The sequence below is a fragment of the Mycobacterium sp. genome (genome assembly GCF_965277065.1).
Taxonomy (GTDB): domain Bacteria; phylum Actinomycetota; class Actinomycetes; order Mycobacteriales; family Mycobacteriaceae; genus Mycobacterium.
This window is the reverse complement of sequence record NZ_CBDIBT010000016.1, coordinates 1-55,120: the sequence shown is the minus strand read 5'-3', so window position 1 is coordinate 55,120 and position 55,120 is coordinate 1. Positions and strand designations below refer to the sequence as shown.

Below are 55,120 nucleotides of genomic sequence, written 5' to 3'. Positions count from 1 at the left end.
GAGTTCAGGTGGCGAGCACCATCACCGATGAACAGTTTGCGGCGCGGGAGTTGGTCCGCGACTGGGCGGCCGGCTCCGGAGCGACGGAAGCGGTCCGGGATATCGAGCAGGGTGAGCCGAACGCCTGGGAGCCGGTATTCGACGGTCTGGCCGGCTTGGGCCTGTTCGGGGTCGCGGTCCCCGAGGACTGCGGCGGCGCCGGCGGAAGCATCGAAGATCTCGCCGCCATGGTCGAGGAGGCCGCCCGGGCGTTGGTGCCCGGTCCGGTGGCGACCACCGCGTTAGCCACGCTTGTAGTGTCCGATCCGGCGCTACGTGAGGCCCTCGTGTCCGGGGAGCGCACCGCCGGGGTTGCGTTCGACGGCGATGTCGACTTCGACGAGGCGGCGTTGCAGGTGTCCGGGACCGTGCCGTGGCTGCTCGGCGGCGTCGCCGACGGACTGCTGCTGGTGCCGGCCGGTCAGACGTGGCTGCTCGTCGACGCCACTGCCGAAGGAGTGGCCGTCGAGCCGCTGCAGCCTGCCGACTTCTCCCGGCCACTGGCGCGGGCGGTGCTCACCTCCGCTCCTGCCCGCGTGATCGACGCTCCCGCCGGGTGGGTCACAGACCTGACCGTGATGGTGCTGGTCGCCGAAGCTGCGGGGATCACCCGCTGGACACTGGACACCGCCGTCGCGTATGCGAAGGTGCGAGAGCAGTTCGGCAAACCGATCGGCAGCTTCCAGGCGATCAAGCACCTGTGCGCCGAAATGCTCTGTCGCACTGAGCAGGTGGCGGTTGCCGCCGCCGATGCCGCCCGCGCCGCCCACGACGGTGATCCTCGTCAGCTGTCCATCGCTGCGGCCACTGCCGCGGGCATCGCAATCGAGGCCGCCAAGGCCAACGCGAAGGACTGCATCCAGGTGCTCGGCGGCATCGGGATCACCTGGGAGCACGACGCACATCTGTATCTGCGCCGGGCGTATGGAATCGGGCAGTTCCTCGGCGGGCCCGCCCGTTGGCTGCGCCGGACCACCGAGCTGACCCAGGACGGCGTCCGCCGCGATCTCAGCTTCGACCTCAGCGACGTCGCCGACCTGCGGCCCGAGATCGCCGAGGCGGCAGCGGGTGTCGCCGCGCTCTCGGAGGGCGAGCGGCAGGCCAAGCTGGCCGAGACGGGGCTGTTGGCGCCGCACTGGCCCGCGCCGCACGGCCGCGGGGCCGGACCCGCCGAGCAGTTGCTGATCGATCAAGAACTCGCGTCGGCCGGCGTGGCCCGGCCCGACCTGGTGATCGGCTGGTGGGCGGCGCCGACCATTCTCGAACACGGCACACCCGAGCAGGTCGAGCGTTTCGTCCCGGGCACCCTGAGCGGCGAAATCTTCTGGTGCCAGCTGTTTTCCGAGCCCGAAGCCGGATCGGACCTGGCGTCACTGCGCACCAAGGCGGTGAAGGTCGACGGCGGCTGGGAGTTGACCGGGCAGAAGGTGTGGACCTCGTCGGCGCACAAAGCGCAGTGGGGTGTCTGCCTGGCTAGAACGGACCCTCACGCTCCAAAACATAAAGGCATCTCGTACTTCCTGATTGACATGAGCTCGCCCGGCATCCTGATCCGGCCGCTGCGCGAGATCACCGGCGACGCGTTGTTCAACGAAGTCTTCCTGGACAATGTGTTCGTTTCCGACGAGATGGTGGTCGGCACTGTCAACGACGGGTGGCGACTGGCTCGCACCACGCTGGCCAACGAACGCATCGCGATGGCCGGCGGTACGGCGCTGGGCAACCCGATGGAGGAGCTACTCGCCGAGGCTGCCAAAGCGAATCTTGATGTTGCACAACAGGATCAGCTCGCACACCTGATCATCACCGCGCAGGTCGGCTCGCTACTCGATCAGCGCATCGCGCAGCTGGCGGTGGGCGGTAGGGACCCCGGCCCCCAGTCAAGTGTGCGCAAGCTTATCGGCGTGCGGTACCGGCAGGCACTGGCCGAATACCGGATGGATCTGGCGGACGGCCATGGCATCGCCTTCGACAAGCGCGTCAAGGATTTCCTCAACACCCGCTGCCTGACGATCGCCGGCGGCACCGAGCAGATCCTGTTGACCGTGGCTGCGGAACGGCTGCTCGGCCTGCCGCGCTGAGCTTCGTCGGCACTCGCGCGGTCAGCGCGGAGGACCGAGAACGATCTGCCCGAACTTGTCCGCGCCCTCGGCCATCCGCTCGGGCGAGATTTCGAATCCTTCGGGTCGCGGCGTAGCTCTGTCGCGACCGGCATAGCGGAACATGCCCTCGATTCCGGCGGGCGTGTTGATCATCAGCAGGTCGGCTTTCTTGGACGTGATGCGGTATGCGTGCGGAATGTTTTGGGGCAAGAACACGATTCCGCCCTCCGACATCTCCATCTCCTCATCGTCGAGCCAGATTGCCAGTGTGCCGCCGCCTAGCCATTCCAGTTGCTGCTGCTGCTCCGGTTGCGCCAGGTAAGCCATGCTCATAAGTCATCCCTCGTCGGTCAGTTGGGCGACTTCGATGTCGAAGATTGAGGTTATCCGTGCGTCACGAGATTTCGGTGGCTTTCGGTTTCAGCAACTAGTGGCGAGGAATCGCGTCGTCGTAAACTCTCTTCTACTGATGGGCACCGTGTTGATTCCGATTCCCGACCGCGACTTCGACCCGACCGAGGTCGCGGTCAGCTGGCAGGTGCTGCGCGCCAACGGTCACTCGGTCCTCTTTGCCACCGAAAGCGGCGCACCCGGAATCGCCGACGACATCATGGTCACCGGCCGCGGCCTTGACCTCTGGTCGAAGCTGCCGGTGCTGGGCGCCATCTCGGTCGTGGGGCGTGCGCTGCGAGCCAACAAAGACGCGCGCGGGGCCTACCGTGAAATGCTGAATTCACCCGAGTACCAGAATCCGTCCAGCTGGACAGCCGCCACCCTGGACGGCGTCGACGCGCTGCTGCTGCCCGGCGGCCATCGCGCCCGCGGCATGCGCTCCTACATCGACAGCGAGATCCTGCACCGCCTCGTCGTTGACGCCTTCGCCCGGGGGCTGAAGGTCGCCGCGATCTGCCACGGCGTGCTGCTCGCCGCGCGCAGCATCGATCCCGCGACCGGTCATTCGGTCCTTTACGGTCACCGGACCACCGCGTTGACGTGGGCATTGGAGCGAACCGCGTGGCGCCTGTCGCGGGTCACCCGATTTTGGGACCGCGACTACTACCGCACCTACCGCGAGGAGCCCGGCCAATCCGCGGGCTACATGTCCGTGCAGTCGGAAGTCACTCGGGCACTGCAGAATCCGGCGGACTTCCTCGATGTCGAGAAGGGCGCATCGCACTATCGTGCGAAGACGTCGGGGATGGCCCGCGACACCGCGACCGATGCACGGCCGGCGTTCGTCGTCGATGACGGCGATTACGTGTCAGCGCGCTGGCCGGGCGACACCCACACGTTCGCAAACGTGTTGTCGGACAAGCTCTGACGTCTCACCGCGAAACAGAAACCTGGGCTGCGGAATCGCGAAAACAACAGCTCTGTAAGCAGTCTCGCGGTAGAGCTTAAGAAAAGTTGGCCTGCGCGCAGGTGCGGGCCGACGCCTGCCAGCGCCGTGACCAGCCGCGTCATCTCACCAGCGTCCTCTCGCTAAGCCTGAGCAGAACTTACGCTGCGGCTATTCGTCGTAGGTGACTTCGACCGAATCGGTCTGTGGGTGCGCCTGGCAGGCCAGAATCAACCCGTCGTCGAGATCCTGCTGTTCCAGCACATCGTTGACTTCCATGCTCACCTTGCCGTCGCGCAGCGTAGTGGCGCAGGCGCCGCAGTGGCCTTCACGGCAGGAGAACGGCGCGTCCAGGCCGGCATCGAGCAGCACGTCGAGCAGCTTCGCCTTGCGCGGCCACGACACGGTGTGGGTTTGGCCGTCCAGTTCCACGACCGCGCTGGCATGGGGCAAATCGCCGCTGTCAACGCTGTCCTCGATCGTCACCGCGGCGAACGGGTCGCTGTCCAGTGATTTGAACACCTCGAGATGCACTTGCGCCGCAGGCACTTTCAAGCTTTCGAGCGCTTCGCGCGAGGCCTCCATGAACGGCCCTGGGCCGCAGATGAACGCCTGCCGGTCGGTGAATGGCCCGGCCAGCTGCGCCAGAGCGGTCGCCGACGGCAATCCCTGCAGCGACTCCAGCCAGTGCACGACGGTCAACCGGTCCGGGTACTTGGCGGCGAGCTCGCGCAGCGCGTCGCCGAAGATCACCGACCGCTCGTCGCGGTTGGCGTACAGCAGCACGACTTGGCCGCCGCCTTCGGACAACGCGGACTTGCAGATCGACATGATCGGTGTGATGCCGCTGCCGGCGGACAACAGCAGGAAGTCGCTGTCGAGGGTCTTGGGCACGAAGGTGCCCGAGGGGGCCAGCACGTGAACGCGCATGCCGGCGTGGGCGTTGTCGCAGAGCCAGTTCGACGCGTAGCCGTCCCGGTCCCGCTTGACCGTGACGGTCAGCGCCTCGTCGGAGAACGGCGAGCTGCACAGCGAATAGCAGCGGGCCACCGAGCCGGTGCGGTCACTGGGAATGCGCAGCGTCAGGAACTGGCCGGGGGCGTAGCGCAGTCGCTCGGCCGGTACCTGGGAATCGTCGGGAACGCTGAAGACCAGCGACCGCGCGTCATCGGTCTCGGTGACGACGTCGGCGATCTCCAGCTCCAAAACGTGGCTGCCGAGCGGCTCGTCGGGAATTGCGCCCGTCACTACCCCGCCCTTCCTTCGGTCATAACTAGAACAGGTTACAGAAATTTGGCTGAGTATAGCTACCAGCCGCAGCAACACGCTGCTCGACACAAATCGGAACGTGTTCTAGTCTTTGTCTGTGCTGGCCTATGCAAGCCACCCTTATTGGAGGAAGCCGTGACGTCCATTCAACAACGTGACGCCCAGTCGGTCCTAGACGGTATCGACGAACTACTACCCAAGCTGCGGCAGCGGGCCCAGGAAACTGAGGACCTGCGGCGTCTGCCCGATGCCACGGTGAGTGAGCTCCAGGAAATCGGCTTCTTCAAGTTGCTACAGCCCGAGCAATGGGGCGGCCTGGAAACCGACCCCGCAGTATTCTACGAGGCGGTCCGCCGGATCGCCAGCGCATGCGGGTCCACCGGGTGGGTCAGTTCGATCATCGGTGTACACAACTGGCACCTGGCGTTGTTCGACCAGCAGGCCCAAGACGAGGTCTGGGGCGAGGACGCAGGAGTGCGCGTCTCGTCGTCCTACGCACCGATGGGCGCCGGCACAGTGGTCGACGGCGGCTATCTGGTCAGCGGATCGTGGAACTGGTCATCGGGCTGCGACCACGCAACCTGGGCCTTCCTCGGCGGTCCGGTGATCAAGGACGGCCGGCCGGTCGACTTCGGCAGCTTCCTGATCCCGCGCACCGAGTACCGCATCGATGACGTCTGGCATGTGGTGGGACTCAAGGGAACTGGTAGCAACACCGTCATCGTCAAGGACGTCTTCGTGCCGCGGCACCGGTTCCTGTCCTACAAGCAGATGAACGACGGCACCGCCGGCGGTTACTTGAACAACACCGCCGCCGTGTACAAGATGCCTTGGGGCACAATGCATCCCACGACGATCTCGGCGCCGATCGTCGGGATGGCCTACGGCGCCTACGACGCGCACGTGGAGCACCAGGGCAAACGGGTGCGCGCAGCATTCGCCGGTGAGAAAGCCAAGGACGACCCGTTCGCTAAGGTCCGCATCGCCGAAGCCGCCAGCGACATCGATGCAGCGTGGCGTCAGCTGATCGGCAACGTCAGCGACGAGTACGCGCTGCTGTCTGCCGGCAAGGAGATCCCGTTCGAACTGCGGGCTCGCGCCCGTCGCGACCAGGTCCGTGCCACCGGGCGTTCCATCGCCTCCGTCGACCGGTTGTTCGAGGCTTCTGGCGCCACCGCGCTGGCCAGCGATGCACCGGTGCAACGGTTTTGGCGCGATGCGCACGCGGGCCGGGTCCACGCGGCCAACGACCCCGAGCGGGCCTACCAGATCTTCGGTAACCACGAGTTCGGGCTGCCGCCCGGCGACACCATGGTCTAGGGAATGCGCGCCGACGACGATGCAGAGCAAGGGAGCGATGTGGGGGCACCTCCCGCTTGCGGGGGAGAGGAGCGGCGCTGAATGACGACGACCACAGAGCTGACGTTCGAGTCCACCTCTCGCTACGCCGACGTCGACGTCGACGGACCGCTGAAGCTGCATTACCACGAAGCCGGAGTCGGTAACGAGCAGACGATCGTACTGCTGCACGGCGGCGGGCCGGGTGCGGCGAGCTGGACGAACTTCTCCCGCAACATCCCGGTGCTGGCTGAGCAATTTCACGTGCTGGCCGTCGACCAGCCCGGATACGGCCACTCCGACAAGCGCGCCGAGCACGGGCAGTTCAACCACTACGCCGCCCGGGCGCTGAAGGGTCTCTTCGATCACCTGGGTCTGGGGCGTGTTCCGCTGGTAGGCAATTCGCTAGGCGGTGGCACCGCGGTCCGGTTCGCCCTCGACTACCCAGACAACGCCGGCAAATTGGTGCTGATGGGTCCGGGTGGGCTCAGCATCAATTTGTTCGCGCCCGACCCCACCGAAGGCGTCAAGCGGCTCGGCAAGTTCTCGGTCGAGCCGACCCGCGAAAACCTCGAGGGGTTCCTGCGGGTGATGGTCTACAACCAGAAACTGATCACCCCGGAACTGATCGACCAGCGCTTCGAACTGGCCAGCACCCCGGAATCGCTGATGGCGACCCGGGCAATGGGAATGTCGTTCGCCGGAGCTGACTTCGAGCTGGGCATGATGTGGCGCGAGGTTCACAAACTGCGCCAGCCGGTGCTGCTGATCTGGGGCCGTGAAGACCGGGTCAACCCGTTGGACGGCGCGCTGGTGGCGCTCAAGACAATTCCGCGCGCGCAGCTTCACGTGTTCGGCCAGTGTGGGCATTGGGCGCAGGTGGAGAAGTTCGACGAATTCAACAAGCTGACCATCGACTTCCTGGGAGGCGCGTGATGAGCATCCGATCACTGGGCTACCTGCGCATCGAAGCCACCGACATGCAGGCGTGGCGCGATTACGCTCTGAAAGTCCTCGGCATGATCGAGGGCAAAGGCAGTACCGAGGGCGCGCTCTATCTGAGGATGGATGACTTTCCCGCGCGCCTGGTGATCGTGCCGAGCGAGGATGACCGGCTCTCCGAAGCCGGCTGGGAATGCGCGAATGCCGAAGGTCTGCAAGAGATCCGCAACCGTCTCGATGTCGAGGGCACGCCCTACAAGGAGGCCACCGCCGCCGAGCTGGCCGATCGCCGGGTCGACGAGATGATCACGTTCTCCGACCCCTCCGGCAACGGTCTGGAGGTCTTCCACGGTGCTGCGCTGGAGCATCGCCGGGTCGTCAGCCCGTATGGCCACAAGTTCGTCACCGGTGAGCAGGGCTTGGGCCACGTCGTGCTGACCACCCGGGACGACGCCGAGACCCTGCATTTCTACCGCGACGTGCTCGGGTTCACGCTTCGTGACTCGATGAGGCTGCCTCCGCAGGTGGTGGGCAGGCCCGCCGACGGGCCGCCGGCCTGGCTACGCTTCCTGGGCTGCAACTCCCGTCACCACAGTCTGGCCTTCATGCCCGGTCAAACCCCCAGCGGCATCGTCCACCTGATGATCGAGGTCGGGGAGGCCGACGACGTCGGGCTGTGCCTGGACCGGGCGCTTCGGCGCAAGGTGCCGATGTCGGCCACGTTGGGCCGCCACGTCAACGACCTGATGCTGTCGTTCTACATGAAGACCCCTGGCGGATTCGACGTCGAATTCGGTTGCGAGGGAAGGCAAGTCGAAGACACCGACTGGATTGCCCGGGAGAGCACCGCGATCAGCCTCTGGGGGCACGACTTCAGCGTCGGCTTCAAGTAATGTCCGAGCAGATCGATGCCCGCGCCTTTCGCAGCGTGCTGGGTCAGTTCTGCACCGGCATCACGATCATCACCACCGTGCACGACGATGCGCCGGTCGGTTTCGCCTGCCAGTCCTTTGCGGCGCTGTCGTTGGACCCGCCGCTGGTGCTGTTCTGCCCGACCAAGGTGTCCCGGTCGTGGAAAGCCATCGAGGCGAGCGGGACGTTTTGCGTCAATGTGCTGACCGAGAGCCAACAGCACGTCTCGGCCCGCTTCGGCTCGAGAGAGACGGACAAATTCGCCGGAATCGACTGGCAACCTTCGCAACTCGGCTCGCCGGTCATCGAGGGATCGCTGGCCTACATCGACTGTCGCGTGGCATCGGTGTACGACGGCGGCGATCACTTCGTGGTGTTCGGCGCGGTGGAGTCGCTGTCTGAGGTGCCGAAGATCAAGCCGCGGCCGCTGCTCTTCTATCGCGGCGACTACACCGGTATCGAACCGGACAAGACCAGGCCGGCGCAATGGCGTGACGATCTGGAGGCATTCCTGACCACGACCACCCAGGACACCTGGTTGTAGTCGTCGGCGTGCCCTAGCCGTGAGCACTTTTCTGAAGATCTGTTACAAAGCGGCTGCGGCCCAAGGGCCTCGGCACGTGCCGAGCGATCTGAAAACGACTGTCGGCGTGGCGATGTCGGGTATCGCAGTTGCGGAGTGCGGCGAAACGGGTCGAAAGCGGCGCGGTATTCCTTTCGTCAGCGTTTGACAAGTCGCCATCCGGCGCGTTTCCTGGAAAGTGCTGAAAGTGCAGCCGGCCTGGGGTCGGTGCCGCCGCCTCGTGGCCCACGGCACGGATTCGTTTCTCAACACCGCCCAGTTTCTGATCTAGCTCGGCTCGACACCGTCGTCGAGCACTCCGATTCCAAACGGCGCAGCTCGGCGACGCACATTTGGAACGACTTTCACACGACCTTGATCCCCGCGGCGCAACGCCGTCCGGGTAACGAAGGCCGCGCTTCCACCAGGAAATGAGCAACCCATGGCTGCCGCGTACAGCCCCGCAGACCGCGATGATGTCGCCATCGACCGCGGCTGCGGTCCTGCCCACGTGCGGGCTCATTACAGCCCCTTGGAAACGGTTTTGACGATCAGCGGCGATATCGACGCCAGCAATATCGAACAAATCAAAGCCCTGGTCGGCCAGGAGTTGGTGGTGGAGAACTCCTTGAGGCTTGATCTCAGCGGGGTGAACTTCATGGCGGCCGGGGGTCCGTTGATATTGATCGCCGTCGAGGAAGCCCTCCGCGGTATTCCATTGCCATGGACCATGGTCACCAGCCCTTCAGTCAACCGGGCGTTACGGCTCGGCGGATGGTGAGCTTCAACGCGATGCCGGCCATTTCCGTGGCGCGGCCGGAGAGCAGCACCGCACACGAGATCGTGGCCCGCGCCGGGCTTTTTCACAAAGCTGAACCCAGCGAAATCGCGGACGTGTCCAGACAGCTTCATCGTGTGCGCTATCGGCGGCAGCAGGCTATCTACGCTGAGGGCGGATCCGGCGACCGCCTCTACGTCATCGCCTCCGGCAAGATCAAGCTCAGTCGCCGCGGCGCCGACGGTCGACTACATCTCCTAGCGCTGATGGGGGCGCCGGAAATGTTCGGAGCGCTTTCCGTATTCGATCCCGGCCCGCAGACATCTACTGCCACCGCGCTCACTGACGTGACTGCGGTGGCGATCGATGGCGAGGTGCTGCGGGGATGGGTGAGCGAGCATGCTGAGATTGGTGAGCGACTGCTACGGGTACTGGCTCGCCGGCTGCGCCGAGCCGATCAAGCCATGTCGGACTTGGTGTTCGCGGACGTGGCCGGCCGAGCCGCCAGTCAATTACTGCGGTTGGGAAAGCAATTCGGCGTCCGGCAAAACGAGGGCATACGGGTGGATCATGGCCTCACGCAAGAAGAGATCGGTCAGTTGATCGGCGCAGCACGTGAGACGGTCAACGTCATCCTCAACGACTTCACCCAACGCGGGTGGATCCGTATGAGCCACAAAAGCATCCTCATTACCGATTCCGAACGCCTGGTCCGCCGGGCACGCTTGACTGTCGTCGCTGGATCCAACGGCTGAGTCCGATCTGGCTTCACGCCCCCGAGTTGTCAGCGTGTGGTGGGGCCGCGGCTGACGTCGAGACATTCCCCTCAGCGATACCGGTCACTTCTCCGGTGAACAAGATCGCGCGGGTCAGCTGAGCGGCGAAGGCGTCGAAGAGTGATGGAAAAATCCGGTAGGCCACCACCATTGGTCGGTTGAGCCATCCGACGTGGCGTTCGGTCGAGCGTCCGCGGGTCGTAGCTCGGACGATCGCCGAGGCGACGGTGATCGGGCCGACGGCGGTCGGCGGAACGCGCGCTGCGCGGCCAAAGTAGTTGCCCGCATTGCCGGACATCGCGGTATCCACCGGACCGGGATACACCCCGTGGACCTTCACACCCGGTAAGTGACTGTTTTCCTGCCGCAGGGCACGGACCAAGCCGTGCACACCGAACTTGCTGACCACATATGCCGATTGGTAGGGCATCGAGGCCTGGCCGAGTAACGAACCGAGGAGCACCAGGTGGCCACCCCCGCGCTCGCGAAAGTGGGCCAGCGAGGACCGTGCGACATTCACTGCGCCAATGAGATTCGTTCGAACTACGGTGTCGAAAACCTCGACCGGCAGATCTTCGAAGCGCCCGAAGGCGGTCAACGCCGCGCACTGGGCGACGACGTCGATCCGGCCGAATTGCGCGAGCGTGCTGTCGAACAGCTTGTGAACTTGGTCGGCCTCGGCGATGTCGACGGACAGCACGATGACGTCCGCCGCGCCCGCCGCTCTGCATTCCTCGGCCACCAACTCGAGGGCAGCTTCGGATCGGGAGGCGAGGGATAGCCGAGCATGGCGGGCGGCGAACAACAAAGCCGTCTCTTTGCCTATTCCGGTGGAGGCTCCGGTCACCACGACCACTTGGCTGGTGGGTTTGGTATCAATCATCAGTCGCTTTCTGCGTGCACGTGGCCGTCGAGTGAAGCTTCTTGCTCAGTAGGCGTATTGGCCCTTCGCCGTTCGGATTCGGCGAAGAGGTTGAGGACGGTGACCGAGGCGACCGATAGCCATCCGCCGCGAATTGTCGCCAATATGGCGGTGACCACCGCGATCGGCGCAAAGAGGGCGACCGGATCACGTCGCCGTGTCAGCAGTCGCTCCAGTGCCGCCGGGGTGCCGGCAAGCAGGTTGGTCGTGACGAACGCGGCATCTGTCAGTCCGGCCCGGCCGACTCCGACGGCCCGAAGCGCCGTCGCCGCGGTCCATAGCAGCAAGCTGCTGTCATGTATCCGGTCTGCGGATCGACGAAAGCCAGTCCGGTCGTCGTTCGTCGCTCCCATCGCGGCGCTGGAGCCCGCCGCGCCGCTGGCCAGGCCGTCGATCAACTCTTCGGCGCTTTCTGTCGACGATCGAGTCGGTGACCATCCCAATTCCTCACGCGCGCAGGAAGTGTCCATGGTCGGCGAATTCATCGCCACGTCGTACCAGCCTGGTGTAACGGCGACGGCGCGGACGGCATGCAGAGCCGTGACGATGCCGCGGACGAGTCGCGGATTCACTGCAAGCGGACGCCCACCAATCAGCCCAGCCAGCGCGCGGGAGTCCAGAATGTCGGCGGCCAAGTTGTAAGTTCCGGTGGCCCGGGTCTGCACCATTCGCGTTACCGCGTCGCCGACGTCGTTGGCGTGGACGAATTGCAAGGCGATACCCGCCGGCAACGGAACGACGGGCAGCACCCGGCGGCGCAAGAGTTTCAAGGCGGCGCGCGGCACGAACGGGCCCAGGTACAGCGTCTTGACCTCCCAGGCCGACTCGCGTTGCACGACCAGCGTGGGTCGGAATCGCGCCACCGCGACGTCCGGATGGGCCAGAGCAAACTCGTCGACCAGTTTCTCAGCGTCAACTTTGTCCCGGCTGTACGCCGAAGTGCGTTGACCGGTGTGCGGCCAGCTTTCGGCAACGGGATGCGTTGCGCCCGGGGCATATACGCCGAGACTTGAGGCGTAGATCAGTTGAGGGACGCCCGCGGCGGCCATTGCTTTCAAGACCGCGTGGGTACCGGCCACGTTCACCTGAGACAAATAGCCTTCGTTGCTCGCCGGCCTGAGAGCCAACGCCAGATGAATGACGACGTCGGCGCCGTGCATCGCGGGCTCGAGGTCGTGAACTGCGCTGCACGAGGACAGGTCGACGCGGTGCCAAGTGACCGACTCATTACCCGGACTGGCCGCGGGTGGGCGACGGCAGATCCCGACGATTTCGTTGCCAGGTAACGATCTTGCGAGTGCCCGGAGAACACCCGTGCCGACGTTCCCCGACGCCCCGGTGATGACTATCTTCTTGCGCGCGGTCGTCATCAAACTGGTCGCAGAATCATGCACTTGAATGCCCGTCCAGTGATTTCCCTAAACCCAACTCCGGGCAGGTGTTCGTTCTGGCGTCAGATCTGTTGCTGCTGAAAAACTTTGGCCCCGTCGCGATGAGTTCGGGCCTTTGGGCAGGTCTGTCTTCTGTGTAAAGCGAAAGGAGAAACGATGTCTATTCAGCATGTATTAGCGGTTGTGCCGGTGACCGACGTGGGGCGGAGCGCACGCTGGTATGAAACCCTGTTCGGGCGCGCGGCCGACAACAACCCAATGCCCACGCTGGTGGAGTGGCAGGTCGTCCCGGGCGGATGGGTCCAGGTTTTCGTCGACGACGAACACGCCGGGTCCGGGTTCGTCAATTTCGCGGTGCAGGACCTGGATGAGCACATCGAAGAGCTGAGGCAACACGGCTTGGAGCCCGGTGAGATCGTAGACGCCGACAAGGGCGTGCGACTGTCTGCACTGACCGATCCGGACGGCAACACCGTGACGTTGATCGGTGGCTTTCGTATCCGGTACTGACGTCCCGGGTTTCTTGCCAGCGCCAAGCTCGCCCACGAACACTGTTTCGCGGGAGGCGGGCTGCGTTGATCCGATTTTTCGCCGTCGCAGCGCTCACGCCCGACTTCGTCATCGTCGACGGGCCCCAGGGTGGCGCCGCGTCAGTGCCAGCGGGCTTGATGGTCGGCGTGCGTGCCCAGATACGCGCCGGGGCCGAATAATTCGTCATAGAAGTCCGTGTCGATGTGCTGGGCCTGCAGGTACATCAGGACATGCACCGTCGGGACCGTGCCGGGTAGTTTGCCGAACGTGTCGTAAATGTAGGACGCCTCTGTGGTCACCATTTCCTGAATACCGTCGGCCCGCAGCGCCGAACCGCGGACCTTCGCGCTGTCCGACCACGGGCCGGGCGTATCGGGGTGGAAAGGTCCGCCCGGACCGAATTTTCGGGCGACCAGTTTCTCCACTGCGACCGCGATCGACGGCACGTGCGGGGGGCTGAGCGTCTCGAAATATTCCGGTAGTCCGGTGACGTTGGGCAACGGCCAGCGGTCGTCGTGGTCGGCGACGAACCCCAGGCCGGGTGCTCGTGGATCTCCGGAACCGCCCAGCACGGACAACCGGTCCAGTCCGTCGTAGGTCCAGCCGCCGAGGCCCATTGCCTGCAATGCCAGGACCCCGTTGTTGGCCGCGATTGCGAGTTCCGCGCTGGCCTCGGTGATGGTGTACTGCTCGACGAACGACAACGGAAGTGGGTCGTCGGCGTGCCGAAGCGATGAAAACCGTTCCAGGCCACGGATATTGCGGCCGTTGATGTCATCGACGATCGGATAACCATTGGCCGCGAAGAACCACAGGTTCTCCATCAGGTGTTCGGCGAGATCGGCGACCGGGAAGGCGAGCAGGCTGCCCGGGTGATTGCCGATCCAGGTGTTGTGGCCCTCCATGTACGGCTCTTCGCGCGGGAGTTCGAGGCGGGTATCGGCGATCCGCACGATTGACTCGGCGGTGTGGGTTATCCACGCTTCGGTGCTTTCGAAATCGCGCGGGCGCTCGTCACGACTCGGCAGCAGGTAGGTCCCGGAGTCGTCGGTGAAAAACAGCTGGCTGGTGTGGAAACCCGCCGCGGACGGGAACGTGCGCCCCGTCGCGCTTCCCGAGTAGTTGGGAAGGGATGGTGCATAGCCGGGATGGTGAGTGATCCCGAAGTTCCAGCCCGTCACGCCGCCGGTCACCGAAATGAGCAGGGCCCGTTCCACTTCCGAAAGTGGCTGGACGGGCCGCCGGCTGGTGTAGGCCAGCGCGCCGTCGGGAATCTGCCCGCCGACCGGAAACCGACGTGACCTGCGGCCGGTCATCGCGGCAAGCAGCGGAAACCGGGCAAGGTCGGCCAGCGCGGCCCGCTCGTGCTCGGAGATCTCCAGGGCCATGAGCGGATGCTAGCCCGGTGAACTTTTCGCCGGGCTAGTGCGTATCAAGCAGTAGTTGGCGGCGGAAAGGTTGAGCCATGAGGCGGCTTCGGGTCCTCGTCGTCGGTGCGGGTGTGAGCGGCATTGCCACGGCCCGCGGACTACTGCGCGACGGGCACGATGTCACCGTTTTCGACCAGCGGCCGAACATCGCGGCCGGCGGCGGTGCCGTGACAATATGGTCGAACGGCGCGACGGTCCTTGACCAGCTCGGCGTCGACATGACCGGTGCCGGCCAGCCGTTGTCCGCTGTGCGGGTGATGACATCGTCGGGCCGCCCGCTGACCACCATCGACTTGGACACCATGGTGAACCGGCTGGGTGCATCCGTGCGGATGGTCCCTCGTCGAGTCCTGCTGGAGCGGCTGCTCACCGGCTTTCCCGCTGATCGCATCCAATGCCGGGCTCGTGCGGTCTCGGTGATCCAGACCGCGGACGGAGTGCGCGTCGCTCTGCAGGATGGCAGCTCGGTCACCGGTGATCTGTTGATCGGTGCGGACGGCTTGCATTCCGTTGTCCGCGACGTCGTCGGTGCGCCACCCGCGACCCCGACCGGATGGTGTAGCTGGCAAGGACTTGTCGCTCTGCCTGACCTCGCCGAGCCGACGGTGGCGAGAATGATGATCGGCGAGCACGGAAACCTCGGCCTGTGGCCGGCGGGTGGGACAGAGCTGCAGTGGTGGTTCGACCTACCGTGGTCACCGGGCTTTCTCCGGCCGCATCGGCCGATCGAGATGATCCGCCGCCACTTCGCCGGATGGTCGGATCTGGTCGACGAAGTGCTCGCCACGTTGACCAACGACGATCTGGTCCCGTCGCCCTTCCCGCATTATCGGCACCCCGTTCCCGACGCGGGCGTGGGCGCGGTGACGTTGCTCGGGGATGCGGCGCACACCATGCCGCCGACCCTGGCGCAGGGCACCAACCAGGCGCTGCTGGACACGATGGTGCTGCGCAAGGCGCTGTCGGATTCGAGCGATATCTGCGGCGCTCTGCGCTGGTACGAGAACACCCGCCGTCGCAGGGTCAAAGCGGTGTCGTGGGTGACGACGCAGCAGGTGTCGCGCAGCGAGGCGATACTGCGGCCGGCGGCGCTCATGTCGGACCGGGTCATGACGTGGGTGCTGACCCGGTTTCTCAGTTGGGTCAGTCACCGCGACATTTCTGCCGAGATCGACGCCGCGAGCCTCGCGGAGGTGCGGTGATGGCGATGACCGCTAAAGTGCCGCCAGTGGCGGCGGCCCGGGTCGTCGAGCGGGTTCGCCATCACCTTTATCGGCTCAACCAGCGGTTGATGCCGGCGCCGGCGGCGATGATGGAGATGATCGTCGGGACCTGGCTGTCGCAGGCGATCACGGTTGCCGCAGAGCTCGGCGTCGCCGACGCACTGGCGGCCGGACCGATGACCATCGACAAGTTGGCAGCAGACGTCGGCGCGGATTCCGACGCCTTGGGCCGGCTGCTGAGGGCTTTGGTCGGACGAGGAGTTTTCCGTCACCGTCGCGACGGCCGCTATGAGTTGAATTCCATTGCCCGCACGCTGTGTTCGGACGCCGAGGCGTCCATGTCGGCAGCGGCGCAGTTCTACGGATCCCGCGAGCAACGGGACCGTTGGACGCTGCTGGCCGACTCGATCCGTACCGGACGATCGGTGGTGCCGATGTTGCACGGCAAGGAGGGCTTCGACTATTTCGTCGAGGATCCCCAGCATGCCGACCTGTTCAACCGGACCATGGCCAGTATTTCCCGGTTGACCGACGCGTCCGTGACAGCCGCCTACGACTTCGGCGGCTATCCCACGATTGTCGATGTCGGCGGGGGGCATGGCCTGCTGCTGGCCACCATCCTGGCCGCGACGCCGGACGTTCGAGGCGTCGTGTACGACCTGCCGGACGTTGTATCCACCGTGTCAAACATTGTGTGCTACACCAGGTTAGCTGGCCGGGTCCGGATCGAGGCCGGCTCGTTCTTCGACAAGGTGCCTGCCGGTGGCGACGCGTATGTGTTGAAGAACATCTTGCACGACTGGCCCGACGACAAGGCGGTGCAGATTCTGCGCAATGTCCACGCGGCTGCAGGCCGGCGCGCCACCGTCCTGCTGGTGGAGTTGGTGATCCCCGACCACGACCGCGACTTCCCCGGCAAATGGGCCGACCTGGAGATGCTGCTGAATCTGGGGGCCCGTGAACGGACCGCCGCCGAGTATCGAAAACTGCTCGGCCAGGCCGGGTTTGAGATGACCCGGTTGGTTGCGACCGCCTCGCCGTTGAGCCTGCTGGAGGCCCGCGCGGTGTGACCCGGTAGTTGTTGGTTGACAATGGCCCACATGGCGCTGGATCTGACACGTTACTTCGCCCGGATCGGCTACGAGGGCGCGGCGGATCCGACTCTCGACGTTTTGCAGGATGTGGTGAGTGCGCACACCCAGGCGATTCCGTTCGAGAACCTCGACCCCCTGCTGGGTGTGCCGGTCGACGACCTGAGCCCAGAGGCATTGTTCGACAAGCTGGTTCATCGGCGCCGTGGCGGCTACTGCTACGAGCACCACGGCTTGATGGGTTATGTGCTGCAGGAGCTGGGTTTCGGGGTGCGCCGCTTTGCCGCCCGGGTGGTGTGGACGGCGCCGCCGAGCTCGCCGGTGCCGGCGCAGACGCACACGCTGCTGGGGGTGGCGCCGCCCGGCGCGCCGCAGCTGTTCCTCATCGACGTGGGTTTCGGCGGCCAGACGCCGACCTCGCCGCTGCGGCTGGAAACGGGCAGCGCCCAGCAGACGACGCACGGGCCGTACCGGCTGGAGAGCCGCGGCGATATCCTGGTGCTGCAGGCCGAAATCCGCGGCGGATGGCAGTCGCTGTACGAATTCGCCACCAAAACCGCACCGCCGATCGATCTGCAGGTGGGCAGCTGGTATGTCTCCACCCACCCGTCGTCGCATTTCGTCACGAACCTGATGGCCTCGCTGGTCAACGCCGACGGCCGGTGCAACCTGTCGGGTCGGCACCTTTCCATTCATGGCGGCTGCGGGACGCAAAAGATGGAGTTGCCTGATGCCGCGGCAGTTGTCGACGCGTTGGCCGACCGCTTCGGCATCAACGTGGCCGACACCGGCGATGGCGCGACGCTCGAAGCCCGAATCGCCGAGGTTTTGACCTAACTAACCGAGGTGCGGCAGCCAGGAACCGATCCGGAGCAGTGCTTCCTCGATATCGTTCCCAGGGCCGGCGAACGAGAGCCGGACATACGAACCGCCACGGTGCGGATCGAAGTCGATACCGGGCGCGATCGCCACCCCGCTGTCGGCCAACAACTTTGAACAGAACACCATCGAGTCATTGGTGAAATCGGAGACGTCGGCGTAGACGTAGAACGCACCGTCGGTGGGTGCCAGCCGGTCGATACCGATATGCCGCAGGCCATCGAGCAACGTCGCGCGGTTGGCGGCGTACTGGTGCAGATGCCCCTCGGCTTCCTGAACTGACGCCGGCGTGAATGCCTCGACTGCGGCGTGCTGCGACAGCACGGGCGGGCAAATGGTGAAGTTGCCGGTGAGTCGATCCACCGCGCGACGGAGTTCGGCAGGCACCAGCAGCCACCCCAGCCGCCATCCCGTCATCGCGAAATACTTGGAAAAGCTGTTGACTACAAACGCATTCCGCGATGTGCTCCACGCGCAGCTGGTCTGCGGGGCGCCCTCGTACACCAACCCGTGGTACACCTCGTCGCTGATCAGCCGCACGTTTGATTCGTCGCACCAGGACGCGATCGCGGCGAGCTCCTCTGGCGGGATGACGGTGCCGGTGGGGTTGGCCGGGCTGGCCACCACGACGCCCTTCACCGGCGGGTCGAGTTCGGCCAGCATCTGCGCCGTCGGTTGGAAACGGGTGTCGGGGCCGCACTCGACCACCACGACCTCGCAGCCCAGCGCCGACAAGATGTTGCGGTAACAGGGATAGCCGGGACTGCTGACCGCGACCCGGTCGCCGACGTCGAAGCAGGACAGAAAGGCCAGCAGAAAACCGCCCGACGATCCCGTTGTCACCACCACGTCGTCGACGTCGGCCTGCACGCCGTACCGGTCGAGGTACGACGCCGCGATACTCGCGCGCAATTCAGGAATGCCCAGCGCCACGGTATAGCCGAGTTGGTTGCGGTTCAGCGCGGCGATGGCGGCGGCGCGCACCGGCTCCGGGGCGCCGGCGCTCGGTTGGCCCGCCGACAGGTTCACCAGATCTCCGTGACTGCGCTGACGTTCGGCGGCAGACAGCCACACGTCCATCACGTAGAACGGCGGAACCCCGGCGCGTAGCGCGATCCCATCGGTCATGCGGTCAAGGCTAGAACACTTCGGATTCAAGCCGGCGCAGGTGATCGCGCGGTGGACCCAGCAATTGCGAACTGCCATGTGCGCGTTTGAAGTACAGCTGCATGTCGTGTTCCCACGTGATCGCGATACCGCCGTGCAGCTGAATGCCCTCGGCTGCCACCGTGCTGAACGCCTCGCTGGCCGCGACGCGGGCCAGGGCCGCGGAGGTCGTCGACGGCGCATCGGCGGCCTCGTTCACCACGGCGGCAGCGGCCTGCACCGCGACGTAGAGGTCGGCCATCCGGTGCTTGAGCGCCTGGAAGCTGCCGATTGCCCGGCCGAACTGCTGCCGCTCTTTGGTGTAGTCGACGGTCCGCTCCAGACAGCGGGTGGCGGCCCCGACCTGTTCGGCGGCGAGCAAGATCGCGGCCGCATCGGCCAGGCCCGGATCAGCGCCGAGCGGTGCGGCGTTCTGCGGTGTGAGGCTGGCCAGTCGGCGAGTCGGATCCATCGGCGTGACGGACTCGGCGCTGAAGACCGTCCAACGGTTCAGCTTCCCGTCGTCGGCCGCGATCACGACCTCGGCGATATCGCCGTTGATCACGTAGTCGCGGTCGAACACCACCGCGCCGATCGCCGTGCCCTCGGCCAGCGAACCCAATGCCTCGGTGTCGGGCTCGTCGGCGGCCAGCAGTGCGAGTTCGGCCAGCGTGCTGCCGAGCAACGGGCTGGGCACCAGGCCCTTGCCGAGCTCTTCGAGGACGACGGCCGCATCGCCGAGAGTGCCTCCGGCACCGCCGAATTCCTCGGGTACCACGAGCGCGGCCGCACCGACCTGCTCGCACAGCAGCCGCCACAGCGACTCGTCGTAGCCGCGCTCGGATTCCATCGCCCCGCGGACGGCGGCGGGAGAGGCGTGCTTGGCCACCAGCGCCGCGACGCTCTCGCGCAGCAGTTCCCGTTCGTCACTCACAGCGCCTCCAGAATCCGTCGCCGGTGCGTGGCGGGGTCACCCCAGGCCGGTCGCAGCGCCTGCACTCGCAGCAGCCACAACGACAGGTCGTGCTCGGCGGTGAACCCGATCGCACCGTGTGTCTGCAGCGCAGACCGTGCGGCCAGCAACGCGGCATCCGAGGCGGAAGCCTTGGCGGCACTGACATCTCGCGCGGTGTCAGGCGATGAATCGGCCAGCGACAGAGCGGCGCCGTACACCAGCGGTCGGGCCAACTCCAGCGCGATGTGTACATCGGCCAGCTTGTGTTTGATCGACTGATACGAGCCGATGGCGCGGCCGAACTGCGTGCGCTGCTTCGCGTACTCGACCGCAGCGTCCAACAGGGCCTGCCCGGCCCCGACCAGTTGGGCGGCGGTGGCCAGCGCCCCGAATTCGTAGGCGCGCTTGACATCAGCCTGCCACGTCGCATCGGTCGGGACGACGTCGAACAGTTTGCGACTGGGGTCCACCGACTCGTGCTGCTGGCCGGGACGCGCTTCGCTGACCGTGCCGTCCACATCGGCCAGCAACGTCAGACCCGCGGTGTCGGCGTCGGTGGCCCGCGGAACCTGTGGCGGAAGGGCGACGGTGGCGATCAGCTCTCCGGATGCCAGCCCGGCGCACCGCTCATCGTCGGCGAGCAGAACCGGCGCGACCGCGATGGATTCGGACACCGGGCCAGGAACGCCCCAGCGGCCCAGCCGTTCCAGTGCGACCACCAGATCGACCGGATGCGCGTCGATGCCGTCGAATCGTTCAGGCACGGCCAAAGCGGTGATTCCCAGGTCGGCCAGCCGCGCCCACACCTTGCGACCCGGTCCGGTGTCGCCGTCGGCCCAGGCACGCACAGCGCCCGGAAGATCGGCGGCCGCCAGCGCCGCGTCGATGCTGGCGGCAAAGTCGCGGTGCTGCTCGTCAAGATCAAATTTCATTTGGCCTTCTCCCGAGGCAGTCCCAGTAGCCGCTCGGCGATGATGTTACGTTGAATCTCGTTGGTGCCCGCGTAGATCGGGCCGCCCAATGCGAACAGCAGCCCGTCCGTCCAGGCGTTGGCCAGCTCGCCGTCGGCCCCGCGGATCTCCAGCGCCGCCTGGTGGATCGCCACGTCCAGATCTGACCAGAACACCTTGGTCACCGAGGACTCGGCGCCCAGTTCACCACCGCCGGCCAGCCGGGTGACGGTGCCGAAGGTGTGCAGCCGGTAGGCCTGCGCCTTGATCCACGCGTCGGCGACTTCGTCTCCGAACGAACTGTCGCCCTTGTCTTTCCATGTCTGGGCAAGTCGCTCGGCGGAGGCCAGAAATCGGGCCGGGCTGCGCAGGGACATGCCGCGCTCGTTGCTCGACGTGCTCATCGCCGCCCGCCAGCCGTCGTTCACCGTGCCGATCACATCCGTGTCGGGCACGAACACGTCGTCGAGGAAGATCTCGCCGAACCCGGTATCACCACCGAGTTGGGCAATCGGACGAACCGTGATGCCGTCCGCGTGCAGGTCGAACATGAAATAGGTCAGGCCGCTGTGCCGTTGCGCTTCAGGGTCGGATCGGAACAATCCAAACGCCCTGTCGCCGAACGGTGCTCGTGAACTCCAGATCTTCTGGCCATTCAGCAGCCAGCCACCATCGGTTCGCTTTGCCGTCGAACGGAGCGAGGCAAGATCGCTGCCGGACTCTGGCTCCGACCAGGCCTGCGCCCAAATGTCCTCGCCGCTGGCCATCTTGGGCAGAATCCGGTCCAACTGCTCATCGGTGCCGTGCGCGAACAGTGTCGGCGCCAGCATCGACGTGCCGTTGGCACTGGCCCGCCCGGGTGCGCCGGCCCGGAAGTATTCCTCCTCGTAGACCACCCACTGCAGCAGGCTCGCATCGCGGCCACCGTACTTCTCCGGCCAGGTGATCACCGACAGACCGGCGTCGAAAAGCTCCTTGTCCCAACGGCGGTGCTGCTCGAAACCCTCTGCCGTGTCATAGGAATGCGTCGGAAACGCGTCGCGGTGCGACGACAGGAAGTCGCGCATTTCCCGCTGAAAGGTCAGCGTCTCGTCGTCGAATTGCAGATCCATCACGCCATCTCTCGAAGTTGAGGTTTGACTACCTTGCCGCCCGCGTTGCGGGGCAGCGCGTCGACAAACCTCACCGAACGCGGGGCTTTGAAGTTCGCCAAATAGTCTCGGGTGTAGGCGATCACCGACTTTTCGTCGAGCCCGGAATCGGGCCGCGCCACCAGGAAGGCCCGGCCAACCTCACCGAGTCGCTCGTCGGGCACACCGATCACCGCGCAGTCCACCACACCGTCCAGTCGGGCCAATACCTGCTCGATCTCCGCGGGGTAGACATTGAAGCCGCCGCAGATGTACATGTCTTTGAGCCGGTCGGTGATCTGGAGATTGCCTGCGACATCGAGCTTTCCGATGTCGCCGGTGTGCAGCCAACCGTCGTTGTCGATCGCCGCCGCGGTGGCGTCCGGGTCGTCGAGGTAGCCGAGCATGACGTTGGGCCCGCGGAGGAGCACCTCGCCGGTCGCTTCGTCGATGCGCAGGTCGAAATCGGCGATCGGCCGTCCGCAGGTGGTGGCCACGGTGACCGCGTCGTCGTCGGCGCGGCACATCGTGCCCATCCCGTTGGACTCGGTCAGGCCGTAGGCGGTCAGCACGATGTCGAAGTCGAGTTCGGTCTGCATCCGCTCGATCAGCACCACCGGCACGGTCGCTGCGCCGGTGACCGCGAACCGCAGCGAGCTCAGGTCATAGCGGTCACGCGCGGGATGGTCGAGCAGCGATTGGTAGATGGTCGGCGGTCCGGGCAGCACGGTGATCCGATGTTCGGCGACCGCGCGCAACGCCTGCTCGGCGTCGAAGGTCAGCTGCGGGATCAGGGTGGCGCCGGTCTGCAGACAGGCCAGGATGCCGGCCTTATAGCCGAAATTGTGGAAGAACGGGTTGATGCAGAGGTAGCGGTCGTCGCGGGTGATCTTGCCGATCGCGGCCCAGGCCGCCGACCCGGCCAGTGACTGCCGGTGGGCGCACAGCACGCCTTTGCTGCGGCCGGTGGTGCCCGAGGTGAACAAGACATCGGAGAGGTCGTCGGGCTGGACCGCCGCGGCCCGGGCGTCGGCCGCCGCGAGGGCCTCCTTTCCAGCGCCGCACCTCATAAATTCGTCCCACGTCCCGTCGTCGACGTCTAACGGCACCCGGACGATGTGCCGCGGGTCGGGCAGCGCTGAAAGATCGAGATCGCCAACCCGGTCGGCGCCGAGGAACCGGCCCATCGCCACCAGCAGGGGAGCGCCGGTGCGGGACAAGATGTCGGAGGCCTCAGCGGCGGTGTAGCGGGTGTTCAGCGGGACCACGGTCGCGCCGGCGTAATGCGTGGCCAAACAGGCCACCACCCAGTGCCAGGTGTTCGGCGACCAGATCGCCACCCGGTCGCCGGCATTCACGCCGAGGCTGATCATCGCCGCCGCAGCGCGGCGCACCTCGTCCCGCAACTCGGCGAAGGTGAGCGTCCGGTCCTCAGTCACCAGGGCGTTGTGGTCGGGGAGTTCGCGCGCAATGTGATCCAGCGCCGCAGGAACGGTCTGCGGATGGTTCGACATCGAACTCCTCGGTGCGGACTACCCGGGCTCAGCTATTGCCGCTGTACAGGGCACATCGCCGCCGGGCTAACAAAGCAAGTGCTTGGTAGGTTAGCCTACAAGGGTGCAAGGCGTCGAGGAGTTCCGGGCCGAGGTCCGCGACTGGCTGGCTGAGAACCTGGTTGGGGAATTCGCCGCCCTGAAAGGGCTCGGCGGCCCCGGTCGCGAGCACGAGGCGTTCGAAGAGCGGCGCACCTGGAACCAGCATCTCGCGAAAGCCGGTCTCACGTGTCTAGGGTGGCCGGTCGAACACGGCGGCCGCGGCCTGTCGGTGGCGCATCGGGTGGCGTTCTACGAGGAATACGCGATCGCCAACGCGCCAGCCAAGGTCAATCACTTCGGTGAGGAGTTGCTCGGTCCGACGTTGATCGCCTACGGCACCCCCGAACAGCAGCAGCGCTTCCTGCCCCGGATTCTCGACGTCACCGAGCTGTGGTCGCAGGGCTACTCTGAGCCCGGCGCCGGTAGTGATCTGGCCAACGTGGCCACCACCGCCGTGCTGGACGGCGACGCATGGGTGATCAACGGCCAGAAGGTGTGGACGTCGCTGGCGCACTGGGCGCAGTGGTGCTTCGTGGTGGCGCGAACCGTGAAGGGCTCCAAGCGTCACGCCGGGTTGTCCTACCTGCTGGTGCCGCTCGAGCAGCCCGGGGTCGATGTCCGCCCGATCGTCCAGCTGACCGGGGACTCCGAATTCAACGAGGTGTTCTTCGACGACGCCCGCACCGACGCCGACCTGGTGGTGGGCGAACCTGGTGATGGCTGGCGAGTTGCGATGGGAACACTGACCTTTGAGCGCGGGGTGTCGACGCTCGGTCAGCAGATCGTCTACGCTCGCGAACTCGAGGCGGTCGTGGATCTCGCCAAAAAGACTGGCGCAGCTGATGATGCGCTGATCCGCGAACAGCTGACCCGCTCCTGGGCGGGCCTGCGGGCGATGCGCTCCTACGCGCTGGCCACGATGGACGTCGAACAGCCCGGCCAAGATAATGTCTCGAAATTGTTGTGGGCCAACTGGCATCGCGAACTCGGCGAGATCGCGATGGACGTCCAGGGCAAAGCGGGTCTGGCATTGTCCGGCGGCGACTTTGACGAGTGGCAGCGGCTCTACCTGTTCACCCGCGCCGACACCATCTACGGCGGCTCGAATGAGATTCAGCGCAACATCATCGCCGAGCGGGTGCTCGGCCTACCCAGGGAGGCTCGATGACGCTAGCCGTTGCGCCGAAAGAAGTTGCCGGACACGGACTTCTCAAGGGCAAGGTCGTGGTTGTCACGGCTGCGGCGGGCACTGGCATCGGCTCGGCCACCGCCCGGCGTGCCCTCGCCGAAGGTGCCGACGTCGTCGTCTCCGACCACCACGAACGACGGCTCGGCGAGACGCGCGACGAGTTGACCGCGCTGGGACTGGGTCGGGTGGAAAGCGTAGTCTGCGACGTCACGTCGACCGCACAGGTCGACGCGTTGATCGCGTCCACCACCGCGCGGTACGGCCGGCTCGACGTGCTGGTCAACAACGCCGGCCTGGGCGGTCAGACGCCGGTGGTCGACATCACCGACGAGGAGTGGGACCGCGTTCTCAACGTCACACTGACCTCGGTGCTACGCACCACCCGGGCGGCGCTGCGGTATTTCCGCGACGCAGACCACGGCGGCGTCATCGTCAACAACGCCAGCGTGCTCGGCTGGCGCGCTCAGCACTCGCAGTCCCACTACGCGGCCGCAAAAGCCGGAGTGATGGCGCTGACCCGTTGCAGCGCAGTCGAAGCCGTCGAGTACGGGGTTCGGATCAACGCCGTGTCGCCAAGTATCGCCCGACACAAGTTCCTCGACAAGACCAGCTCGACCGAACTGCTTGATCAGTTGTCGGCCGGTGAGGCGTTCGGCCGGGCCGCCGAGCCATGGGAAGTGGCCTCCACGATCGCGTTCTTGGCCAGCGACTACTCCAGTTACTTGACTGGAGAGGTGATTTCGGTGTCGAGTCAGCACCCATGACCGGGCAGAGCCCGCCGAACAGTCGGCGCGACGAGTTGCTCGATCTCGCCGCGACGATGTTCGCTGAGCGCGGGTTGCGCGCAACCACGGTGCGCGACATCGCCGACGGCGCGGGAATCCTCTCCGGCAGCCTGTATCACCACTTCTCGTCCAAAGAAGAGATGGTCGACGAGGTGCTGCGGAATTTCATGGACTGGCTGTTTGCCCGCTACCAGGAAATCGTTGACACGCAACCGAATTCGCTGGAACGCCTCAAGGGGTTGTTCATGGCGTCCTTCGATGCCATCGAGCATCGGCATGCCCAGGTCGTCATCTACCAAGATGAGGCCAAGCGGCTTCTGCCCCAGCCTCGGTTCTCCTACCTCGAGGACTTGAACAAGCAGCAACGCAAGATGTGGGTCGACGTGCTGCATCAGGGCATCGAGGAGGGCTACCTCCGTCCCGATCTCGACGTCGACCTGGTTTACCGATTCATCCGAGACACCACCTGGGTGTCGGTGCGCTGGTATCAGCCCGGCGGACCGCTCACCGCGCTGCAGGTGGGTCAGCAATATCTCGCTATCGTCCTAGGTGGAATTACCAAAGAAGGAAGTGTTGAGCATGTCTCCAAATAATGAGGCTTATGTCATTGACGCTGTGCGCACCGCGGTTGGCAAGCGCAACGGGTCGCTCGCCGGCGTGCACCCTGTCGACCTGGGTGCGCTCTGCTGGCGTGGACTGCTCGACCGCGTCGACATCGACCCCGCCGCGGTCGAGGACGTGATCGCCGGCTGTGTCGACGCGATCGGTGGGCAGGCCGGCAATATCGCCCGGCTCTCCTGGTTGGCCGCCGGCTATCCCGAAGAGGTTCCCGGCGTCACCGTCGACCGGCAGTGCGGCTCTAGCCAGCAGGCCATTTCCTTTGGCGCGCAGGCGATCATGGCGGGCACCGCGGACGTCATCGTGGCCGGTGGTGTGCAGAACATGAGCCAGATCCCGATCTCGTCGGCGATGATCGTCGGTGCGCAGTTCGGGTTCACCTCGCCGACCAGTGAGTCCAAGCAGTGGCTGCACCGCTACGGCGATCAGGAAATCTCGCAGTTCCGTGGATCCGAGTTGATCGCCGAGAAGTGGAACCTGTCCCGCGAGGAGATGGAGCAGTACGCGCTGACCAGCCACGAACGAGCCTTCGGCGCGATCCGCGGCGGCCATTTCGACAACGAGATCATCGCCGTGGAAACCGAACACGGTGCGTTCCGCGTCGACGAGGGTCCGCGTGAGTCGTCGCTGGAGAAGATGGCAGGCCTCAAGCCGCTGGTCGAGGGAGGCCGGCTGACCGCCGCGATGGCCAGCCAGATTTCCGACGGCGCAAGCGCGGTGCTGCTGGCCTCAGAAAGCGCAGTGCAGGCGCACAAGCTCACGCCGCGGGCGCGCATCCACCACATCAGCGCGCGTGCTGCCGACCCGGTCTTCATGCTGACCGGTCCGATTCCGGCCACCCGTTACGCGCTGGAAAAAACCGGCCTGTCTATCGATGACATCGACACCATCGAGATCAACGAGGCGTTCGCGCCGGTAGTCCTGGCCTGGCTCAAAGAGATCAAGGCCGACCCGGAAAAGGTCAACCCCAACGGCGGAGCGATCGCGCTTGGTCACCCGTTAGGTGCGACCGGGGCAAAGCTTTTCACCACCATGCTCAACGAACTCGAGCGCACCGGCGGCCGTTACGGTTTGCAGACGATGTGTGAAGGCGGCGGCACCGCCAACGTCACGATCATAGAGCGGCTGTAGTTTCGCCACCGTCCTTCGCGAGCGTGCACTGAGTGCGAATTTTCGGCCGATTTATCGCGCTGAGTGCACACTCGGCGATGCATTCACTGCAGAATGCCGGCGATGATGTCGTCGACCGTTCGCCTGGCCAGGGCGTCGACGTCACGTCGACGTGCCTGACGCAACGGTCCGCGCAGCGCAAGTTCGGCGAAACCGTGCACCGCTGACCAGCAGGGCCATTCGGCGCCTAACCGGCGATCGGGCGAGAGTCCTCCCGCGTTGACCATTGCGTCGAGCGCGTCGACCAGTGCCAGATACGGCGGCGCGCTGGCAGTCTGGTCGCCAAGTCCGATCGGATCGGCACCGAAGAACGCGACGGTGAACCACCCTGGCTCGTCGAGCGCGAATTTGATGTAGCCCATGCCGACCGCACGCAGCCGGTCGGTCGCCTGTCGGCGAGCTGAGCTCTGCATCCGCGCGACCATCCGGTGCTGGATCGCCGACGCCACCGCGCTCAACAGAGCTTCGCGATCAACGAAGTGCCGGTAGGCGGCGTTCGGCGAAACCCCAACTTGCCGAGTCGCTTCCCGGATGGTGAGCGCCTCCGGCCCGCCGGTCCGGGTGAGGTGCAGGCCGGCATCGATCAACGCCATCCGCAGGTCGCCGTGGTGATAGCCGGTCTTCAAGGAAGCCAATGCTTGACCCTCCTCGAAGTTAAAGTGTACGGTGTGAACATTAGCATGTTGACAGCGTGAACATCGTGAGCGGAGGGGATTGGTGTGACATCCACAGCACTGCCGCCCGTAGTAAGCGAGCAGGACTGGCAGCGTGAAATGGAAGCGCTGCGTGTCCGGGAAAAGGCAGCCACTCGTGAGCTCGACGCTATCGCGGCGCAGCGACGACGGCTCCCGATGGTAGCGATGCCTGACTACGTTCTGGAAGGCGAAAAGGGACCGGTGCGCCTGGCCGAGATCTTCGACGGCACATCGCAGTTGATCGTGTACAACCACATGTGGTTTCCTGGTGAAGAGTGGCAGTGCCCGGGCTGCACCGGCTTCACCTCTGAGTTCACCCGGCTGGAGTTTCTGGACAACTGGGACGCTCGGTTCGTCATCGTCACCCAGGGTCCGATTGACGAGGCGCTCGACTACAAGCGGCGGGTGGGCAACCAGATGACGTGGTACTCGACCGCGAACAGTCCGTTCGGCACGGATGTCGGTGCACCACCCGGTGGTGGGTTTGCGGTGAATGTCTTTCTGCGCGATGACAATCAAGTCTACCGGACCTGGCACACCGATGGCCGGGGCACCGAGCAGCTCAGCCACTCGTTCGCGTTGATCGACCTGCTGCCGTACGGCCGGCAGGAGGAGTGGCAGGACTCACCGGAGGGCTGGCCGCAGTCTCCTACCTACAGCCGCTGGGCCGGCTCGAAAGACATCGCCCACGCATACGGAACCGTCCAATCACGAGGAGCAGATTGACCACAACAACGACCGGCCTGACGACGATCAGCCTGGTGTGTGTGCCGACCGTCGAGCAGGACAAGGCCGTCGCGTTCTATGAGTCACTCGGGTTCGAGAAGCGCACCGATACGCCGTTCGGCGGTGGTTACCGGTGGATCGAGGTGTACCCACCCGAAGGCACGACCGCGATCGCGCTTGCGCCACCCCCACCGGATAGCGGAGCGGTACAGCCGACCAATACCGGTATCACGCTGAGCACCAACGACATCGACGCCACCCACGCGGCGCTGCAGAAACTCGGCATTGACGTCGATGCGCAGGTGTCACGAATGGGCGATCCGGTTCCACCGATGTTCTGGTTCCGCGACCCGACCGGGCACACGTTGATGGTCGTGGAGTCCTGAGATCACTGCACGAATGAAGCCGCCGACTGTAGGTGCTTGACCGCCTCGGCGACGATCGACTCGATCAACTCCGCGCAGGACGGCAGATCGTCGACGATGCCGGCCACCTGGCCGGACGCTAACACCCCAGCATCGGTGTTGCCTTCGACCAGGCCGGCTTTGAGCAGCATCGGCGTGTTAGCCGCCATCACCACTTGCGACCAGGTCAGTTCCTTGCCGTGCCGCATGGCCAGTCCGTCGCGGATCATCGACGCCCAGGTCATCTGCGACATCTTCTTGAATTTGCCGGCGTTACGCACTGCTGCCGTGAAACCCCTTGCCCGCGAGCCGCTTTCCAGCTTCTCGACCAGACCGGTGCGCAGCACCCGGTGCGGCATGCCGTCGACGCGAGTGGTGACGACGGTGCCGTCGAGTGCGGACTGCAGATAACGCTGCTTCACGGCTTCGGGCACCGTGGAATCCGAGGTGAGCAGGAACCGGGTGCCCATGGCAACCCCGGCGGCGCCATACGACAGCGCTGCGGCCAGGCCGCGACCGTCGAAGAACCCGCCCGCGGCGATCACCGGGATGCTCACGGCATCAAGCACCGAGGGCAACAGCAGCGTCGTCGCGATCGGGCCGGTGTGCCCGCCACCCTCGCCACCCTGGACGATCACCGCGTCGGCGCCCCACGAGGCGACTTTCTTCGCGTGCTTGGACAGGCCGACCGAAGGAATCACTACGGAGCCAGCGTCTTTGAGTTTGGCGATCAATTCCTGCTTGGGCGCCAACGCGAACGACGCGACCTTGACGCCCTCGCGGATCATCAGATCCACCCGGTCGCCGGCGTCACCAGCGTCGGCCCGGATGTTCACGCCAAACGGTTTGTCGGTGGCCGCTTTGACCTTCCCGATCGCGACGGCCAGTTCGTCGAGCGTCATGGTGGCCGAGGCCAAGATGCCCAGCCCGCCCGCGTTGGAGGTTGCCGCCACCAGGCGCGCGCCGGCGACCCACCCCATTCCGGTCTGCACCACCGGGTGCTCGACACCGAGCAACTCGGTCAGCGTTGTGCGTAGTTTCACGAACGTATCTCTCTGTCGCGCAGAGCCTTCGGGTCGATGACTTCGCGGATCAGCCGTAACTCTTCGTCGGTCGGCTGGCGCGACTCGCCGGCGTGGTCGAGGCCGTCCACCTCGAAGGACGTGTTGTCGCGAACCTCGTCGGCCGCGACACCGGGGTGCAGCGACAGAGCCCGCATCGTGCGGTTCGGGCCGCCGAAGTCGAACACGCCGAGATTGCTGACCACCCGATAGGTGTTGGCGAATCGGAACGCCGGGTTGTCGGTGTCGATGTTGTCCCACCCGATGCCGCAGATCACGTCGACGGTCTCGCAGAACACCCGGCTGGAGTGATTGCCCACCCAGTAGCTCGTCGCGTGGTTGATGGCGTTGCCGGGTGCGCCGCGCACCCCGAACATCTGCCGCTTCGGCTGCTGTAGGGGACCGAAGGCCGAGATGTTCTGATTGCCATGACGGTCAACCTGATTGGCGCCCATCACCACGTGCCGCCGACCCCAGGCCAGCGTCTCGAAAACCCGGCCGAACGGCATCCAGCCCTCGACGGGCCCGGTCTTGCCAAGCGCCGGGGTGTCAGCGAGCAGCTGCGCTTCGCCGTCGGTCAGCACAATGTCGGGGGAGAACGTCAGCCGGGCCACTCGCGCTCCGACCGACGCCATGTTCGTCATGGGGCTGACCATGATTTCGCCCGCATCGCGGAACAATTCGGCGCAGGCGACTGCGCAGACCTCGGCGCGGGTGCTCGCGGTGTCGGTCACGATGACGCCTCCTCGGCGAACTTGTCCACGGCCGCTTGGTATTCGGACTCGCCGCCAGATAGATAGGTCGCGATGAACGTCTGCCAACCCTCGTCGGTCGCGGCAGCCTCGGCGTAGTGCCGCTGGAACTTCTCGTCTCGGCCGTAGTCCGGTGCGGCGGTGGTGAAGTGGGAGCCACCGGGCGCCTCGACCACGCCGTCGACCATCATCCGGTTCACCAGCAATGCTTGTGGCGGTACGGCTTTGACCAGTTCCTCGGTGGAGACGATGCGCTCCACCGACAGGTATCGCCGCTGCGCGGCCATCAGGAACAGGTCATCGAAGTAGGGGTCGATGCCGGTGTAGGCGCCATTGCCCCTCTGGTCGCCGAGATTGAGATGAACGAACGCGGCGTCCAGGTTCAGGGCCGGCATGGCGAGCAGCGTCTCGTGTCCGCCGTCGGGCGTCGGGTAGGGGCTGGTGACGGTCTTCAGCTCACCCTCCCAGAAGTCGAGTACCGAACTACCCAGCCCAGCGCGAATTGGCAAGAACGGCAACCGTTGTGCCGCCGCTTGCAGTCCGCACCGCAGCATGCCCTCGTCCATTTCGCGTGCCTCGAGCCCCCCGCCGCTGCGGGCCTTGGCGAACCAGGGGTCGTAGAACGGCGGCGAGTCCAGCGAGACGAAGCCGTAGTAGGCCCGCTTGACCTTGCCGGCCGAGCACAGCAGCCCCACGTCCGGGCCGCCGTAGGTCACCACGGTCAGATCCCTGACATCGGTGCGCAGCAGTGCGCGGACGAACGCCATGGGCTTGCGCCGCGACCCCCAGCCGCCGATACCGATGGTCATGCCGCTGCGCACCTGTGCGACGGCATCGTCGAGCGTGGTGCGCTTGTCGATCATTATTCGCCGCTCCTCCTCATCGCGCTTCGCGCTCTGCATCGTCGCCGGCGGTCACTTCTTTTCGCCCTTCGCCGTTCCGGCGAATGCGTCGCGGTGCTCGTCAGCCACTCCGGCGAGGTTGAGCTCGAAGGTAAAGCCTTGCTCCATACGGTAACTGGAGTTGACCCGCTGAACGTCGATGAGGTTCAGCGCCTCCTTGGCCGCGCGGATCACCCGCGTGTCTTTGACAGCGATGTCGCGCGCAACCCGCAGCGCGGCCTCGTCGAGCTCTTCGCGCGGCACCACCTCGTGCACCGAGCCGAAGTGATGCAGGGTGGCGGCGTCGACAGTGGCCGCGGTGAAGAACAACCGCCGCATCATGTGTTGTGGCACCAGCCGCGACAGGTGGGTTGCCGCCCCAAGCGCGCCGCGCTCGACCTCCGGCAGGCCGAAGGTCGCATCGTCAGAGGCCACGATGACGTCGGCGTTACCTACTAACCCGATGCCGCCGCCGACGCAGAAGCCATTGACCGCGGCGATCACCGGAACGGCGCATTCGTAGACCGCGCGGAAGGCTGCATAGCAGCCGCGGTTGGCGTCGATCAGCGCGGCAAAGCCCTCGGTGCGCTGCATTTCCTTGATGTCCACCCCGGCGTTGAAGCCGCGGCCTTCGGCCCGCAGGATCACCGCGTGAGTGGTCGGATCGTTGCCGGCGGCGGTCAGGACCTCGCCGAGTTCGAACCATCCGCGTGACGGGATGGCGTTGACAGGCGGGTAGTCGACGGTGACTGCGACTATCCCCGGTTCGACGGTGCGCAACGTAATTGTCATCGAGATCCTCGACCACTTCCTTGGGGGGCGATGGGGACGATTTACCTAAGCAAGCACTTGCTTGGTACGCTAGCACAGTGACTCACGCCGACGGAGGCCCCGCGTTCAGCTTCGGGCTCACCGGCCGGGTCGTGCTGGTGACTGGCGGTGTTCGAGGGGTTGGCGCCGGCATCAGCACAATTTTTGCCGAGCAAGGTGCCACCGTCGTCACCTGTGCGCGGCGTCAGGTCGACGGCCTGCCGTACGAATTCCACCCCTGCGACATCCGCGACGACGACGCGGTCAGGGCGATGATCGACGCGATCGCCGAGCGCCACGACCGCCTCGACGCGGTGGTGAACAACGCCGGAGGTTCGCCGTTCGTCTTGACGGCGGAGTCCAGTGCGAACTTCAACCGCAAGATCATCGAACTCAACCTGCTTGGTGCGCTGTCGGTTTCCCAGCACGCCAACGAGGTGATGCAACGTCAGCGTGGTGGCGGGTCGATCGTCAACATCTGCAGTCTCAGCGGCCGCCGGCCGTCGCCGGGCACCGGTGCCTACGGCGCCGCCAAGGCCGGCCTGGAAAGCCTCACCCAGACGCTCGCGGTGGAGTGGGGGCCGAAAGTCCGGGTGAACGCCTGCGTCGTCGGCATGGTCGAGACCGAGCAGTCGGAACTGTTCTACGGCGACGCCGAGTCGATCGCCGCGATCTCGAAGAACGTGCCGCTCGGTCGGCTTGCGACACCCGCCGATGTCGGTTGGGCCGCAGCGTTTTTGGCTTCGGATGCGGCGTCGTATGTCAGTGGCGCCTCGCTCGAGGTGCACGGCGGTGGCGAGCCGCCGCATTATCTGGCCACCACCAACGCGAACTCAGTCAAGTAAAAGGAGTTGTGAGCATGGGATTAGTCGACGGCCGCGTCGTCATCGTCACCGGCGCGGGTGGCGGCATCGGACGAGCGCACGCTCTGGCCTTCGCCGCCGAAGGCGCCCGCGTCGTCGTCAATGACATCGGTGTGGGCCTGGACGGATCGCCGGCCGGCGGTGGCAGCGCAGCGCAGAGCGTGGTCGACGAGATCACCGCTGCGAGAGGCGAAGCCGTCGCCAACGGCTCCAACATCGCGGACTGGAACCAGGCCGCGGGGCTGATCCAGACCGCCGTCGACACCTACGGTGGCTTGGACGTCCTGGTGAACAACGCCGGCATCGTGCGCGACCGGATGATGGCCAACACCAGCGAAGAAGAGTTCGACGCCGTCATCGCGGTGCATCTGAAAGGGCACTTCGGCGCCATGCGGCACGCCGCCTCGTATTGGCGTGGCTTGAGCAAAGAGGGCAAAACTGTTGACGCGCGGATCATCAACACCAGCTCGGGCGCGGGCCTGCAGGGCAGTGTCGGCCAGGGCAACTACAGCGCGGCCAAAGCGGGTATCGCCGCAATGACCCTGGTCGCCGCCGCGGAGATGGGCCGGTACGGCGTCACGGTCAACGCGATCGCGCCGTCGGCCCGCACCCGGATGACCGAGACGGTGTTTGCCGACATGATGTCCACTCAGGACGACGCATTCGACGCGATGGCCCCGGAGAACATCTCGCCGTTGGTGGTCTGGTTGGGCAGCAACGAGTCTCGCGATATCACCGGTCAGGTATTCGAGGTCGAGGGCGGCAAGATCCGGGTCGCCGAAGGCTGGGCGCACGGACCACAGATCGACAAGGGTGCCCGTTGGGACCCGGCCGAGCTGGGGCCGGTCGTGGCCGACCTGCTGGCCAAGTCGCGGACACCCATTCCGGTCTACGGCGCCTAGATCGGTCGGTAGATGTCGTAGCCGGCTCTACTTGAGCCGGGTCACCGACCGACGTCAGATGCGGCCAACCTCCCGCAGACCGTCGACAGTGTCGGCGAGCGTCTGCGCGGCGTCTCGTTGCGTGATGCCGAGGTCATGTTCGGCTGGGGTGTCGTCCGAGGGTGGCATCTGGGTGTAGTACTGCATCGCCGCAGAGTTGATCGGCGTCTCAAAGGGCAGGTGGTCGCCGATGACGTCGAACACGCGCCCTAGGGCACGCAATCCCACGTCGGGTACTGGCAATGCCACCAGGTTGCGATGGGTGGCGGCGCCGATCAGAGACGCGAGGCGATCGACCGCGATGCGTCGGCCACCGGCCATGTATCGGCGCGGTCCCTGGCCCGGCTGCAACAATGCGACGTGCAAGGCGGCGAGGTCACGCACGTCCACAACGATCCAGCCGGCGCTGCGCCCGGGCACACCGCGCATCCTGATTGCTGCCTCGACGCCCTCGGCTGCCTCACCGAACTGATCACCCGCAGGAGGTCCCAGCACCATGCCGGGATAACTGATGTTCACTGGCGCGCCAGCGTCCTGGAGACCTCGTGCATACGCCTCGACGATGGCCTTGGACTTGCCGTATCCGTCGGACCCGCCGACCACGGGCAGGTCGGCATGCAGCATCGGTAGACCGGGACGAAACAGCGCCGTGAAACTCGAGACGTGCACGATCGGATCGATCTTCGCGGCGACGGCCCCGCCGAGCACGTTGCGGGCGCCGTCGAGATTGGTGCGAAGCATCTCTCCAGCGCGGGCAGGGTCGGTGGAAACCATTGCCGCGCAATGGATGACGGCTTCGCAACCCTCTAGCGCCGCGGCGGTGCTATCGGAGTCTGCGATGTCACCGACCACGTGATCGCTCACGTCGACGCCGATTCGCGCAGCGCTGGTGTCCAGGCCATCAGGGCTCCGCACGAGAAATCTGACGTGGTGTCCAGCGTCCTGCACGGCCCTCGCCGTCCATGCACCCACGAACCCGGTGCCCCCGGTGATCAGAACCTTCACTACGGATCGCAGATGACGATCGGAATGGTCCGGTCGGTCCAAGACTGGTAGTCGTCGTATGTCGGATACATCGCGACCAGTTGGGGCCAGTAGTGCGCCCGTTCCTCGTCGGTGGCGTCGCGCGCCGTCAACTCCAGCACCTCTTTTTTGATCTGCACCGAAACCTTGGGATCCGCTTTGAGATTGAGGTACCACATTGGGTTCTTCTCGGCACCGCCCTTCGACGCGGCAACAATCACCCGATCCCCGTCGCGCAGAAAGTACAGCGGGCTGACCCGCGGCTGTCCGGTTTTGCGACCCGTGGTCGTCAACAATGCGACGGGAATCTTTTGAAAGGTGCTGCCCAGTCCTTCGCCGCCGCCACGGCGGTAAAAGAAGGTGTTGATACGAGACATCCACTTGATGAAGACGTCGGCGAATGCCGAATTCATGTAGCGCGGACGTGATTTCTCAGCCATGCCGGTGATCCTACGTTCGCGTGATGAAGGGCCGCATCTGAGCGTTGATGTGGTGGATCTTGCCGTCGACGATGAGGAACGCCTCGTCGACGTGCGCGCACACTCGGCGCCCGGCCAGCGTCGGCTTGGTGATCACGTCGAACTGGGCGCGCACCCGGTCGCCATCGACCTCGAACTCGGGCGGTGTGCATGCCTCGATGATTCGGAACTGCGGTCCGCGATTCAGACTGCGGCGCAGGTGATTTCCAGAGAATCCGGTCTTGATGCCCATCTCGATGCGAACGCAGTCCGGGGCGAAGGGAACCTCATCGGCGCGGTGATTCGCCAGCGCGTCGATGTAGGACTGCGCCGCTGCGATGCGGTCCTGGTCAGTCACCTTTTAGATGCGCTCGATGATGGTGCCGGTCGACAGCGCGCCACCGGCGCACATGGTGATCAACGCGGTCGTCTGGTCGGTGCGCTCGAGCTCGTGCAGCGCGGTGGTGATCAGCCGGCTGCCGGTGCTGCCCACCGGGTGACCCAATGCGATCGCGCCGCCGTTGACGTTGACCTTGTCCATGTCGGGGTTGTGCACCCGCGCCCACGACAGCACCACCGAGGCAAACGCTTCGTTGATCTCGGTGATGTCGATGTCACCCATCTTCATGCCGGCCTTTTCCAGCACCTTCGCCGTCGACTGGACCGGGCCGTCCAGGTGGTAGTACGGCTCGGCGCCGACCAACGCCTGGCTGACGATGCGAGCCCGCGGCTTCAGCCCGAGCGCCTTGGCCTTGTCCTCATCCATCCACAACAGGGCAGCCGCGCCGTCGGAGATCTGCGACGACGTGCCCGCCGTGTGGATCCCGCCGTCGAGGACCGGCTTGAGCTGGCTCAGGCCCTCCAGTGTGGTGTCGCGCAGACCCTGGTCTTTGCTGACGACGTGCCGATCGCTCGTCGGCTGCCTGTTCTCGTCGAGGACGGGTGCCTCGATGCCGCTGATCTCGCGGTCGAACCGGCCCTCGGCCCACGCCTGCTTGGCCTTGCGCTGCGAGTCGAAACCGAACTGGTCGATTTCCTCGCGGGTGATGCCACGGCGCTTGGCGATTCGCTCGGCGGCGGTGAACTGGTCGGGCAGGTCGATGTCCCACGACGGGGGCCGCAGGATGCCGCGATCCGGACCGGCGTTGGCGCCCAGGCCGACACGGCTCATCGCCTCGATGCCGCACGCGATGCCGACGTCGATGGCACCCGCCGCGATCAGGCCGGCGATCAGCCCGTTGGCCTGCTGGCCGCTGCCGCACTGACAATCCACAGTCATGGCGCCGACATGCTCAGGCAGCCCGGCTACGAGCCACCCCACGCGGGTGATGTTGTTGGACTGCTCGCCGTACTGCGTCACGCAGCCGCCGATGACCTGCTCGACCATATCGATTTCAAAGCCGGAGTCGGCTCGTACTTTCTCCACCAAGGCCTTCTGCGTGGCCCCCAACAACTCGGTGGCGTGCAGTCCTGACAACCATCCAGCGCGCTTGCCAATGGGGCTGCGGGTGGCTTCTACGATTACCGGGTTACCCATGCTGGTCAGGCTAGAACACGTTTCATTACTCTGACAAGCGAGGATGACGACCTGCCTTTTATCTGCGCAGGAGCCGTGTTTTACTGGCACTAGAACACGTTGCAATTGAGGAGCGCAGTGATGGCACCCCCCAACATCTCCATCTCCCCCGACTTCGATTTTCTCGACCCGGACGTCAACCTGGCCGGCCTACCGGTGGGCGAGCTCGCCGAGCTACGCACGGCCGAGCCGATCCACTGGGTCGACATTCCGAACGGCGCGGGTGGGTTCGAGGACAAGGGCTATTGGATCGTCTCCAAGCACGCCGACGTCAAGGAGGTGTCCAAGCGCAGCGATGTCTTTTCCAGCTGGCTGAACGGCGCCATCCCGACCTGGCCGCCGGAGATGAAGCGGGAGCAGGTCGAACTGCAGCGCAGCGTCATGCTCAACATGGACGCACCGCACCACACCCGGCTGCGGAAGATCATTTCCCGCGGGTTCACGCCGCGGGCCGTTGGACGCCTGGAAGAGGAACTCTCCCAACGCGCCCAGAGCATCGCCAAGTCGGCCGCGACTGAAGGCAGCGGTGACTTCGTCGAACAGGTGTCGTGCGAGTTGCCGTTGCAGGCCATCGCCAGCCTGCTGGGTGTTCCCCAGGACGATCGCGACAAGCTGTTCCGCTGGTCCAACGAGATGACCGGTGGCACCGACCCTGAGTACGCCGACGTCGATCCCGCGCAGTCGTCGATGGAACTGATCATGTACGCGATGGCAATGGCCGCGGCGCGCAACGAGAATCCGACCGACGACATCGTCACCACGCTGATCCAGGCCGACATCGACGGTGAAAAGCTCTCCGATGACGAGTTCGGATTCTTCGTCATCATGCTCGCCGTGGCGGGCAACGAGACCACCCGTAACTCGATCACTCACGGGATGATCGCCTTCTCGCAGAACCCCGATCAGTGGGAGCTCTATAAGAAGGAACGGCCGTCGACCGCTGCCGACGAGATCATCCGTTGGGCCACTCCGGTATCGGCATTCCAGCGCACCGCCAACGAGGACGTCGAGTTGGCCGGCGTGCAGATTAAGGAAGGTCAGCGGGTGGTGATGTCCTACCGCTCGGCCAACTTCGACGAGGAAGTGTTCGAGGACCCGCACTCGTTCAACATCATGCGCGACCCCAACCCGCATGTCGGTTTCGGTGGCACCGGAGCGCACTACTGCATCGGCGCGAACCTGGCCCGGATGACCATCAACCTGATCTTCAACGCCGTCGCCGATCACATGCCGGACCTGAAGCCGGTCGGCGAGCCCGAACGGCTGCGATCGGGCTGGCTCAACGGCATCAAGCACTGGCAGGTCGACTACACGGGCGCCCGCTGATGGATTTCACGCCGGCCCCCGAACAGCAAGCCGTCGCTGATGTGGTCACCTCGGTACTGGACCGGGCCAACACGTGGGAAGCCCTCGTCACCGGCGGTGTGACGGCCTTGCCGGTGCCCGAACGCGTAGGCGGTGACGGAGTCGGCCTGCCGGAGACCGCCACCGCATTGACCGAAATCGGGCGACACGGGCTTATCAGCCCGGCGCTGGCCACCATCGGATTTGGCGCGATTCCGTTGTTGGACTTGGCTTCCGACGAGCAGCAGGACCGCTACCTGGCCGGCCTGGGCAAGGGAACCGTGCTCACCGCGGCGCTCAACGAGCCGGGCACCGCGCTGCCGGACCGGCCCGCGACGACCTTCGTGCACAGCCGGTTGTCGGGAACCAAAGTCGGTGTCGCTTACGCCGACAAAGCGGAATGGATACTCGTCACGGCGGACAGCGCAGTCGTCGTGGTGTCACCCAAGATCGACGGTGTGCAGATCTCGAAAACCCCGACGTCCAACGGATCCGACGAATACGTGGTCACCTTCTCCGACGTGGCGGTCGACGAGGACGACGTGCTGATCGGGGCGACGGCGGAGCGGGTGAATCAGCTGGCGCTTGCCGCGATCGGTTCCTATACCGCCGGACTGGTGGCCGGCGCGCTGCGGCTGACCGCCGACTACGTGGCCAAGCGGGAGCAGTTCGGCAAGCCGCTGTCGACCTTTCAGACCGTCGCCGCCCAGCTCGCCGAGGTCTACATCGCCTCGCGGACCATCGATCTGGCGTCGACGTCGGTGATCTGGCGGCTCGCGGAAGGCCTTGATGCTGCCGAGGATCTGGACGTGCTCGGCTACTGGATGGCCTCGCAGGCGCCGCGGGTGATGCAGATCTGCCACCACCTGCACGGGGGCATGGGGATGGACATCACGTATCCGATGCACCGGTACTACTCCACGATCAAAGACCTGACCCGACTCTTGGGCGGGCCGTCTCATCGCCTCGACCTGGTGGCGATCGCAAGCGCGGCAGCGCCGGGCGCGGGTCGCCACCATGACAACCTCAGCGGAGCGCAATGTTCATCGACCTGACTCCAGAGCAGCGTCAGCTGCAAGCCGAACTGCGCCAATACTTTTCGAACCTGATCTCTACTGACGAGATGAAGGCGATGGAAAAGGACCGCCACAACGACGCTTACCGTGCTGTGATCAAGCGGATGGGCAAGGACGGCAAGCTCGGCGTCGGCTGGCCGAAAGAGTTTGGCGGCTTGGGTTTCGGCCCGGTCGAGCAGTCGATCTTCGTCAACGAGGCGCATCGCGCTGACGTGCCGCTGCCCGCGGTGACGCTGCAGACCGTCGGCCCGGTGCTGCAGCAGTTCGGCACCGAGCTGCAGAAGAAGAAGTTCCTGCCGGCGATCCTGGCCGGCGAGCTGCACTTCGCGATCGGCTACAGCGAACCCGAGGCAGGGACCGACCTTGCCTCGCTGCGGACCGGCGCGGTCCGTCACGGCGACGAATACATCGTCAACGGCCAGAAGATGTGGACCACCGGCGGGCACGACGCCGACTACATTTGGCTGGCCTGCCGCACCGACCCCGAAGCCGTTAAGCACAAAGGCATTTCGATCCTGATCGTCGACACCAAGGACCCGGGCTTCTCTTGGACGCCGGTCATCTTGTCCGACGGCGCGCACCACACCAACGCCACCTATTACAACGATGTGCGGGTGCCGGCCGACATGTTGGTCGGCGAGGAGAATGGCGGCTGGCGGCTGATCACCACTCAGCTCAACAACGAGCGCGTGATGCTCGGCCCGGCCGGCCGGACCGCGGGCATCTACGACCGCCTGCACGACTGGGCTTCCAAGCCGGGCGGTGATGGGGTCACCCCCATCGACCACCAGGACGTCAAGCGAGCGCTCGGTGAGATCTATTCGATGTGGCGGGTCAACGAGCTGCTGAACTGGCAGGTGGCCGCCGCCGGTGAAGAGATCAATGTCGCTGACGCGGCGTCGACGAAAGTCTTTGGCACCGAGAGCATCCAGTACATCGGTCGTCTTGCCGAGGAGATCGTCGGCAAGTACGGCAACCCAGCCGAGTCCGCGACCGCCGAGCTGCTCGACTGGCTCGACTCGCAGACCAAGCGCAATCTGGTGATCACCTTCGGCGGAGGCGTGAACGAAGTGATGCGGGAGATGATCGCGGCGTCCGGCCTCAAAGTGCCGAGGGTGCCTCGATGACAGATATCCACCAGGCGCTCGCGGAAATCAAGGCGGCCGGTGGTCCCAAGCCGCGGGCGGGCCGCGATCCGGTGAACCAGCCGACGATCAACAGCTGGGTCGAGGCCATCGGTGACACCAACCCGATCTATCGGGACGAGGGCGCAGCCCGTGCCGTAGGACACCCGGGAATCGTCGCCCCGCCGGCCATGATTCAGGTGTGGACCATGTTCGGCCTGGGCGGGGAACGTCCGACCGACGATCCCATGGGTCCGATCATGAAGCTGTTCGACGACAACGGCTACATCGGTGTAGTCGCGACCAACTGTGAGCAGACTTATCACCGGTATCTGCAACCCGGTGAGGAAGTGACGATCCACTCGGAGATGGGCGACGTCGTCGGGCCCAAACAGACCGGGCTCGGCGAGGGCTGGTTCATCAATCAGCACATCATCTGGCGGGTCGGCGACGAAGATGTCGCCGAAATGAACTGGCGGATACTCAAATTCAAACCCGCTGCCGGTGCTTCGGAGGCCTCGGTACCCGAGGACCTCGACGCCGACGCCATGATGCGGCCTGCGGAGTCCAAAGACACCAAGTTCTTCTGGGACGGTGTCAAGGCACACGAGCTGCGGATCCAGCAGCGGCCCGACGGCAGCTTGCAGCACCCGCCGGTGCCGGCGATCTGGCAGGACAAAGAGACGGTGACCGACTACGTGGTCGGCAGCGGTAACGGCTCGGTGTTCAGCTTCGTGGTGCATCATGCCCCGAAGGTGCCCGGCCGCACACTGCCGTTCGTCATCGCACTGGTGGAGTTGGAGGAGGGCGTGCGGATGCTCGGGGAGCTACGCAACGTCGACCCCGCCGCCGTCGAGGTTGGAATGCCGGTCCGGACAACGTATATCGACTTCCCGGCCAATGACATCGGGCCGGCGTGGACGCTGTACGCATGGGAGCCCGCGGAGGCCGGAGCATGAGCGCCGCGACGGTAGAGGTCGGCACGAAGCTGCCGGAGCTGGCTTTCTACGGCGACCCAACGTTCATCATCTCGACGGCGATCGCCACCCGCGACTACCAGGACGTGCACCACGACCGGGACAAGGCGCAGGCCAAGGGATCCAAGGACATCTTCGTCAACATCCTCACCGACACCGGTCTGGTTCAGCGCTACATCACCGACTGGGCCGGCCCGTCGGCGTTCATCAAGTCGATCGGGCTGCGGCTCGGTGTGCCGTGGTACGCCTACGACACGGTGACGTTCAAAGGCGAAGTGACCGCGGTTGACGACGGGTTGATCACGTTGAAAATCGTTGGTAGCAACAGCCTTGGCGATCACGTCGTCGCGAACGCGACCTTGACCATCGGGGGTTCTGATGGCCGGTGAACTCTCCGGTAAGGCCGCGATCGCCGGCATCGGCGCCACGGACTTCTCCAAAAACTCGGGTCGCAGCGAGCTTCGGTTGGCCGCCGAGGCTGTTCTGGATGCGCTCGACGATGCCGGTCTGACGCCGGGCGACGTCGACGGCATGGTCACGTTCACGATGGACTCCAACACCGAAGTGGCCATCGCCCGGGCCACCGGTATCGGTGACCTGAAGTTCTTCTCCAAGATTCACCACGGCGGTGGTGCGGCATGCGCGACGGTCCAACAGGCGGCCATCGCGGTGGCGACCGGCGTCGCGGATTGCGTTGTGGCATACCGGGCTTTCAATGAACGCTCTGGTCAGCGGTTTGGTCAGGTGCAGCTTCGGTTGGTGGAGAACGCCGATTCCACCGGCGTGGACAACTCGTTCTCCTACCCGCACGGGTTGTCCACACCCGCTGCGCAGGTAGCCATGATCGCCAAGCGCTACATGCATTTGTCGGGGGCGACCAGCCGAGATTTCGGCGCCATCTCGGTGGCGGACCGCAAGCACGCCGCCAAAAACCCCAAGGCGTACTTCTACGAGAAGCCGATAACCATTGAGGACCACCAGAATTCGCGGTGGATCGCCGAGCCGCTACGGTTGCTGGACTGCTGCCAGGAGACCGACGGCGCGGTCGCGCTCGTCATCGTCTCGGCGGAGCGGGCGAAGGACCTGAAAAACCGGCCCGCCGTCATCGAGGCCGCAGCCCAGGGTGCGAGCCCGGACCAATACTCGATGGTCAGCTACTACCGGCCGGAGCTCGACGGACTGCCGGAGATGGGCTTGGTGGGTAAGCAGCTGTGGTCCCAGTCGGGTCTGAAGCCGACCGACATCCAGACCGCCATTCTTTACGATCACTTCACGCCGTTCACCTTGATTCAGTTGGAGGAGTTGGGATTCTGCGGTTGGGGCGAGGCCAAGGACTACATCGCTGACGGTGCGATCGAGATCGGTGGCCGATTGCCGATCAACACCCACGGTGGGCAACTCGGTGAGGCCTACATCCACGGCATGAACGGCATCGCCGAAGGCGTTCGCCAGTTGCGCGGCACCTCCGTCAACCCGGTGCCTGACGTCGAGCATGTGCTCGTCACCGCCGGCACCGGTGTACCGACCTCCGGCCTGATCCTCGGCTAACTGGTCGACCGCGCCCGGCTAGCCGGGCGCTCGGCGCCCGACGCTCGGCTGGCCGGGCATTCGGCAACTGAAGTGACGGCGATGCTTTTGCATGCGAATCTGCGGCGATGGGCCAGCCGTTTGTCGGAAGCGAAGCCATTGCAGGTGGGGTGCTGACCAAGAGCCAGCTGGAAACGCGCTACACCCGAGTGCTTCGAGACGTTTACATCGATCGAGACGCCGAAATCACCGCTGTGATGCGCGCCGAGGCCGGGTGGTTGTGGACCGGTCGTCGGGGCGTTGTGGCGGGGTTCTCGGCAGCGGCGCTGCACGGGAGTAAGTGGATCGATGACAGAAGACCTGCGGAGTTGATCCACGACAATCACCATCTTGCGGTTGGGATACAACTCCACAGGGATGTTGTCGAGGCGGACGAAATCGAAACGATCGGGGGTGTCGTCGTTACATCGGCGACCAGGACCGCGCTCGACCTCGGCTGCTGGTACCCGAAGATGACCGCTGTGGCAGGGATCGACGCGCTGGCCGGGGCGACGGAAATCAAAGCTGCTGATGTCGAGCTGTTGGCTCGCAGATATGCCGGACGCCGAGGGATCACGCGAGCGCGACGAGCGATCGAACTATTCGATGCGGGTGCACAGTCGCCGAAAGAGTCGTGGCTACGGGTGGTGTTGATCGACGCCGGTCTGCCGCGACCGCAGACTCAGATCCCCGTAGTCGATGAATTCGGTGATGCGGTTGCGTATCTCGACATGGGCTGGGAAGACCTGAAAGTCGCCGTCGAGTACGACGGTGAACAGCACCGCACCGATCGCCGGCAGTACACCTGGGACGTTCGAAGGCTGGAAATGCTTGAGCGACTTGGGTGGATCGTCGTACGAGTGGTGGCAGGAGACCGGCCCGCAGAAGTTCGAAGGCGGGTTCGCGCGGCGTTGGCCCGCCGATCGCTCTGCTAGCCGGGCGCTCGACGACGTGGTCTCGGCCAGCCGGGCGCTCGGCGACGCACCCACGAAAACCTAGGCCGGGGTCAGCTCGACGCCGCTGAGGACGACCGCGTCGTCGCGCCCAGGTGCAGTGACGGTGGCCAGCAGCCGCCCGTCTTCTTTCCACACGGCGGCCTTCAGCGTCTCACCGGGATACGCCACGCCGGCGAACCGCGCGCCGTAGGAGCCGACTGCGCCGGCGTCACCGTCGAGCAGCGAGTCCGTGAGCGCCTTGCACGTCATGCCGTAGGTGCACAAGCCGTGCAGGATCGGCCGCGGAAAGCCTGCGGCCGAGGCGAATTCGGGATCGGAGTGCAACGGATTGCGATCGCCGCAGAGCCGATAGAGCAGAGCCTGCTGCGGCAGCACCGGGATGTCGAGTTCGAGGTCCGGCGCGCGGTCCGGTGCTGCGCTGCCGGTTGACGCCCCGCGGTCACCGCCGAAACCACCCTCGCCGCGGGCGAAGATCGAACGGAGCTGCGTCCATAGCAATGTCCCGTCGGGCGCGGTGACGCGCGTCTCGGACCAGATCACTGCGGCCTTACCCTTGTCCCAGATATCGGTGAACCGGGTGACGGCCGTAGCAGAGCCTGATGGTGGTAGCGGTGCTGGTGCGGTGACCTGCTCGCTGGCATGTAGGACCTTGCTCAGTTCGATGTCGATGCCGGGGAACTGCACGGTCGGCGGCTTGGTCATGTGGAAGCTGGCGGCGACGTTGCCGAAAGTCGGCAGCACCTGCGGCGTGTCGTCGATCAGATAGCGCAGCTCACGTTGGTCCATCGGGTCGGCTCCGGCGCCCAGCCCGAGGTGGTAGAGCTGGATATCGCTACTGCTCCAACTGAATTCGATCGGATCGAGCTCAGCGTTCAGCGCGACATCGGGATCGATGGGCATGTTAATTCTCTCCCGCGATGTGTAAGGCGGCCAAGTAACCGAACGTCATGGCGGGCCCGATCGTGCCACCCGGCCCGGGATAGGTGTGACCCATCACCGGGGCACTGACATTGCCTGCCGCGTAGAGGCCTTCGATGATGCTGCCGTCGTCACGCAGTGCCCGGCCATACACGTCGGTACGGATTCCACCCTTGGTGCCCAGGTCGCCGGGCACCATCTTGGCGGCGTAGTACGGCCCATGGCTGATCTCGCCGAGGTTCGGGTTCGGCTTGTTGGTCGGGTCGCCGTAGTACCTGTCGTAGGCGCTCTCGCCGCGGTGGAAATCGGAATCGACGCCCGAGCGCGCGAAGCCGTTGAATCGCTGCACCGTCGCGGCGAACTCGTCGGCCGGCAGTCCGGCTTTGGCGGCCAACTCTTCCAGGGTGTCCGCCTGAAGGATCACTCCGGACTCCATCCACTTCCGCGGAATGCGTTGTCCTGGTTGCAGTCCGGCGAAGATGTAGCGGTCGCGGTATTGCTGGTCGAACACCAGCCATGCCGGAATGTTCTCACCCGGGCCGGGGCCCTGGCCGAACTCACCCCCGTACATGTGATGACACGCCTCGACGTACGGCATAGATTCGTTCATGAATCGCTGACCGGACATGTTGACGATGATGGACCCGGGCGAGTTGCGCTCCGACAGCGCGAACCACGGCGCTCCGACCAGCGGAACCGTCGGGCCCCACCAGGCGTCCTCCATGATTTCCAGTGCGGCACCCAGCTTTTCGGCGGCCAGAATGCCGTCACCGGTGTTGGCCTTCGCGCCGACAGTCCATTCGGTGGTGATCGGCGCGCGCTGGTACTTCACCCGCATCTGCTCGTTGTGCTCGAACCCGCCGCTACCGAGGATCACGGCTTTGCGGGCCCGGATCAGTTGCGGCTCGGTGGCTTCCGATTGCCCAGTCTCGCGCACGTAGATGCCGCGGACCGCGCCGTCCTCGACGTAGAGGTCAGTCAGCGCCGTGTTGAGCTGCACCGGAACTCCCGCTTTGCGGAGCCCGACCCGAAGCGGGGCGATCAGCGCTCGTCCCATGCCGACCAGGTTCTGCCCGGTCGCCTTCGCCCACATGGTGCGTGCGCCGACCTTGAGGCTGCGCAGCACTCCGCGTGGATGACGCTTGAGCTGGTTCAGCCGCACGTAATCCTGTTGCATCACAACGACATTGAGTGGAATTTTGCCGTAGGGCGGCTCCAGGCCGGCCAGGTCGGGGCCAAGCTTCTTGGCGTTGAACGGCTTCGGCTCGATCGACCGGCCGCCGGCGCGACCACCCGGTGCTTCGGGGTAGTAGTCGGCGTACTGGGGCACCCAGCACATCTTCAGCGGAGAGTGCTCCAACACGAACGACAACATCTCGGGTCCCCGCTCGAGATAGGTGTCGATGCGCTGCGCATCGACGACGTCACCGACGATCCCGTGCAAATACGTGCGGGCCGCCTCGGCCGTATCGTTGACACCGTCGCGCTCGAGCACCTCGTTGTTGGGAATCCATACGCCGCCACCAGAACGGGCGGTCGAGCCACCGAAGTGGACGGACTTCTCTACGATAATAGTGCTGAGACCCCGGTGGGCGGCCGCGAGGGCAGCAACCATGCCGGCGCCGCCGCTTCCGACCACGACGACGTCGAACTCCTGATCCGTCATGTAGAACACGTTATAGAATTGCCGGGGCCGGGCGCTACCGCCCCGGTCAATCCAACGAGGGGACTTCGGCCAAATGCTTCCGTCAGCAACCCGTGATGCGCTGGCCGCCGACCTCGCTGAGGCCGAAAGGAGCCGTCAGCCGATCGAGCCGCTGACGTCCTCGCACCCCGAGATCGACGTCGTCGACGCCTACGAAATTCAGCTGATCAACATCCGGCAGCGGGTCGCCGAGGGCGCCCGGGTGGTGGGCCACAAGGTCGGCCTCTCGTCGTTGGCGATGCAGCAGATGATGGGCGTCGACGAACCCGACTACGGGCACCTGCTGAACGAGATGCAGGTCTTCGAGGACGTCCCGGTCAAGTCGGACCGATATCTGTACCCGCGGGTGGAGGTCGAGGTCGGTTTCATCCTGGCCCACGATCTGCCGGGTGCGAACTGCACCGAGAAAGACGTCCTGAGGGCGACCGAGGCGTTCGTGCCGTCCATCGAGCTGATCGACACCAGGATCACCGACTGGAAGATCGCGTTGTGCGACACGATCGCCGACAACGCCTCGTCCGCGGGTTTCGTTCTCGGCGAGGCGCGGGTCGTTCCGGCCGACATCGACATCACCAAGATCGACGCAGTGTTGACCAACAACGGCGAGGTGGTCGCCGAGGGCCGCAGCGACGCGGTGCTGGGCAATCCGGTGACCGCGGTGGCGTGGCTGGCCCGCAAGGTGGAAAGCTTTGGGGTGCGGCTTCGGGCCGGCGACATCGTGTTGCCCGGTTCCTGCACTCGGGCTATCGATGCACCTCCCGGCGGCAATTTCGTCGCCGATTTCGACGGCCTCGGGTCCGTCGGGCTGTCTTTCGAGTAAGGAGCGATCGCAAGCGCGGCGAAGCCGGGCGCAGCGGGTCGCGACAAAGAGATGGAGGAGCGATCGCAAGCGCGGCGAAGCCGGGCGCAGCGGGTCGCGACAAAGAGATGGAGGAGCGATCGCAAGCGCGGCGAAGCCGGGCGCAGCGGGTCGCGACAAGAGATGGAGGAGCGATCGCAAGCGCGGCGAAGCCGGGCGCAGCGGGTCGCGACAAAGAGATGAAGGAGCAACCATGCCGTCGAAGATGAGTGTGGCCATCGTCGGATCGGGCAACATCAGCACCGATCTGCTTTACAAACTGCTCCGCTCGGAGTGGCTGGAGCCGCGCTGGATGGTGGGCATCGACCCGGCGAGCGAAGGCTTGGCCCGCGCCCGCAAGCTCGGCCTCGAGACCAGCCACGAAGGCGTCGACTGGCTGCTGGTTCAGTCCGAGAAACCCGCCATGGTGTTCGAGGCGACCAGCGCCTACGTGCACCGCGACGCGGCGCCCAAATACGAGGCCGCCGGAATTCGGGCGATCGACTTGACACCCGCCGCCGTCGGGCCGGCCGTGATCCCGCCAGCCAACCTGCGCGAGCACCTCAACGCACCCAACGTCAACATGATCACCTGCGGCGGGCAGGCCACCATTCCGATCGTCTACGCGGTCAGTCGCGCGCTCGTCGACAAAGGGGGAGTGCCCTACGCCGAGATCGTCGCGTCGGTGTCGTCGTCGTCGGCAGGGCCGGGCACCCGGGCCAACATCGACGAGTTCACCAAGACCACCTCGCGCGGCGTGCAGACCATCGGTGGCGCCAAACGCGGCAAAGCGATCATCATCCTCAACCCGGCCGATCCGCCAATGATCATGCGCGACACCATCTTCTGCGCCATCCCCGAAGACGCCGACCGCGACGCGATCGCCCAGTCGATTCGCGACGTCGTCGCCGAAGTGCAGACCTACGTGCCGGGTTACCGGCTCCTCAACGACCCGCAGTTCGACGACCCGTCGGTGCACTCCGGAGGTCAGGCGCTGGTCACCACCTTCGTCGAGGTCGAAGGGGCCGGCGATTACCTGCCGCCGTATGCGGGCAACCTCGACATCATGACCGCCGCGGCCACCAAGGTGGGCGAGGAGATCGCCAAGGAATCGCTATCGGCGACAGCGCAGGGAGCACCGGCATGAGCACACAAGACATCTTCTTCAACCCGATCTGGGACGTCCGGCTGACGGACACGTCCCTGCGCGACGGCTCGCACCACAAGCGTCACCAGTTCACCAAGGACGAGGTCGGCGCCATCGTGGCCGCGCTGGACAACGCCGGCGTGCCGGTCATCGAGGTGACCCACGGCGACGGACTCGGCGGTTCGAGCTTCAACTACGGGTTCTCCAAGACGCCCGAGCAGGAGCTGATCAAGCTCGCCGCCGAGACCGCCAAAGAAGCCAAGATCGCCTTCCTGATGCTGCCCGGCGTGGGCACCAAAGAAGACATCAAAGAGGCGCAGAACAACGGCGGCTCGATCTGCCGGGTCGCCACCCACTGCACCGAGGCCGACGTCTCGATCCAACACTTCGGGCTGGCTCGCGAGCTGGGTCTGGAAACCGTTGGCTTCCTGATGATGTCGCACACCATCGCACCGGAGAAGCTGGCCGCGCAGGCCCGCATCATGGCCGACGCCGGCTGCCAGTGCGTCTACGTCGTGGATTCCGCGGGAGCCCTGGTGCTCGACGGGGTGGCCGACCGGGTCGCGGCTCTGGTCGCCGAACTCGGCGACGATGCCCAGGTCGGTTTCCACGGACACGAGAATCTCGGTCTGGGAGTGGCCAATTCGGTGGAGGCGGTTCGCGCCGGCGCCAAGCAGATCGACGGGTCGTGCCGCAGATTCGGCGCGGGCGCGGGCAATGCGCCGGTCGAGGCGCTGATCGGGGTGTTCGACAAGATCGGCGTCAAGACCGGCATCGACTTCTTCGACATCGCCGACGCCGCCGAAGAGGTTGTCGCCCCGGCGATGCCGGCCGAGTGCATACTCGACCGCAACGCACTGATCATGGGCTATTCCGGGGTCTATTCCAGCTTCCTCAAGCATGCCGTCCGCCAGTCCGAGCGCTACGGCGTTCCGGCCCACCAGCTGCTGCACCGGGCCGGACAACGCAAGCTGATCGGTGGCCAGGAAGACCAGCTCATCGACATCGCACTAGAGATCAAGCGCGAACAAGAAAGCGGCGCTGCGGCCTCGCAATAATCTGAGTAATTGCACAGGTTACGCAAAGCTGCCGCGGGTAATCTCGCGCCCATGAGCACAACATCGCAAACACTTGGCCGCGGACTGCGCGGCCTGCTCGTCGCGGGGCTGCTGACGGCTGGCGCCGCGACCGTGACCGCGCTGCCGGTGGCCAGCGCGGCATGCAATCAGACCGTCGGTAATTCCATCGACTCCTACCTCAAGCAGCATCCCGACCTCCACCAGCAGCTGCAGGCCAAGTCGAAGGCTGAGGGCGGTAACGGCAACGTCATGGACTACCTGAGCCGGCATCCGGATGTGCGACAGCATCTGATCGATCTGTCGGCGCAGTGCGCGCCGTAGCGGGCCGCAAATGTTCGCCCATTGACGAAAACTAGAACACGTTCTAGCGTCGAGGCGTGCCAGATCCCCTCTTCTCCGAGCCGCTCGTCGCCGCCATCGCCGAGTCCGAGAAATTAGTCGCCGCCGCACCGCATATTGAGACCGAGGCGGACCTGCTCGAGGGGCTGCAATACCTCGCCGGTTGTGTGGCGGCGTGCACACACATGGTGTTCGACTACGACCGCGACCACCCGGTGCTGCTCTCCGGCACCGGGCCGTACACCAAAATGGGCCTGGACAATCCGGACACCCTGTACTTCGGCTGCCGGGTCCAGCCCGACCACGACTACGTGGTCAACGGTGTTCGCGGCACCACCACCGACCTGAGCTTCCAGTTGCTCGGCGGCGAATACACCGACGACAACGTGCCCGCCAGCCAGGCCGCATTCGACGACCGCGAGCTCGAGATCGCCGCGGACGGCAGCTTCCAGTGGCAGGTGCGGCCCACCAGCCCCGGCCAGCTGGTGATCCGCGAGGTCTACGGCGACTGGGCGGCTCGGCGCGGTACGTTGTCCATCTCCAGATCGGACACCACCGGAACGGCGCCGCCGCCGCTGAGCCGCGCGACGATCGAAAAGCGTTACAGCGCAGCAGGAAAGCAACTGGTCAACCGGATCAAGACTTGGCTGCAGTTTCCACAGTGGTTCTACCTGGACCTTCCGGTCAACACCATGGTTGCTCCTCGTCTGACGCCCGGTGGATTGGCGACGCAGTACTCCTCGGTCGGTCATTTCGAGTTGCAACCGGACGAGGCTCTTATCATCACGCTGGCTGCGACCGATGCGCCCTACCTCGGGTTCCAGCTGGGCAGCTTGTGGTACATCTCGCTGGACTACATCAATCACCAGACGTCGCTGAACAACGCTCAGGCGCAAGCGGATCCGGACGGCATGGTCCGAATCGTCGTCGCCGACCAGAACCCGGGTGTCACCAACTGGGTCGAGACGCTCGGCCATCGGCGCGGCTTCCTGCAGTTCCGCTGGCAACGGGTTTCGCGCCAGCTCACCGAGGCCGACGGCCCCACGGTCGAACTGGTCAACATCGACAAGCTACCGGGTGCACTGCCGCATTACGAGCACAACAAGATCTCCGACGAGGACTTGCGTACACGAATCACGTTGCGCCAAGCGCAAATTGCAGCAAGGATGCTGGGGTAGCCATGACCGGAATGCTCGAGAAAAAAGTGGTCGTGATCAGCGGTGTGGGGCCGGGGCTCGGTACCACACTCGCGCACCGATGTGCGAAAGACGGCGCCGAGCTGGTACTGGCGGCGCGGACGGTAGAGCGGCTGGAGGAACTCGCCACGCAGCTCGGCGATGCCGGGCACAAGGCCCTGGCGGTGCGCACGGACATCACCGAAGACGACGACGTGGCCGCCCTGGTGGAGTCCGCTACGTCGAATTTCGGCAAGGTCGACGTTCTGATCAACAACGCGTTCCGAGTGCCGTCAATGAAACCGTTGGCCGGAACCAGCTTTCAGCACATCCGCGATGCGATCGAGCTGAGCGCGCTGGGCGCGCTGCGCCTCATCCAGGCGTTCACTCCGGCATTGGAGGAAGCAGGCGGTTCGGTGGTCAACGTCAACTCCATGGTGTTGCGCCACTCGCAGGCCAAATACGGGGCCTACAAGATGGCCAAGTCCGCGCTGCTGTCCATGTCGCAATCGCTGGCTACCGAGCTCGGCGAAAAAGGGATTCGAGTCAACTCCGTTGCGCCCGGCTATATCTGGGGCGAGACGCTGCAGGCCTACTTCGAGCACCAAGCCGGGAAGTACGGCACCACCGCCGAACAGATATACCAGGTGACCGCGGCCGACTCCGACCTCAAGCGGCTGCCGACCGAAGACGAAGTCGCATCGGCAATCGTGTTTATGGCCAGCGACTTGTCCAGCGGCATTAGTGGACAGACGCTGGATGTCAACTGCGGCGAATACCACCACTGACATGGCTGCCGCTGAACGCACCGACATCGCCACCGTCGACGAATTGCATGCCTCGGCCACCAAGCTGACCGGGCTCGACGACTTCGGCGCCGACAACGACAACTACCGTGAAGCGCTCGGCGTCTTGCTCGACTCGTACCGGCAAGAGGCCGGCCTGACGGTGTTGGGCAGCAAGATGAATCGCTTCTTCCTGCGCGGCGCGCTGGTGGCCAGGCTGTTGTCCGAGTCCGCCTGGAAGCAGTATCCGCAGCATGCCGAGGTTGCCGTCACGCGGCCCATCTTCGTCACCGGTTTGGTGCGTACCGGTACCACGGCGCTGCACCGACTGCTCGGCGCCGACCCTGCGCACCAGGGCCTGCACATGTGGCTGGCGGAATTCCCGCAGCCGCGCCCGCCGCGCGAGACGTGGGAGTCTCATCCGCTCTATCGCCAACTCGACGACCAGTTCACCCAGCATCATCAGGACAACCCGGGTTACACCGGCCTGCATTTCATGGCTGCCTACGAACTCGAGGAGTGCTGGCAGCTGCTGCGCCAGTCCCTGCATTCGGTGTCTTATGAGACGCTGGCGCATCTCCCGAGTTACTCAAAGTGGTTGTCGCAGCAGGACTGGACGCCGGCGTATCAGCGTCACCGTAGAAACCTTCAGTTGATCGGACTCAACGACGCCGGCAAGCGCTGGGTGCTGAAGAACCCGAGCCACCTGTTCGCTCTTGACGCGTTGATGGAGACGTATCCCGACGCCCTGGTCATCCAGACGCATCGGCCGGTGGAGACGATCATGGCGTCGATGTGTTCGCTGGCCCAGCACACCACCGACGGCTGGTCGACGACATTCGTTGGCGCGCAAATCGGTTCGGACTCAGTGGAAACCTGGTCGCGCGGCCTGGAGCAATTCAACACCGCGCGGGCCAAGTACAACCCGGCCCAGTTCTACGATGTCGACTACCATGAGTTGATCGCTGACCCGCTCGGCACGGTGGCCGACATCTACCGCAAGTTCAACATCCCGCTCACTGACGAGGCACGGCAGGCGATGGCGGACAGCCACGCCGAAAGCCAAACCGGCGCAAGGGCTCCCAAGCACGAATACTCGCTGGCCGATTATGGGCTGACCGCCGAGGCCGTCAAGGAGCGCTTCGCCGGGCTGTGATCAGGTCAATCGGCTCGCGGCGACCTCCGCCGGTCAACGAGATCGCGCGACTGTAAATCCTGCGACGCGACACGCCGAAAGCTGTCGCGTGATGCACTTTCGGCACTGTGTCTAGCCGTCGCCGGGCGGGGTAGCCGTGGACACGGCTTCCAGGCACCCTTCGGCGACGGCGTGCTCGATGCTGTCGGCGAGTCTCGGGCACGCCCGGCTTCGTGCGCTGGGTTCACCGCTGGCTCGCATCTCGGCGAAATAGGCGCAGCGCTGCGATGCGTCGTTATTCCACTGCACCGCAGTGTGTCCGGGGCCCAGACGTTTGACGCTCACGGTGGCGTGGCAGAACCGGCAGTCCACCGGCTGCAGGCCGGACGTCAGATAGCGGGCACGGTCAGCCCGGGTGGCTTCCTGCACGGCGGCGGCACGCTCGGGGTCGTCGGCGAAATTCGGTGCCTTGGACCACGATCCGCCACTCATGCCGTTGCCGGCTGAGACCGGCTCGTCATCGCTTTCGTGGTCGCCATGGAGCATCAGCATCGACCGGGCTAGCCGATCGACGTCGGGTGGCTGGTCGGGCGGGCTCATCTAGCGGGTTGCTCAGCCTTCGTTTCGGATTCTGACGCCTGCTTCTGTAGGTTCTCGTCGACCTCGACATGCCACTTCTCGTTGGCGATGGTGGTGTCGACCTCGATCTCGAACCGGTCCGTCATGTCCGGCGTGACGTCGGCGACGTCGACATAGAACTGCTGATACCAGCGGCGCATCTGGTATACGGCGCCGTCTTCCTCGACCAGCAGCGGGTTGTCGATCCGGGTCTTGTGCTTCCAGATTTCGACGTCCTGCAGGAAGCCCTTGCTGACGCCCTCGGTGAAGACCTTGGCCAGCTTGTTGGTCATCTTCTCGTCCATGCCTTTGGGTTTCTCAACCATGACACCCCATTGCAGGACGAACGAATCCTGCGTGACCGGGTAGTGGCAGTTGATCAGGATCGACTCGGCCTTGAAGTCGCCGTAGGAGTTGTGCAGCCAGTTGATCATGAACGACGGGCCGAAGTAGGACGCCTCCGAATCCAGATGCGCCTCACCGTAGGAGGTGCCCAGGTCGTTGACGTCGGGCCGCCCGATGTTGTGCAGGTACTGCGAGGCGATGTGGCCCTCGAAGACGTTCTTGAAGTAGGTCGGCAGTCCGAAGTGGATGTAGAAGAAGTGCGCCATGTCGGTGACGTTGTCGATGATCTCGCGGCAGTTGGAGCCCTCGATGAGCATCGAGTTCCAGCGCCAGTCGGTCCATTCGTCGCTGGCGAACTCGAGGAGCTCGGGGATGCGCAATTCCGGCGGCGGCGGGTTGCCCTCGTGGTCGTGCCAGACGTAGAGCAGTCCACTGCGGACGTCAGTCGTCCAGGACCGGGTGCGGGCCAGTCGCGGGGTCCGCTTGGCGTAGGGCACCAGCTTGCATTTGCCGTCGCCGCCCCAGCGCCAGTCGTGGAACGGGCAGGCGACCTCGTCACCCTTGATGGTGCCTTGTGCCAGGTTGCCGCCCATGTGCCGGCAGTAGCCGTCCAGCACGTGGACGTCGCTGTGCGAGTCGGCGAACACCACAAGGTGCGTGCCGAACGCCTCGATCCCGTGCGGCTCACCGTCCAGGTAGTCCTTGACCGGGCCCAGGCAGTGCCAGCCGCGGGCATACCGG

The 55,120-nt window shown here is 65.2% G+C and carries 57 protein-coding genes; 34 read left to right on the top strand and 23 right to left on the bottom strand.

What is annotated here, in order from left to right:
• The first annotated feature begins 8 nt into the window (after window positions 1–8).
• Window positions 9–2,120, top strand: a complete 2,112-nt coding sequence (locus ACQY5A_RS05985) for an acyl-CoA dehydrogenase (RefSeq protein ID WP_428339482.1) — start codon at window positions 9–11, stop codon at window positions 2,118–2,120.
• 21 nt (window positions 2,121–2,141) lie between these two features.
• On the opposite strand, the gene ACQY5A_RS05980 is transcribed toward ACQY5A_RS05985, so the two are convergent.
• Window positions 2,142–2,474, bottom strand: a complete 333-nt coding sequence (locus ACQY5A_RS05980) for a cupin domain-containing protein (protein WP_428339481.1) — start codon at window positions 2,472–2,474, stop codon at window positions 2,142–2,144.
• Between the two features lie 136 nt (window positions 2,475–2,610).
• On the opposite strand from ACQY5A_RS05980, the gene ACQY5A_RS05975 reads away from it, so the two are divergent.
• Window positions 2,611–3,462, top strand: a complete 852-nt coding sequence (locus ACQY5A_RS05975; RefSeq protein ID WP_428339480.1) for a type 1 glutamine amidotransferase domain-containing protein — start codon at window positions 2,611–2,613, stop codon at window positions 3,460–3,462.
• Between the two features lie 189 nt (window positions 3,463–3,651).
• Here the strand turns inward: ACQY5A_RS05975 and ACQY5A_RS05970 are convergent, their stop codons facing one another.
• Window positions 3,652–4,728, bottom strand: a complete 1,077-nt coding sequence (locus tag ACQY5A_RS05970; RefSeq protein WP_428339479.1) for a 2Fe-2S iron-sulfur cluster-binding protein — start codon at window positions 4,726–4,728, stop codon at window positions 3,652–3,654.
• Window positions 4,729–4,884: 156 nt separating this feature from the next.
• Between ACQY5A_RS05970 and hsaA the strand changes: the two genes are divergently transcribed.
• The 6 genes from hsaA to ACQY5A_RS05940 all read left to right on the top strand — a co-directional run bounded on the left by hsaA (window position 4,885) and on the right by ACQY5A_RS05940 (window position 10,036).
• A complete protein-coding gene (hsaA, locus tag ACQY5A_RS05965) occupies window positions 4,885–6,069 on the top strand; it encodes a 3-hydroxy-9,10-secoandrosta-1,3,5(10)-triene-9,17-dione monooxygenase oxygenase subunit (protein ID WP_428339478.1) in 1,185 nt (394 codons plus the stop codon).
• Between the two features lie 81 nt (window positions 6,070–6,150).
• The gene (hsaD, locus tag ACQY5A_RS05960) at window positions 6,151–7,023 is read left to right on the top strand and encodes a 4,5:9,10-diseco-3-hydroxy-5,9,17-trioxoandrosta-1(10),2-diene-4-oate hydrolase (protein ID WP_428339477.1); all 873 of its coding nucleotides are present in this window, start codon (window positions 6,151–6,153) and stop codon (window positions 7,021–7,023) included.
• Window positions 7,023–7,922: an iron-dependent extradiol dioxygenase HsaC gene (gene hsaC / locus ACQY5A_RS05955; RefSeq protein ID WP_428339476.1), complete on the top strand. Its 900-nt coding sequence runs from the start codon at window positions 7,023–7,025 to the stop codon at window positions 7,920–7,922. Before hsaD ends, hsaC begins: the two co-directional genes overlap by 1 nt.
• The gene (hsaB, locus tag ACQY5A_RS05950) at window positions 7,922–8,485 is read left to right on the top strand and encodes a 3-hydroxy-9,10-secoandrosta-1,3,5(10)-triene-9,17-dione monooxygenase reductase subunit (protein ID WP_428339475.1); all 564 of its coding nucleotides are present in this window, start codon (window positions 7,922–7,924) and stop codon (window positions 8,483–8,485) included. Before hsaC ends, hsaB begins: the two co-directional genes overlap by 1 nt.
• Window positions 8,486–8,945: 460 nt before the next feature.
• Window positions 8,946–9,284 carry an STAS domain-containing protein gene (locus tag ACQY5A_RS05945; RefSeq protein WP_428339474.1) on the top strand — a complete coding sequence of 113 codons (339 nt, stop codon included), beginning with the start codon at window positions 8,946–8,948 and terminating at the stop codon, window positions 9,282–9,284.
• 11 nt (window positions 9,285–9,295) lie between these two features.
• The gene (locus ACQY5A_RS05940) at window positions 9,296–10,036 is read left to right on the top strand and encodes a Crp/Fnr family transcriptional regulator (protein ID WP_428339473.1); all 741 of its coding nucleotides are present in this window, start codon (window positions 9,296–9,298) and stop codon (window positions 10,034–10,036) included.
• Window positions 10,037–10,049: 13 nt separating this feature from the next.
• Here ACQY5A_RS05940 and ACQY5A_RS05935 read toward each other — a convergent pair whose 3' ends face one another.
• Together ACQY5A_RS05935 and ACQY5A_RS05930 are read right to left on the bottom strand one after the other, a co-directional pair.
• Window positions 10,050–10,940, bottom strand: a complete 891-nt coding sequence (locus tag ACQY5A_RS05935) for an SDR family NAD(P)-dependent oxidoreductase (protein WP_428339472.1) — start codon at window positions 10,938–10,940, stop codon at window positions 10,050–10,052.
• On the bottom strand, window positions 10,940–12,349 hold the full coding sequence (locus ACQY5A_RS05930; RefSeq protein WP_428339471.1) for an NAD-dependent epimerase/dehydratase family protein: 1,410 nt from the start codon (window positions 12,347–12,349) through the stop codon (window positions 10,940–10,942). Before ACQY5A_RS05930 ends, ACQY5A_RS05935 begins: the two co-directional genes overlap by 1 nt.
• A gap of 177 nt (window positions 12,350–12,526) precedes the next feature.
• Between ACQY5A_RS05930 and ACQY5A_RS05925 the strand changes: the two genes are divergently transcribed.
• Window positions 12,527–12,880 (top strand): VOC family protein, encoded by a 354-nt coding sequence (locus ACQY5A_RS05925; RefSeq protein ID WP_428339470.1) that lies wholly within the window; start codon window positions 12,527–12,529, stop codon window positions 12,878–12,880.
• 140 nt (window positions 12,881–13,020) lie between these two features.
• Here ACQY5A_RS05925 and ACQY5A_RS05920 read toward each other — a convergent pair whose 3' ends face one another.
• Window positions 13,021–14,289 carry a hypothetical protein gene (locus ACQY5A_RS05920; RefSeq protein WP_428339469.1) on the bottom strand — a complete coding sequence of 423 codons (1,269 nt, stop codon included), beginning with the start codon at window positions 14,287–14,289 and terminating at the stop codon, window positions 13,021–13,023.
• 77 nt (window positions 14,290–14,366) lie between these two features.
• Between ACQY5A_RS05920 and ACQY5A_RS05915 the strand changes: the two genes are divergently transcribed.
• From ACQY5A_RS05915 to ACQY5A_RS05905, 3 genes are read left to right on the top strand one after another with little or no spacing between them, the layout of a single operon-like run.
• A complete protein-coding gene (locus ACQY5A_RS05915) occupies window positions 14,367–15,533 on the top strand; it encodes an FAD-dependent oxidoreductase (protein WP_428339468.1) in 1,167 nt (388 codons plus the stop codon).
• Entirely contained in the window at window positions 15,533–16,624 is a 1,092-nt protein-coding gene (locus tag ACQY5A_RS05910; RefSeq protein ID WP_428339467.1) for a methyltransferase, read from the top strand. The genes ACQY5A_RS05915 and ACQY5A_RS05910 overlap by 1 nt, the downstream gene beginning before the upstream one ends.
• A gap of 30 nt (window positions 16,625–16,654) precedes the next feature.
• A complete protein-coding gene (locus ACQY5A_RS05905) occupies window positions 16,655–17,482 on the top strand; it encodes an arylamine N-acetyltransferase family protein (protein WP_428339466.1) in 828 nt (275 codons plus the stop codon).
• Here the strand turns inward: ACQY5A_RS05905 and ACQY5A_RS05900 are convergent, their stop codons facing one another.
• Genes ACQY5A_RS05900 through fadD3 form a run of 5 tightly spaced genes read right to left on the bottom strand, consistent with a single transcriptional unit; the run spans window position 17,483 to window position 23,219 of the window.
• Complete coding sequence (locus ACQY5A_RS05900) at window positions 17,483–18,652, bottom strand: pyridoxal phosphate-dependent aminotransferase (RefSeq protein ID WP_428339465.1); 1,170 nt, start codon at window positions 18,650–18,652, stop codon at window positions 17,483–17,485.
• A gap of 10 nt (window positions 18,653–18,662) precedes the next feature.
• A complete protein-coding gene (gene ipdE2 / locus ACQY5A_RS05895) occupies window positions 18,663–19,604 on the bottom strand; it encodes an acyl-CoA dehydrogenase IpdE2 (RefSeq protein ID WP_428339464.1) in 942 nt (313 codons plus the stop codon).
• Complete coding sequence (locus ACQY5A_RS05890; RefSeq protein WP_428339463.1) at window positions 19,601–20,557, bottom strand: acyl-CoA dehydrogenase family protein; 957 nt, start codon at window positions 20,555–20,557, stop codon at window positions 19,601–19,603. The genes ipdE2 and ACQY5A_RS05890 overlap by 4 nt, the downstream gene beginning before the upstream one ends.
• Window positions 20,554–21,687 carry an acyl-CoA dehydrogenase family protein gene (locus ACQY5A_RS05885; RefSeq protein ID WP_428339462.1) on the bottom strand — a complete coding sequence of 378 codons (1,134 nt, stop codon included), beginning with the start codon at window positions 21,685–21,687 and terminating at the stop codon, window positions 20,554–20,556. Before ACQY5A_RS05885 ends, ACQY5A_RS05890 begins: the two co-directional genes overlap by 4 nt.
• Complete coding sequence (gene fadD3 / locus ACQY5A_RS05880) at window positions 21,687–23,219, bottom strand: 3-((3aS,4S,7aS)-7a-methyl-1,5-dioxo-octahydro-1H-inden-4-yl)propanoate--CoA ligase FadD3 (protein WP_428339461.1); 1,533 nt, start codon at window positions 23,217–23,219, stop codon at window positions 21,687–21,689. Before fadD3 ends, ACQY5A_RS05885 begins: the two co-directional genes overlap by 1 nt.
• A gap of 103 nt (window positions 23,220–23,322) precedes the next feature.
• Between fadD3 and ipdE1 the strand changes: the two genes are divergently transcribed.
• From ipdE1 to fadA6, 4 genes are read left to right on the top strand one after another with little or no spacing between them, the layout of a single operon-like run.
• Complete coding sequence (ipdE1, locus tag ACQY5A_RS05875; RefSeq protein WP_428339460.1) at window positions 23,323–24,468, top strand: acyl-CoA dehydrogenase IpdE1; 1,146 nt, start codon at window positions 23,323–23,325, stop codon at window positions 24,466–24,468.
• Window positions 24,465–25,253: a (5R,7aS)-5-hydroxy-7a-methyl-1-oxo-2,3,5,6,7,7a-hexahydro-1H-indene-carboxyl-CoA reductase gene (gene ipdF, locus ACQY5A_RS05870; RefSeq protein WP_428339459.1), complete on the top strand. Its 789-nt coding sequence runs from the start codon at window positions 24,465–24,467 to the stop codon at window positions 25,251–25,253. The genes ipdE1 and ipdF overlap by 4 nt, the downstream gene beginning before the upstream one ends.
• Window positions 25,250–25,867, top strand: coding sequence for a TetR family transcriptional regulator KstR2 (kstR2, locus tag ACQY5A_RS05865; RefSeq protein WP_428339458.1), 618 nt, complete (start codon window positions 25,250–25,252; stop codon window positions 25,865–25,867). Before ipdF ends, kstR2 begins: the two co-directional genes overlap by 4 nt.
• Window positions 25,854–27,023, top strand: a complete 1,170-nt coding sequence (gene fadA6, locus ACQY5A_RS05860) for a steroid 3-ketoacyl-CoA thiolase FadA6 (RefSeq protein ID WP_428339457.1) — start codon at window positions 25,854–25,856, stop codon at window positions 27,021–27,023. The genes kstR2 and fadA6 overlap by 14 nt, the downstream gene beginning before the upstream one ends.
• Before the next feature lie 83 nt (window positions 27,024–27,106).
• Here the strand turns inward: fadA6 and ACQY5A_RS05855 are convergent, their stop codons facing one another.
• A complete protein-coding gene (locus tag ACQY5A_RS05855) occupies window positions 27,107–27,697 on the bottom strand; it encodes a TetR/AcrR family transcriptional regulator (protein ID WP_428339456.1) in 591 nt (196 codons plus the stop codon).
• Window positions 27,698–27,781: 84 nt separating this feature from the next.
• Here ACQY5A_RS05855 and ACQY5A_RS05850 point away from each other — a divergent pair, with 84 nt between their 5' ends.
• Window positions 27,782–28,483 (top strand): DUF899 domain-containing protein, encoded by a 702-nt coding sequence (locus ACQY5A_RS05850; protein ID WP_428339455.1) that lies wholly within the window; start codon window positions 27,782–27,784, stop codon window positions 28,481–28,483.
• Window positions 28,480–28,869, top strand: coding sequence for a VOC family protein (locus tag ACQY5A_RS05845; protein WP_428339454.1), 390 nt, complete (start codon window positions 28,480–28,482; stop codon window positions 28,867–28,869). The genes ACQY5A_RS05850 and ACQY5A_RS05845 overlap by 4 nt, the downstream gene beginning before the upstream one ends.
• Before the next feature lie 2 nt (window positions 28,870–28,871).
• Here the strand turns inward: ACQY5A_RS05845 and ipdC are convergent, their stop codons facing one another.
• The 4 genes from ipdC to echA20 are packed head-to-tail and all read right to left on the bottom strand — an operon-like array spanning window position 28,872 to window position 32,373.
• On the bottom strand, window positions 28,872–29,930 hold the full coding sequence (gene ipdC, locus ACQY5A_RS05840; protein WP_428339453.1) for a (3aS,4S,5R,7aS)-5-hydroxy-7a-methyl-1-oxo-octahydro-1H-indene-4-carboxyl-CoA dehydrogenase: 1,059 nt from the start codon (window positions 29,928–29,930) through the stop codon (window positions 28,872–28,874).
• The gene (ipdB, locus tag ACQY5A_RS05835) at window positions 29,927–30,682 is read right to left on the bottom strand and encodes a cholesterol ring-cleaving hydrolase subunit IpdB (protein WP_428339452.1); all 756 of its coding nucleotides are present in this window, start codon (window positions 30,680–30,682) and stop codon (window positions 29,927–29,929) included. The genes ipdC and ipdB overlap by 4 nt, the downstream gene beginning before the upstream one ends.
• A complete protein-coding gene (gene ipdA, locus ACQY5A_RS05830) occupies window positions 30,679–31,563 on the bottom strand; it encodes a cholesterol ring-cleaving hydrolase subunit IpdA (RefSeq protein WP_428339451.1) in 885 nt (294 codons plus the stop codon). The genes ipdB and ipdA overlap by 4 nt, the downstream gene beginning before the upstream one ends.
• A 51-nt stretch (window positions 31,564–31,614) precedes the next feature.
• Window positions 31,615–32,373 carry a (7aS)-7a-methyl-1,5-dioxo-2,3,5,6,7,7a-hexahydro-1H-indene-carboxyl-CoA hydrolase gene (echA20, locus tag ACQY5A_RS05825; RefSeq protein ID WP_428339450.1) on the bottom strand — a complete coding sequence of 253 codons (759 nt, stop codon included), beginning with the start codon at window positions 32,371–32,373 and terminating at the stop codon, window positions 31,615–31,617.
• 77 nt (window positions 32,374–32,450) lie between these two features.
• Here echA20 and ACQY5A_RS05820 point away from each other — a divergent pair, with 77 nt between their 5' ends.
• Window positions 32,451–33,236, top strand: coding sequence for an SDR family oxidoreductase (locus tag ACQY5A_RS05820; RefSeq protein ID WP_428339449.1), 786 nt, complete (start codon window positions 32,451–32,453; stop codon window positions 33,234–33,236).
• A 14-nt stretch (window positions 33,237–33,250) separates the two neighbouring features.
• On the top strand, window positions 33,251–34,156 hold the full coding sequence (locus ACQY5A_RS05815) for an SDR family oxidoreductase (RefSeq protein ID WP_428339448.1): 906 nt from the start codon (window positions 33,251–33,253) through the stop codon (window positions 34,154–34,156).
• A gap of 54 nt (window positions 34,157–34,210) precedes the next feature.
• Here the strand turns inward: ACQY5A_RS05815 and ACQY5A_RS05810 are convergent, their stop codons facing one another.
• Genes ACQY5A_RS05810 through ACQY5A_RS05795 form a run of 4 tightly spaced genes read right to left on the bottom strand, consistent with a single transcriptional unit; the run spans window position 34,211 to window position 37,213 of the window.
• The gene (locus ACQY5A_RS05810; protein ID WP_428339447.1) at window positions 34,211–35,200 is read right to left on the bottom strand and encodes an NAD-dependent epimerase/dehydratase family protein; all 990 of its coding nucleotides are present in this window, start codon (window positions 35,198–35,200) and stop codon (window positions 34,211–34,213) included.
• Entirely contained in the window at window positions 35,200–35,658 is a 459-nt protein-coding gene (locus ACQY5A_RS05805; RefSeq protein ID WP_428339446.1) for a nitroreductase family deazaflavin-dependent oxidoreductase, read from the bottom strand. Before ACQY5A_RS05805 ends, ACQY5A_RS05810 begins: the two co-directional genes overlap by 1 nt.
• Before the next feature lie 10 nt (window positions 35,659–35,668).
• Window positions 35,669–36,034 carry a hypothetical protein gene (locus ACQY5A_RS05800; RefSeq protein ID WP_428339445.1) on the bottom strand — a complete coding sequence of 122 codons (366 nt, stop codon included), beginning with the start codon at window positions 36,032–36,034 and terminating at the stop codon, window positions 35,669–35,671.
• A 3-nt stretch (window positions 36,035–36,037) separates the two neighbouring features.
• Window positions 36,038–37,213, bottom strand: a complete 1,176-nt coding sequence (locus ACQY5A_RS05795; RefSeq protein WP_428339444.1) for a steroid 3-ketoacyl-CoA thiolase — start codon at window positions 37,211–37,213, stop codon at window positions 36,038–36,040.
• 120 nt (window positions 37,214–37,333) lie between these two features.
• Here ACQY5A_RS05795 and ACQY5A_RS05790 point away from each other — a divergent pair, with 120 nt between their 5' ends.
• From ACQY5A_RS05790 to ACQY5A_RS05760, 7 genes are all read left to right on the top strand, one after another.
• Window positions 37,334–38,578 carry a cytochrome P450 gene (locus tag ACQY5A_RS05790; protein ID WP_428339443.1) on the top strand — a complete coding sequence of 415 codons (1,245 nt, stop codon included), beginning with the start codon at window positions 37,334–37,336 and terminating at the stop codon, window positions 38,576–38,578.
• Window positions 38,578–39,651: an acyl-CoA dehydrogenase family protein gene (locus tag ACQY5A_RS05785; RefSeq protein WP_428339442.1), complete on the top strand. Its 1,074-nt coding sequence runs from the start codon at window positions 38,578–38,580 to the stop codon at window positions 39,649–39,651. Before ACQY5A_RS05790 ends, ACQY5A_RS05785 begins: the two co-directional genes overlap by 1 nt.
• Window positions 39,636–40,799, top strand: a complete 1,164-nt coding sequence (fadE29, locus tag ACQY5A_RS05780; protein WP_428339441.1) for an acyl-CoA dehydrogenase FadE29 — start codon at window positions 39,636–39,638, stop codon at window positions 40,797–40,799. Before ACQY5A_RS05785 ends, fadE29 begins: the two co-directional genes overlap by 16 nt.
• Entirely contained in the window at window positions 40,796–41,755 is a 960-nt protein-coding gene (locus ACQY5A_RS05775) for a bifunctional MaoC family dehydratase N-terminal/OB-fold nucleic acid binding domain-containing protein (RefSeq protein ID WP_428339440.1), read from the top strand. The genes fadE29 and ACQY5A_RS05775 overlap by 4 nt, the downstream gene beginning before the upstream one ends.
• Window positions 41,752–42,162 (top strand): MaoC family dehydratase, encoded by a 411-nt coding sequence (locus tag ACQY5A_RS05770; protein WP_428339439.1) that lies wholly within the window; start codon window positions 41,752–41,754, stop codon window positions 42,160–42,162. Before ACQY5A_RS05775 ends, ACQY5A_RS05770 begins: the two co-directional genes overlap by 4 nt.
• Window positions 42,152–43,321 carry a lipid-transfer protein gene (locus ACQY5A_RS05765; RefSeq protein ID WP_428339438.1) on the top strand — a complete coding sequence of 390 codons (1,170 nt, stop codon included), beginning with the start codon at window positions 42,152–42,154 and terminating at the stop codon, window positions 43,319–43,321. The genes ACQY5A_RS05770 and ACQY5A_RS05765 overlap by 11 nt, the downstream gene beginning before the upstream one ends.
• A gap of 107 nt (window positions 43,322–43,428) precedes the next feature.
• Window positions 43,429–44,274: a DUF559 domain-containing protein gene (locus ACQY5A_RS05760; protein ID WP_428339437.1), complete on the top strand. Its 846-nt coding sequence runs from the start codon at window positions 43,429–43,431 to the stop codon at window positions 44,272–44,274.
• Between the two features lie 60 nt (window positions 44,275–44,334).
• Here the strand turns inward: ACQY5A_RS05760 and ACQY5A_RS05755 are convergent, their stop codons facing one another.
• Complete coding sequence (locus tag ACQY5A_RS05755; protein WP_428339436.1) at window positions 44,335–45,195, bottom strand: MaoC/PaaZ C-terminal domain-containing protein; 861 nt, start codon at window positions 45,193–45,195, stop codon at window positions 44,335–44,337.
• Between the two features lies 1 nt (window position 45,196).
• Window positions 45,197–46,879: a 3-oxosteroid 1-dehydrogenase gene (gene kstD / locus ACQY5A_RS05750; protein ID WP_428339435.1), complete on the bottom strand. Its 1,683-nt coding sequence runs from the start codon at window positions 46,877–46,879 to the stop codon at window positions 45,197–45,199.
• Window positions 46,880–46,952: 73 nt separating this feature from the next.
• Between kstD and ACQY5A_RS05745 the strand changes: the two genes are divergently transcribed.
• From ACQY5A_RS05745 to ACQY5A_RS05715, 7 genes are all read left to right on the top strand, one after another.
• A complete protein-coding gene (locus tag ACQY5A_RS05745) occupies window positions 46,953–47,738 on the top strand; it encodes a 2-keto-4-pentenoate hydratase (protein ID WP_428339434.1) in 786 nt (261 codons plus the stop codon).
• A gap of 232 nt (window positions 47,739–47,970) precedes the next feature.
• Window positions 47,971–48,903, top strand: coding sequence for an acetaldehyde dehydrogenase (acetylating) (locus tag ACQY5A_RS05740; RefSeq protein WP_428339433.1), 933 nt, complete (start codon window positions 47,971–47,973; stop codon window positions 48,901–48,903).
• Window positions 48,900–49,961: a 4-hydroxy-2-oxovalerate aldolase gene (dmpG, locus tag ACQY5A_RS05735; protein WP_428339432.1), complete on the top strand. Its 1,062-nt coding sequence runs from the start codon at window positions 48,900–48,902 to the stop codon at window positions 49,959–49,961. The genes ACQY5A_RS05740 and dmpG overlap by 4 nt, the downstream gene beginning before the upstream one ends.
• A 51-nt stretch (window positions 49,962–50,012) precedes the next feature.
• On the top strand, window positions 50,013–50,303 hold the full coding sequence (locus tag ACQY5A_RS05730; RefSeq protein ID WP_428339431.1) for a hypothetical protein: 291 nt from the start codon (window positions 50,013–50,015) through the stop codon (window positions 50,301–50,303).
• Between the two features lie 56 nt (window positions 50,304–50,359).
• Window positions 50,360–51,499 carry a hypothetical protein gene (locus ACQY5A_RS05725; RefSeq protein ID WP_428339430.1) on the top strand — a complete coding sequence of 380 codons (1,140 nt, stop codon included), beginning with the start codon at window positions 50,360–50,362 and terminating at the stop codon, window positions 51,497–51,499.
• A 2-nt stretch (window positions 51,500–51,501) separates the two neighbouring features.
• Window positions 51,502–52,284 carry an SDR family oxidoreductase gene (locus tag ACQY5A_RS05720; protein ID WP_428339429.1) on the top strand — a complete coding sequence of 261 codons (783 nt, stop codon included), beginning with the start codon at window positions 51,502–51,504 and terminating at the stop codon, window positions 52,282–52,284.
• A gap of 1 nt (window position 52,285) precedes the next feature.
• Window positions 52,286–53,437, top strand: a complete 1,152-nt coding sequence (locus ACQY5A_RS05715) for a sulfotransferase family protein (protein ID WP_428339428.1) — start codon at window positions 52,286–52,288, stop codon at window positions 53,435–53,437.
• A 111-nt stretch (window positions 53,438–53,548) separates the two neighbouring features.
• Here the strand turns inward: ACQY5A_RS05715 and ACQY5A_RS05710 are convergent, their stop codons facing one another.
• Together ACQY5A_RS05710 and ACQY5A_RS05705 are read right to left on the bottom strand one after the other, a co-directional pair.
• Window positions 53,549–54,016 carry a hypothetical protein gene (locus ACQY5A_RS05710; protein WP_428339427.1) on the bottom strand — a complete coding sequence of 156 codons (468 nt, stop codon included), beginning with the start codon at window positions 54,014–54,016 and terminating at the stop codon, window positions 53,549–53,551.
• On the bottom strand, window positions 54,013–55,120 hold a 1,108-nt coding region (locus ACQY5A_RS05705), incomplete at its 5' end, for a Rieske 2Fe-2S domain-containing protein (RefSeq protein ID WP_428339426.1). The genes ACQY5A_RS05705 and ACQY5A_RS05710, both read right to left, overlap by 4 nt.

Coding starts and splice junctions, on each gene's coding strand:
- ACQY5A_RS05940 (WP_428339473.1), top strand. CDS start 9,296: ATGCCGGCCATTTCCGTGGCGCGGCCGGAGAGCAGCACCGCACACGAG.
- ACQY5A_RS05915 (WP_428339468.1), top strand. CDS start 14,367: ATGAGGCGGCTTCGGGTCCTCGTCGTCGGTGCGGGTGTGAGCGGCATT.
- ACQY5A_RS05905 (WP_428339466.1), top strand. CDS start 16,655: ATGGCGCTGGATCTGACACGTTACTTCGCCCGGATCGGCTACGAGGGC.
- ACQY5A_RS05730 (WP_428339431.1), top strand. CDS start 50,013: ATGAGCACAACATCGCAAACACTTGGCCGCGGACTGCGCGGCCTGCTC.
- hsaD (WP_428339477.1), top strand. CDS start 6,151: ATGACGACGACCACAGAGCTGACGTTCGAGTCCACCTCTCGCTACGCC.
- ACQY5A_RS05785 (WP_428339442.1), top strand. CDS start 38,578: ATGGATTTCACGCCGGCCCCCGAACAGCAAGCCGTCGCTGATGTGGTC.
- ACQY5A_RS05755 (WP_428339436.1), bottom strand. CDS start 45,195: ATGCCCATCGATCCCGATGTCGCGCTGAACGCTGAGCTCGATCCGATC.
- ACQY5A_RS05805 (WP_428339446.1), bottom strand. CDS start 35,658: ATGGCTGAGAAATCACGTCCGCGCTACATGAATTCGGCATTCGCCGAC.
- ACQY5A_RS05920 (WP_428339469.1), bottom strand. CDS start 14,289: ATGGCCCTGGAGATCTCCGAGCACGAGCGGGCCGCGCTGGCCGACCTT.
- fadD3 (WP_428339461.1), bottom strand. CDS start 23,219: ATGTCGAACCATCCGCAGACCGTTCCTGCGGCGCTGGATCACATTGCG.
- echA20 (WP_428339450.1), bottom strand. CDS start 32,373: ATGACAATTACGTTGCGCACCGTCGAACCGGGGATAGTCGCAGTCACC.
- ACQY5A_RS05910 (WP_428339467.1), top strand. CDS start 15,533: ATGGCGATGACCGCTAAAGTGCCGCCAGTGGCGGCGGCCCGGGTCGTC.
- ACQY5A_RS05890 (WP_428339463.1), bottom strand. CDS start 20,557: ATGAAATTTGATCTTGACGAGCAGCACCGCGACTTTGCCGCCAGCATC.
- ipdF (WP_428339459.1), top strand. CDS start 24,465: ATGACGCTAGCCGTTGCGCCGAAAGAAGTTGCCGGACACGGACTTCTC.
- hsaB (WP_428339475.1), top strand. CDS start 7,922: ATGTCCGAGCAGATCGATGCCCGCGCCTTTCGCAGCGTGCTGGGTCAG.
- ACQY5A_RS05745 (WP_428339434.1), top strand. CDS start 46,953: ATGCTTCCGTCAGCAACCCGTGATGCGCTGGCCGCCGACCTCGCTGAG.
- ACQY5A_RS05760 (WP_428339437.1), top strand. CDS start 43,429: ATGGGCCAGCCGTTTGTCGGAAGCGAAGCCATTGCAGGTGGGGTGCTG.
- kstR2 (WP_428339458.1), top strand. CDS start 25,250: ATGACCGGGCAGAGCCCGCCGAACAGTCGGCGCGACGAGTTGCTCGAT.
- fadE29 (WP_428339441.1), top strand. CDS start 39,636: ATGTTCATCGACCTGACTCCAGAGCAGCGTCAGCTGCAAGCCGAACTG.
- ACQY5A_RS05775 (WP_428339440.1), top strand. CDS start 40,796: ATGACAGATATCCACCAGGCGCTCGCGGAAATCAAGGCGGCCGGTGGT.
- ACQY5A_RS05740 (WP_428339433.1), top strand. CDS start 47,971: ATGCCGTCGAAGATGAGTGTGGCCATCGTCGGATCGGGCAACATCAGC.
- ACQY5A_RS05935 (WP_428339472.1), bottom strand. CDS start 10,940: ATGATTGATACCAAACCCACCAGCCAAGTGGTCGTGGTGACCGGAGCC.
- ACQY5A_RS05815 (WP_428339448.1), top strand. CDS start 33,251: ATGGGATTAGTCGACGGCCGCGTCGTCATCGTCACCGGCGCGGGTGGC.
- ACQY5A_RS05925 (WP_428339470.1), top strand. CDS start 12,527: ATGTCTATTCAGCATGTATTAGCGGTTGTGCCGGTGACCGACGTGGGG.
- ACQY5A_RS05885 (WP_428339462.1), bottom strand. CDS start 21,687: ATGGATCTGCAATTCGACGACGAGACGCTGACCTTTCAGCGGGAAATG.
- ipdA (WP_428339451.1), bottom strand. CDS start 31,563: ATGATCGACAAGCGCACCACGCTCGACGATGCCGTCGCACAGGTGCGC.
- ACQY5A_RS05900 (WP_428339465.1), bottom strand. CDS start 18,652: ATGACCGATGGGATCGCGCTACGCGCCGGGGTTCCGCCGTTCTACGTG.
- hsaC (WP_428339476.1), top strand. CDS start 7,023: ATGAGCATCCGATCACTGGGCTACCTGCGCATCGAAGCCACCGACATG.
- ACQY5A_RS05720 (WP_428339429.1), top strand. CDS start 51,502: ATGACCGGAATGCTCGAGAAAAAAGTGGTCGTGATCAGCGGTGTGGGG.
- ACQY5A_RS05945 (WP_428339474.1), top strand. CDS start 8,946: ATGGCTGCCGCGTACAGCCCCGCAGACCGCGATGATGTCGCCATCGAC.
- ACQY5A_RS05715 (WP_428339428.1), top strand. CDS start 52,286: ATGGCTGCCGCTGAACGCACCGACATCGCCACCGTCGACGAATTGCAT.
- dmpG (WP_428339432.1), top strand. CDS start 48,900: ATGAGCACACAAGACATCTTCTTCAACCCGATCTGGGACGTCCGGCTG.
- ACQY5A_RS05795 (WP_428339444.1), bottom strand. CDS start 37,213: ATGGGTAACCCGGTAATCGTAGAAGCCACCCGCAGCCCCATTGGCAAG.
- ACQY5A_RS05710 (WP_428339427.1), bottom strand. CDS start 54,016: ATGAGCCCGCCCGACCAGCCACCCGACGTCGATCGGCTAGCCCGGTCG.
- ACQY5A_RS05770 (WP_428339439.1), top strand. CDS start 41,752: ATGAGCGCCGCGACGGTAGAGGTCGGCACGAAGCTGCCGGAGCTGGCT.
- ACQY5A_RS05765 (WP_428339438.1), top strand. CDS start 42,152: ATGGCCGGTGAACTCTCCGGTAAGGCCGCGATCGCCGGCATCGGCGCC.
- ACQY5A_RS05975 (WP_428339480.1), top strand. CDS start 2,611: ATGGGCACCGTGTTGATTCCGATTCCCGACCGCGACTTCGACCCGACC.
- fadA6 (WP_428339457.1), top strand. CDS start 25,854: ATGTCTCCAAATAATGAGGCTTATGTCATTGACGCTGTGCGCACCGCG.
- ACQY5A_RS05930 (WP_428339471.1), bottom strand. CDS start 12,349: ATGACGACCGCGCGCAAGAAGATAGTCATCACCGGGGCGTCGGGGAAC.
- ACQY5A_RS05790 (WP_428339443.1), top strand. CDS start 37,334: ATGGCACCCCCCAACATCTCCATCTCCCCCGACTTCGATTTTCTCGAC.
- kstD (WP_428339435.1), bottom strand. CDS start 46,879: ATGACGGATCAGGAGTTCGACGTCGTCGTGGTCGGAAGCGGCGGCGCC.
- ACQY5A_RS05980 (WP_428339481.1), bottom strand. CDS start 2,474: ATGAGCATGGCTTACCTGGCGCAACCGGAGCAGCAGCAGCAACTGGAA.